The 52,992-nt window shown below is 63.5% G+C and carries 57 protein-coding genes and 3 pseudogenes (1 of these 60 only partly in view); 35 read left to right on the plus strand and 25 right to left on the minus strand.

Annotation, left to right across the window (positions count from 1 at the left end):
• Positions 1 to 569: the 3' portion of an anti-sigma factor gene (locus H040_RS22085; RefSeq protein WP_027919185.1), read on the plus strand. It extends 139 nt beyond the left edge of the window; only the last 569 of its 708 coding nucleotides appear in the window; the start codon falls outside the window, past its left edge; it ends in the stop codon at positions 567 to 569.
• Between the two features lie 94 nt (positions 570 to 663).
• On the plus strand, positions 664 to 1,119 hold the full coding sequence (locus tag H040_RS22090; RefSeq protein WP_027919186.1) for a methyltransferase family protein: 456 nt from the start codon (positions 664 to 666) through the stop codon (positions 1,117 to 1,119).
• 126 nt (positions 1,120 to 1,245) lie between these two features.
• Here the strand turns inward: H040_RS22090 and H040_RS22095 are convergent, their stop codons facing one another.
• Together H040_RS22095 and H040_RS27845 are read right to left on the minus strand one after the other, a co-directional pair.
• A complete protein-coding gene (locus H040_RS22095) occupies positions 1,246 to 2,070 on the minus strand; it encodes an amidohydrolase family protein (RefSeq protein ID WP_256208075.1) in 825 nt (274 codons plus the stop codon).
• Positions 2,071 to 2,109: 39 nt separating this feature from the next.
• Positions 2,110 to 2,325 (minus strand): hypothetical protein, encoded by a 216-nt coding sequence (locus H040_RS27845; protein ID WP_256208076.1) that lies wholly within the window; start codon positions 2,323 to 2,325, stop codon positions 2,110 to 2,112.
• Positions 2,326 to 2,363: 38 nt separating this feature from the next.
• On the opposite strand from H040_RS27845, the pseudogene H040_RS22100 reads away from it, so the two are divergent.
• The 3 genes and pseudogenes from H040_RS22100 to H040_RS22115 all read left to right on the plus strand — a co-directional run.
• Positions 2,364 to 2,525: pseudogene (locus H040_RS22100) on the plus strand (integrase); the annotation flags it as partial.
• Between the two features lie 361 nt (positions 2,526 to 2,886).
• Positions 2,887 to 3,171 carry a hypothetical protein gene (locus tag H040_RS27850; RefSeq protein WP_081784295.1) on the plus strand — a complete coding sequence of 95 codons (285 nt, stop codon included), beginning with the start codon at positions 2,887 to 2,889 and terminating at the stop codon, positions 3,169 to 3,171.
• Positions 3,172 to 3,713: 542 nt separating this feature from the next.
• The gene (locus tag H040_RS22115; RefSeq protein WP_027919188.1) at positions 3,714 to 4,001 is read left to right on the plus strand and encodes a hypothetical protein; all 288 of its coding nucleotides are present in this window, start codon (positions 3,714 to 3,716) and stop codon (positions 3,999 to 4,001) included.
• Positions 4,002 to 4,141: 140 nt separating this feature from the next.
• Here the strand turns inward: H040_RS22115 and H040_RS22120 are convergent, their stop codons facing one another.
• Positions 4,142 to 4,798 carry a Bax inhibitor-1 family protein gene (locus H040_RS22120; protein WP_027919189.1) on the minus strand — a complete coding sequence of 219 codons (657 nt, stop codon included), beginning with the start codon at positions 4,796 to 4,798 and terminating at the stop codon, positions 4,142 to 4,144.
• 396 nt (positions 4,799 to 5,194) lie between these two features.
• On the opposite strand from H040_RS22120, the gene H040_RS22125 reads away from it, so the two are divergent.
• The 4 genes from H040_RS22125 to H040_RS22135 all read left to right on the plus strand — a co-directional run bounded on the left by H040_RS22125 (position 5,195) and on the right by H040_RS22135 (position 7,053).
• Positions 5,195 to 5,461: a hypothetical protein gene (locus H040_RS22125; RefSeq protein WP_027919190.1), complete on the plus strand. Its 267-nt coding sequence runs from the start codon at positions 5,195 to 5,197 to the stop codon at positions 5,459 to 5,461.
• 208 nt (positions 5,462 to 5,669) lie between these two features.
• Positions 5,670 to 5,840 (plus strand): hypothetical protein, encoded by a 171-nt coding sequence (locus H040_RS27970; RefSeq protein WP_335740029.1) that lies wholly within the window; start codon positions 5,670 to 5,672, stop codon positions 5,838 to 5,840.
• A 95-nt stretch (positions 5,841 to 5,935) separates the two neighbouring features.
• Positions 5,936 to 6,133 carry a hypothetical protein gene (locus H040_RS22130; protein ID WP_033696247.1) on the plus strand — a complete coding sequence of 66 codons (198 nt, stop codon included), beginning with the start codon at positions 5,936 to 5,938 and terminating at the stop codon, positions 6,131 to 6,133.
• Positions 6,130 to 7,053: a hypothetical protein gene (locus H040_RS22135; RefSeq protein ID WP_027919191.1), complete on the plus strand. Its 924-nt coding sequence runs from the start codon at positions 6,130 to 6,132 to the stop codon at positions 7,051 to 7,053. Before H040_RS22130 ends, H040_RS22135 begins: the two co-directional genes overlap by 4 nt.
• Here H040_RS22135 and H040_RS27855 read toward each other — a convergent pair.
• Positions 6,978 to 7,214, minus strand: coding sequence for a hypothetical protein (locus tag H040_RS27855; RefSeq protein ID WP_079228286.1), 237 nt, complete (start codon positions 7,212 to 7,214; stop codon positions 6,978 to 6,980). The two genes, H040_RS22135 and H040_RS27855, sit on opposite strands and share 76 nt — an antisense overlap.
• 221 nt (positions 7,215 to 7,435) lie before the next feature.
• On the opposite strand from H040_RS27855, the gene H040_RS27525 reads away from it, so the two are divergent.
• On the plus strand, positions 7,436 to 7,582 hold the full coding sequence (locus H040_RS27525; RefSeq protein ID WP_177326702.1) for a hypothetical protein: 147 nt from the start codon (positions 7,436 to 7,438) through the stop codon (positions 7,580 to 7,582).
• 33 nt (positions 7,583 to 7,615) lie between these two features.
• Here the strand turns inward: H040_RS27525 and H040_RS22145 are convergent, their stop codons facing one another.
• Positions 7,616 to 7,930, minus strand: a complete 315-nt coding sequence (locus tag H040_RS22145) for a hypothetical protein (RefSeq protein WP_027919192.1) — start codon at positions 7,928 to 7,930, stop codon at positions 7,616 to 7,618.
• 248 nt (positions 7,931 to 8,178) lie between these two features.
• On the opposite strand from H040_RS22145, the gene H040_RS22150 reads away from it, so the two are divergent.
• Together H040_RS22150 and H040_RS22155 are read left to right on the plus strand one after the other, a co-directional pair.
• Complete coding sequence (locus H040_RS22150) at positions 8,179 to 8,547, plus strand: hypothetical protein (RefSeq protein ID WP_027919193.1); 369 nt, start codon at positions 8,179 to 8,181, stop codon at positions 8,545 to 8,547.
• Between the two features lie 217 nt (positions 8,548 to 8,764).
• Positions 8,765 to 9,094 (plus strand): hypothetical protein, encoded by a 330-nt coding sequence (locus tag H040_RS22155; RefSeq protein ID WP_027919194.1) that lies wholly within the window; start codon positions 8,765 to 8,767, stop codon positions 9,092 to 9,094.
• 16 nt (positions 9,095 to 9,110) lie between these two features.
• Here the strand turns inward: H040_RS22155 and osmE are convergent, their stop codons facing one another.
• From osmE to H040_RS22165, 3 genes and pseudogenes are all read right to left on the minus strand, one after another.
• Entirely contained in the window at positions 9,111 to 9,473 is a 363-nt protein-coding gene (gene osmE / locus H040_RS22160) for an osmotically-inducible lipoprotein OsmE (RefSeq protein WP_027919195.1), read from the minus strand.
• A 39-nt stretch (positions 9,474 to 9,512) separates the two neighbouring features.
• The gene (locus tag H040_RS28210) at positions 9,513 to 9,644 is read right to left on the minus strand and encodes a hypothetical protein (RefSeq protein ID WP_371260254.1); all 132 of its coding nucleotides are present in this window, start codon (positions 9,642 to 9,644) and stop codon (positions 9,513 to 9,515) included.
• Positions 9,645 to 9,664: 20 nt separating this feature from the next.
• Positions 9,665 to 10,261: pseudogene (locus tag H040_RS22165) on the minus strand (oxidoreductase); the annotation flags it as partial.
• A 216-nt stretch (positions 10,262 to 10,477) separates the two neighbouring features.
• Here H040_RS22165 and H040_RS22170 point away from each other — a divergent pair.
• The 7 genes from H040_RS22170 to H040_RS22200 all read left to right on the plus strand — a co-directional run bounded on the left by H040_RS22170 (position 10,478) and on the right by H040_RS22200 (position 16,933).
• Positions 10,478 to 11,458 carry a quinone oxidoreductase family protein gene (locus H040_RS22170; protein ID WP_027919196.1) on the plus strand — a complete coding sequence of 327 codons (981 nt, stop codon included), beginning with the start codon at positions 10,478 to 10,480 and terminating at the stop codon, positions 11,456 to 11,458.
• Between the two features lie 13 nt (positions 11,459 to 11,471).
• A complete protein-coding gene (locus H040_RS22175; protein ID WP_027919197.1) occupies positions 11,472 to 12,320 on the plus strand; it encodes a TauD/TfdA dioxygenase family protein in 849 nt (282 codons plus the stop codon).
• 68 nt (positions 12,321 to 12,388) lie between these two features.
• Positions 12,389 to 13,441, plus strand: coding sequence for a 3-keto-5-aminohexanoate cleavage protein (locus H040_RS22180; protein ID WP_027919198.1), 1,053 nt, complete (start codon positions 12,389 to 12,391; stop codon positions 13,439 to 13,441).
• Positions 13,442 to 13,648: 207 nt separating this feature from the next.
• Positions 13,649 to 14,953, plus strand: coding sequence for an MFS transporter (locus H040_RS22185; protein WP_027919199.1), 1,305 nt, complete (start codon positions 13,649 to 13,651; stop codon positions 14,951 to 14,953).
• Positions 14,950 to 15,603, plus strand: coding sequence for a DsbA family protein (locus H040_RS22190; RefSeq protein WP_027919200.1), 654 nt, complete (start codon positions 14,950 to 14,952; stop codon positions 15,601 to 15,603). The genes H040_RS22185 and H040_RS22190 overlap by 4 nt, the downstream gene beginning before the upstream one ends.
• Positions 15,600 to 15,926: a Rieske (2Fe-2S) protein gene (locus H040_RS22195; RefSeq protein WP_027919201.1), complete on the plus strand. Its 327-nt coding sequence runs from the start codon at positions 15,600 to 15,602 to the stop codon at positions 15,924 to 15,926. Before H040_RS22190 ends, H040_RS22195 begins: the two co-directional genes overlap by 4 nt.
• Complete coding sequence (locus H040_RS22200) at positions 15,923 to 16,933, plus strand: YeiH family protein (protein WP_027919202.1); 1,011 nt, start codon at positions 15,923 to 15,925, stop codon at positions 16,931 to 16,933. Before H040_RS22195 ends, H040_RS22200 begins: the two co-directional genes overlap by 4 nt.
• Here the strand turns inward: H040_RS22200 and H040_RS22205 are convergent.
• On the minus strand, positions 16,930 to 17,940 hold the full coding sequence (locus H040_RS22205) for an AraC family transcriptional regulator (protein WP_027919203.1): 1,011 nt from the start codon (positions 17,938 to 17,940) through the stop codon (positions 16,930 to 16,932). The genes H040_RS22200 and H040_RS22205 overlap by 4 nt on opposite strands.
• 178 nt (positions 17,941 to 18,118) lie before the next feature.
• Here H040_RS22205 and H040_RS22210 point away from each other — a divergent pair, with 178 nt between their 5' ends.
• From H040_RS22210 to H040_RS22245, 8 genes are all read left to right on the plus strand, one after another.
• Positions 18,119 to 18,685 (plus strand): RBBP9/YdeN family alpha/beta hydrolase, encoded by a 567-nt coding sequence (locus tag H040_RS22210; protein WP_027919204.1) that lies wholly within the window; start codon positions 18,119 to 18,121, stop codon positions 18,683 to 18,685.
• A gap of 87 nt (positions 18,686 to 18,772) precedes the next feature.
• Positions 18,773 to 20,728 carry a DUF1302 domain-containing protein gene (locus H040_RS22215; protein ID WP_033696251.1) on the plus strand — a complete coding sequence of 652 codons (1,956 nt, stop codon included), beginning with the start codon at positions 18,773 to 18,775 and terminating at the stop codon, positions 20,726 to 20,728.
• Between the two features lie 39 nt (positions 20,729 to 20,767).
• Positions 20,768 to 22,126 (plus strand): DUF1329 domain-containing protein, encoded by a 1,359-nt coding sequence (locus H040_RS22220; protein ID WP_027919206.1) that lies wholly within the window; start codon positions 20,768 to 20,770, stop codon positions 22,124 to 22,126.
• Between the two features lie 22 nt (positions 22,127 to 22,148).
• Positions 22,149 to 23,126: a WD40/YVTN/BNR-like repeat-containing protein gene (locus tag H040_RS22225; protein WP_027919207.1), complete on the plus strand. Its 978-nt coding sequence runs from the start codon at positions 22,149 to 22,151 to the stop codon at positions 23,124 to 23,126.
• Positions 23,126 to 25,591 (plus strand): efflux RND transporter permease subunit, encoded by a 2,466-nt coding sequence (locus H040_RS22230; RefSeq protein ID WP_027919208.1) that lies wholly within the window; start codon positions 23,126 to 23,128, stop codon positions 25,589 to 25,591. Before H040_RS22225 ends, H040_RS22230 begins: the two co-directional genes overlap by 1 nt.
• Positions 25,584 to 27,353: an acyl-CoA dehydrogenase C-terminal domain-containing protein gene (locus H040_RS22235; protein ID WP_027919209.1), complete on the plus strand. Its 1,770-nt coding sequence runs from the start codon at positions 25,584 to 25,586 to the stop codon at positions 27,351 to 27,353. The genes H040_RS22230 and H040_RS22235 overlap by 8 nt, the downstream gene beginning before the upstream one ends.
• A gap of 11 nt (positions 27,354 to 27,364) precedes the next feature.
• Positions 27,365 to 29,011: a fatty acid--CoA ligase gene (locus tag H040_RS22240; RefSeq protein ID WP_027919210.1), complete on the plus strand. Its 1,647-nt coding sequence runs from the start codon at positions 27,365 to 27,367 to the stop codon at positions 29,009 to 29,011.
• A gap of 78 nt (positions 29,012 to 29,089) precedes the next feature.
• Positions 29,090 to 29,590: a methylated-DNA--[protein]-cysteine S-methyltransferase gene (locus H040_RS22245; RefSeq protein ID WP_027919211.1), complete on the plus strand. Its 501-nt coding sequence runs from the start codon at positions 29,090 to 29,092 to the stop codon at positions 29,588 to 29,590.
• A 40-nt stretch (positions 29,591 to 29,630) separates the two neighbouring features.
• Here the strand turns inward: H040_RS22245 and H040_RS22250 are convergent, their stop codons facing one another.
• The 3 genes from H040_RS22250 to H040_RS22260 form a co-directional block, all read right to left on the minus strand.
• Entirely contained in the window at positions 29,631 to 29,873 is a 243-nt protein-coding gene (locus H040_RS22250) for a hypothetical protein (protein ID WP_033696254.1), read from the minus strand.
• Entirely contained in the window at positions 29,870 to 30,613 is a 744-nt protein-coding gene (locus H040_RS22255; RefSeq protein ID WP_027919212.1) for a carbon-nitrogen hydrolase family protein, read from the minus strand. The genes H040_RS22250 and H040_RS22255 overlap by 4 nt, the downstream gene beginning before the upstream one ends.
• 78 nt (positions 30,614 to 30,691) lie before the next feature.
• Positions 30,692 to 31,207, minus strand: a complete 516-nt coding sequence (locus H040_RS22260) for a DUF3016 domain-containing protein (RefSeq protein WP_027919213.1) — start codon at positions 31,205 to 31,207, stop codon at positions 30,692 to 30,694.
• A 74-nt stretch (positions 31,208 to 31,281) separates the two neighbouring features.
• On the opposite strand from H040_RS22260, the gene H040_RS22265 reads away from it, so the two are divergent.
• Positions 31,282 to 32,007, plus strand: coding sequence for a metallophosphoesterase (locus H040_RS22265; protein WP_027919214.1), 726 nt, complete (start codon positions 31,282 to 31,284; stop codon positions 32,005 to 32,007).
• Here H040_RS22265 and H040_RS22270 read toward each other — a convergent pair.
• Together H040_RS22270 and H040_RS22275 are read right to left on the minus strand one after the other, a co-directional pair.
• Complete coding sequence (locus H040_RS22270) at positions 31,955 to 32,569, minus strand: LysE family translocator (protein ID WP_027919215.1); 615 nt, start codon at positions 32,567 to 32,569, stop codon at positions 31,955 to 31,957. The genes H040_RS22265 and H040_RS22270 overlap by 53 nt on opposite strands.
• Before the next feature lie 62 nt (positions 32,570 to 32,631).
• Entirely contained in the window at positions 32,632 to 33,450 is an 819-nt protein-coding gene (locus H040_RS22275; protein WP_027919216.1) for a helix-turn-helix domain-containing protein, read from the minus strand.
• 131 nt (positions 33,451 to 33,581) lie between these two features.
• Between H040_RS22275 and H040_RS22280 the strand changes: the two genes are divergently transcribed.
• On the plus strand, positions 33,582 to 34,205 hold the full coding sequence (locus H040_RS22280) for a LysE family translocator (protein WP_027919217.1): 624 nt from the start codon (positions 33,582 to 33,584) through the stop codon (positions 34,203 to 34,205).
• A 113-nt stretch (positions 34,206 to 34,318) separates the two neighbouring features.
• Here H040_RS22280 and H040_RS22285 read toward each other — a convergent pair whose 3' ends face one another.
• The 11 genes from H040_RS22285 to H040_RS22335 all read right to left on the minus strand — a co-directional run bounded on the left by H040_RS22285 (position 34,319) and on the right by H040_RS22335 (position 46,553).
• A complete protein-coding gene (locus tag H040_RS22285) occupies positions 34,319 to 34,594 on the minus strand; it encodes a peptidylprolyl isomerase (protein ID WP_027919218.1) in 276 nt (91 codons plus the stop codon).
• A gap of 37 nt (positions 34,595 to 34,631) precedes the next feature.
• Positions 34,632 to 36,590, minus strand: a complete 1,959-nt coding sequence (locus tag H040_RS22290; RefSeq protein ID WP_027919219.1) for an acetoacetate--CoA ligase — start codon at positions 36,588 to 36,590, stop codon at positions 34,632 to 34,634.
• Positions 36,591 to 36,682: 92 nt separating this feature from the next.
• Positions 36,683 to 37,162 carry a serine protease inhibitor ecotin gene (eco, locus tag H040_RS22295; RefSeq protein WP_027919220.1) on the minus strand — a complete coding sequence of 160 codons (480 nt, stop codon included), beginning with the start codon at positions 37,160 to 37,162 and terminating at the stop codon, positions 36,683 to 36,685.
• A gap of 55 nt (positions 37,163 to 37,217) precedes the next feature.
• Positions 37,218 to 37,988: a 3-hydroxybutyrate dehydrogenase gene (hbdH, locus tag H040_RS22300; protein ID WP_027919221.1), complete on the minus strand. Its 771-nt coding sequence runs from the start codon at positions 37,986 to 37,988 to the stop codon at positions 37,218 to 37,220.
• An 11-nt stretch (positions 37,989 to 37,999) separates the two neighbouring features.
• Positions 38,000 to 39,391 (minus strand): GntP family permease, encoded by a 1,392-nt coding sequence (locus tag H040_RS22305; protein ID WP_027919222.1) that lies wholly within the window; start codon positions 39,389 to 39,391, stop codon positions 38,000 to 38,002.
• Between the two features lie 270 nt (positions 39,392 to 39,661).
• Positions 39,662 to 41,044, minus strand: coding sequence for a sigma-54 interaction domain-containing protein (locus H040_RS22310; RefSeq protein WP_027919223.1), 1,383 nt, complete (start codon positions 41,042 to 41,044; stop codon positions 39,662 to 39,664).
• Between the two features lie 77 nt (positions 41,045 to 41,121).
• Positions 41,122 to 42,138, minus strand: coding sequence for an ABC transporter permease (locus H040_RS22315; RefSeq protein ID WP_027919224.1), 1,017 nt, complete (start codon positions 42,136 to 42,138; stop codon positions 41,122 to 41,124).
• Positions 42,138 to 43,196, minus strand: coding sequence for a microcin C ABC transporter permease YejB (locus tag H040_RS22320; RefSeq protein ID WP_027919225.1), 1,059 nt, complete (start codon positions 43,194 to 43,196; stop codon positions 42,138 to 42,140). The genes H040_RS22315 and H040_RS22320 overlap by 1 nt, the downstream gene beginning before the upstream one ends.
• Positions 43,193 to 45,121: an extracellular solute-binding protein gene (locus H040_RS22325; RefSeq protein WP_081784296.1), complete on the minus strand. Its 1,929-nt coding sequence runs from the start codon at positions 45,119 to 45,121 to the stop codon at positions 43,193 to 43,195. The genes H040_RS22320 and H040_RS22325 overlap by 4 nt, the downstream gene beginning before the upstream one ends.
• Before the next feature lie 7 nt (positions 45,122 to 45,128).
• Positions 45,129 to 45,410, minus strand: coding sequence for a peptidylprolyl isomerase (locus tag H040_RS22330; protein WP_027919227.1), 282 nt, complete (start codon positions 45,408 to 45,410; stop codon positions 45,129 to 45,131).
• Between the two features lie 81 nt (positions 45,411 to 45,491).
• A complete protein-coding gene (locus H040_RS22335) occupies positions 45,492 to 46,553 on the minus strand; it encodes a 3-deoxy-7-phosphoheptulonate synthase (RefSeq protein WP_027919228.1) in 1,062 nt (353 codons plus the stop codon).
• 633 nt (positions 46,554 to 47,186) lie between these two features.
• Here H040_RS22335 and benA point away from each other — a divergent pair.
• The 6 genes and pseudogenes from benA to H040_RS22365 all read left to right on the plus strand — a co-directional run.
• Complete coding sequence (gene benA, locus H040_RS22340) at positions 47,187 to 48,545, plus strand: benzoate 1,2-dioxygenase large subunit (RefSeq protein ID WP_027919229.1); 1,359 nt, start codon at positions 47,187 to 47,189, stop codon at positions 48,543 to 48,545.
• Complete coding sequence (benB, locus tag H040_RS22345) at positions 48,542 to 49,027, plus strand: benzoate 1,2-dioxygenase small subunit (RefSeq protein WP_027919230.1); 486 nt, start codon at positions 48,542 to 48,544, stop codon at positions 49,025 to 49,027. Before benA ends, benB begins: the two co-directional genes overlap by 4 nt.
• Positions 49,028 to 49,097: 70 nt before the next feature.
• Positions 49,098 to 50,111, plus strand: coding sequence for a benzoate 1,2-dioxygenase electron transfer component BenC (gene benC / locus H040_RS22350; protein WP_027919231.1), 1,014 nt, complete (start codon positions 49,098 to 49,100; stop codon positions 50,109 to 50,111).
• 196 nt (positions 50,112 to 50,307) lie between these two features.
• Positions 50,308 to 51,069, plus strand: coding sequence for a 1,6-dihydroxycyclohexa-2,4-diene-1-carboxylate dehydrogenase (locus H040_RS22355; RefSeq protein WP_027919232.1), 762 nt, complete (start codon positions 50,308 to 50,310; stop codon positions 51,067 to 51,069).
• 52 nt (positions 51,070 to 51,121) lie between these two features.
• A complete protein-coding gene (locus tag H040_RS22360) occupies positions 51,122 to 52,444 on the plus strand; it encodes an MFS transporter (protein WP_027919233.1) in 1,323 nt (440 codons plus the stop codon).
• Positions 52,445 to 52,474: 30 nt separating this feature from the next.
• Positions 52,475 to 52,992 (plus strand): annotated as a pseudogene (locus H040_RS22365) (muconate cycloisomerase); the annotation flags it as partial.

Genomic DNA, 52,992 nt, shown 5'->3' on the forward strand with positions numbered 1-52,992 from the left:
TGGATGCCTGGGAGGCCCGCCTGCTCGAACTGACCACGCAGGCTGAACCCATCACGCCAAGCCACCGCTTGTGGGGCCGGATCGAGCGCAGCCTTGAAGAGGCTCAACCGTCCGGGCAACCACGCGCTGGCTGGTGGCAGCGGCTTGGACTCTGGCAGGGCTTGAGCGCTGCGGGGTTGGCCGCGAGCTTGCTTCTGGCCTTGGCGCTGTTGACCAAGGCTCCGCCTGTGACCACCTATATGGTGGTGCTGGTAGCGCCGTCGGGGCAGGCCCCGGGGTGGGTAGTGCAAGCCAACGATGCGAGCATGATCGAACTGATCCCGCTTGGCGTGGACGATGTGCCCGAAGGCATGACCTTGCAGTTCTGGACCAAGGGCGAGCAGTGGCGCGCACCTGTTTCGCTGGGGTTGGTCAAACCGGGCGAACAGTACCGCGTGCCGCTGAGGCGCTTGCCTGCGCTTGAGCCGAATCAGCTGTTCGAGCTGACCCTTGAGAAAGCGGGCGGCTCCCCGACCGGTGCGCCAACGGGCCCGGTGAAGTTCATTGGCCGCGCGGTGAAAGTCATATGAGCCCCTGCGGTCTCCATCGTGCACAAGCGGCTTGACCCTGAAGTGGCTACAACCCTCACGCTGGTAGCCAGTTTCTCTCTACCAGGCATTCATCATGGACAACCGTATTCCTCCGCCGCTGGTCGCTACCCTGTTCGGTCTGTTGGCGTGGTTCGCAGCTCGACACTTACCGGGAACACTGGAGCTGACTATCGAATGGCGCATTGGCCTGGCGCTGGTGGTATTGCTGGCAGGCGCAGCGGTTTGCCTTGCCGGCGTGCTTTCCTTCCGTCACGCACGTACCACGGTCAACCCGCTGAAGCCTGAAACAGCTTCGGCCCTGGTCCGTTCGGGCGTTTACAGGTACACACGCAACCCCATGTACTTAGGCTTCGCCACAGTGCTGATAGCCTGGTCGATCTTTCTCGCCTGGCCGCCAGCGCTGCTGGGCGTGCTGGGCTTTGTGATCTACATGAACCGCTTCCAGATCGGGCCGGAGGAGCGGGCCCTTGCCAGCCTTTTCGGGAGTGAGTTTGCGCAATACTGCAAACAGGTCAGGCGTTGGCTGTAGAAACGAAACGTCTACCATCTTGCCAGTGGCCGCTCTCGATCCAATGCCATCTTCCTGAGACGCAGCCAGTGATCTTCTCCACGGGGATAAATGAGCCCGCTTGATTACGAATTCTTCAAGATGGCCTCAAAATGCGACTGACCTACGATGCTCAGCCGTTGCAACCACCTTGCCGCGCTTGAGCACCATCAGCCGTGTCGGCAGGTCGAGAATGACATCGGCCACAGCCCGGCAATCGACCATCACCAGGTCGGCATCATTGCCCACCGCCAAACCGTGGCGTTTCAACCCCATGGCTTTGGCAGGGTTTGTCGTGAGCATCGACAACACGGTGGCCTGATCATCCGCGCCGCCCAAGTGGCAGGCGGGAATGGCCAGTTGCGCAATGTGTAACAGGTCGCCAGTGCCATACGGTGTGAATGCATTGCGGATGTTGTTGGTGGCCAGGCAAACCGTGACACCGCCGTCGCGCAGTGCACGCACCGGTGTCAAGGTGCGTCTGACATTGTGACTGTCACCCCGAGCCCCCAGGTGCAGGTCGGTGGCGGGCAGGCACATCACGCTGATGTCGGCCTCACGTAGCAACGCAATCACCTGTGCCCGTCGCGCTGGCGAGGCGGCGGCCAGGCTGGTCAGATGCCCAACGCAGACGCGCCCTTGGTAGCCTTCGGCAATGGTTCGACGTGCCACGTACTCGATGGTCATATGCTCGGCGTCATCGGCGAAGTCCTGGTGCAAGTCGATGTCTTTGCCGTAGCGCTTGGCCAAGTCAAAGACGAAATCTATGTGCTCCAGCGGCGACACGTCGTTGTAGGGAATGCCGCCCACCACATCGGCCCCCACCTCCATTGCCTGGGCCATCATGGCCTGCATGCCAGGCAGCGTGAGAATGCCTTCTTGCGGAAACGCCACGACCTGGATGTCGATCACCTCGCGGAATTGCTCGCGCAACTCCAGCACCACTTCGAGCCCGGTGAAGCCTTGGGCGGGTCAAACTCGGCATGGGCACGCACATGCGTGGTACCGGCACTGAACCAGTGCGCGCAGCACCTGGATCGAACGTTCGCGGATATCCTCACGGGTCAGTGTGGGCTTCAGTTCGGCGGTGACAGCGATCGCTTCCTTCAAGGTGCCGGAACGGTTGGCCTTGCGCTGCATCACGTTGGCTTTTTCCAGGTGCAGGTGGCCTTCGACAAACCCAGCCACAAGCACTTTGCCGTGCGGTGTGTGTCGACATGGTGCACGTCCTTAGCAGAGTGGTTCTGATGCAGCAGAAAACTCAGCGTCCCGTGCAGTTTGAGATTACAGAGCAAACTCGACTGGCCCTACAGGCCTGGATACATCAAGCCCATCTGTACAGCGAGGATTGTCTTTTCCCAAGCCGGCTACACGCTTCAGAGCACCTTGAATTGTCCCTGGTTTGGTAGACACCCCGAACGACTGCCCAGCCCACCTTTGCTCGGTTGGAACACAAAAGGGCGCTCCGGGTGTGCCGATTTGGAGGCCATGCGTCGAAGTGTCGCCATCCGCTGGGCCTGTCTCGGCTGTCCAGCCGCATCTGGGTGTAGGCACCTAGTCTGGGAATGGCGTCTGCAGCTAGCCACTTGGCCGCTATATCGCGGCAGTGAATAGAGGGGGAGAGGGGTTAAAAAAATGGAGCTTTTCTCCGTGAGCGGTGGTCAAGCTAGTTGGATAGGCCTAATTACAAATGAGTGGCCTGCCCGTCCTGGTTTCACCAACAAGCCACCGGCGGTGGAGGAGAGCACTATGCGCAGACGAGGCGGCGTTTACTGGGGTTGGTCAGACCCTACACTTCACCATCAATCCCACGAAGAAACGCTACACGACGGCACCCTCATCGATGTCCAGGTGAGACTTTCCCGCACCGGCGGCAGCCAACTTTTTCTAGGCGTCTACGCACACTCCGGCATGGCACTGCATGAAGAGGCTTACGATTCCAGGCCAGGCGAATCGATGTACCGGTCGTTGGCCTGGGGGATTGGTCGAGCGCGTCGAGTTGCTGATCAGTATGCCCCTACTGGAGAGGTGTAACAGCTGGCTGTAGTAAGGTTGTACTACTGTCAGGGTTCCCGTTTCAGTGCAACCTGCGACTGGAGAGCGAGGTCCTTCACAACCTCGCTGTAAATACACTTGATCGTGCCCCATGGGATCATGTGGCGCTGCGCGTAATCGCCCTCTCCATCATCGTTGATGGGGGAAGGCGCTGGCGGGCAACGCCGGAGGGGCAGGCCGCGCTTCTTGTCGGCGCGGCCCTGGGCTAGGGGGAGCCGAAGCGCTCTTAGTAGCTGGCCTTGGCCGCTTTCAGGGTGGACGCCCACTCTTCAGCAACGTCAAGCTCATGATAGGGCGACCAGTACGCGCATCCCATCGAAGGAAAGTTGTACTGGCAGTTCGGATGGAATATGAGCGGTCCAACTGATCTCAGCAAGACCAAGGGCTTCAAGCTTTGATACAGCTCTATGCCTAACGCCGCCGATATGGGCGGCGTTTTCGTTTGTGGGGGAGGGTGCTGGCGTGCAGCATCGACCTGAGCTATTGCTTCATCCTCGGTCAATCCACTCAAGGAACATGAGATGAAGCAATTACTGCTGATGGCTTTGCTGGCAGCGTCAGGCGCGGCTCAGGCTGAGATTCCCATGCTGAACGCAACATGCCCGGGGAAGATTGAAGTCCACGCGGACAAGGGCGGCCCGATCTACATCAATGGCAAAGAGGGCAAGCTGAAGAAGGTCAACGACAACTACTTCGAAGCCAAGGCCAGCGGAGTGACCATTTCGCTGTCGATCAACCCTGACGGCGCTCCGAGCGTTTCCTATACCGGAAGGAACCGGGCCAATGGCATTTGCCAGGTGAAAGCGTAGGGCCCGTAAGTCGCAGGTGGGCAGCATCGAAAAACCGCCGTCAGGCCCACATCCGGTACGCCCGGCACGTGTCAAGCCGCCCTCGATCGTCCCTGGCATCAGACCAGGGGCGTATCCTGCAGCCTGATGCTGGGCGTTCGTTACTTTTTGGACATGATCCGCAGAATGCGCAGGAACAGGTTAATGATGTCCAGGTACAGCGCAGCGGCACTGTCAATCGCGTTGTCGACGGTGCGCTCGATCTGGTTGGCACGCCCCCAATCTACGCCGATGTAGCCGCAGAAAATCGCGGCGACGATGTAGTCCATGGCCGCCAGGTGGGTGCCGAACAACAATGCCTGGCCCAGTTCCACGACGATCGACACCACCAGGGCGATGAACAGTGACGACTCGATCCGTTGGAAGAATGCCGGGAACACAGTCCCCAGTATCATCATCCCCGCGGTGAGCAGGATGGTCGTTTGCACCGCCTGGACAATGTGCTCGTGCGAGTATTCGGGCAGTACCACCACCAGCAGCAGTCCGATCGGCACCACGATCAGGTTGTAGCCCAGGAAGCTGTACATCGGCTCCTGCGAGCGGAAGATGATGGCGATGCCGGACATCGCCAGGACGAAGTAGCCAACAACGAACAGTATCAGGGGAATGGCCAGCATGACTTCGGCCGGTACCGTGGTGACCAAATACCAGTTCACCGCAAAACCCCACAGCAGCACAGCACCAAGTATGAGATTGTAAGTGTTGGCCGAGATCTGGTGGTTGGTGCCGACTCGGCTGAAGGTATCGTTTTCAAGCATGTATTGGGCTTTCCTTGGCTGAATGTCCATGCCACGACAGAGCCGATGGGCGTCGGGCACGTTATCGTTGTCGGTGGTCGACCATGATGGCACATTGCATCATCAGTATTGAAGCGACAGGATGATTACCGTAGGGCTATGGTCCGTCAGGGACGTGCAGCGTCCGGAGGCCCACAAGCAGCCGGGCACCCGGAGATTGTCCTCACCGGGCCGCAATCGCATGATCCTCACCTTTTGCTGGCTAACAGCCTTGCGGTTGAGGCAATGCGACCGTGGGCCTGCTCCGAGATAGGCTACACTCCAGGCCGAAGCTGGTTTTGAGCGAGCTTCTTCACGCTATCGTCGCTCTGGCGATCCACACCGACGGGCCCTGAAAGGCTCACAGAGGGTGCACCAATGGCGACTATCGACACTGACGTTTTCGCGCAAGGGCTGTTGCAGGTCGAGGCCTGTTGGCAGAGGTACATCTCGTCGCAGCGACTGGCCGAAGGACTGACGGGCCAGGCACTGAGTGGGGCCACTGAGATAGCTGACCAGAATTTCAGACATTTTCAGAACCAAAGCCAGCGATTCTATGCCGAGGTTCGCAAGCGAGTGGATGACGCTGAAAAGCTGGAGCGCGACATGGCGCTGTACCCTCATTATTACCTGCCAAAGGCTTGAGCGCGGCTGCTTGTCAGTTCAGGCGTTTGTTTGCCATGACAATCGGTTTCTGTGGGGCATGCCGTAGCAGTTCGCAATCATGCGCCCTGGCCCCCTTTGGTCGCTTACTACAGGGTTTCGGATTGCCACATCCCGAGAGGTCAAATACAGGGTGTATAGTGGCTTTTCGGGTGACTGTCTTTCAGTGGCTCATTGCCGAGACGCCAACATGTACCAGACGTATCCCAGCGCGGCCCACAAAGCCCACGAACGCCTCTGTGAGCAAATCGAAATCTTCCTTCAGCATGGCGGCCACATTCAGCAGGTTGCATCCGGCGTCACCGGTTCCCCTGAGGGTGTTTCCAAGGTTCAGTGGAAAAAGGAGCGAACCGCAAAGTGATGATGGAGGCTGCCGGCGCTTGAGGGCTGGAATGAGCAGTAACCTTGTCAGCGTGCTGATGTACAATTCAATCAACTCAATGGACACCAGCTGAAATGGATTTTTCTGAGTATTTTGCTTGCGCCGTGTTGAAGAAGTTCAACGACCAGTGTTTCGAGGACAAAGGCAGTGGGGTGACCGGCTCGCTTTCGATCAGCCCGGGTGGCCCGCCTGAGGTTTCTTGCACAGGAAAGAACAAGGCCAAAGGCGTAGGCCAGATCAAGAAATCTGCCACATCGGGTGGCAATGAATGAGCGACTCCAATCCGTTTCCCGCGTTGATCGAATATTACGCTGCCAAACGGGCCATGTTGCAGCAGGACCGGCACCGGCTGACCAGCATCGCCCTGGGTTCGTCGCATGGCGATTTTGCTTTCGACCCGACCTACTGCCCTGGGTCGTTCAACCTGTGCAGCCGGTCTCAGGATTTCCGCCATGCCCTCGCGCTTTATGAGCACGCGGTGAGCCAGGTCCCGAATCTCGATTCCGTGATTGTTTTTTACTCTCTGTTTTCACCGGGCAATCTGTTGGAGCAGTCGCCCAGTGAGAAGACCTTGGCACCGCTGATGAACGAGATCTTCCAGCTGGGGTTGAGCTACGAAGATCCTCAGCTGGCGCAGATCGCGGCGCAGTTGCAGGGGCGGCTGGCGTCCGTGGGCAGTACCCACTGCGGTGTGGCCGGTTTCCTGCCCGACCAGCAAAAAGCGTTCATGCCGGCGAGTCATGGCGCAGCACAGCGAGTCGCCGACCATATGCGCCTCAATGCCCGTGAAGACGGTAACCAGTACCTGGCAAAACTGTTGCTGTTGGCGGCTGAGCTGAAGCATCGGGTCATCGTGGTCATCCCGCCAATGCACATCGAATACCGCTTGCATGCTGGCGCTGACTCGACCTTTCTGTTCCGCGGAGTCTTCGAGCTTCAGCAGTTGATGGGGACCCTGTGCCCGGATTTCACCATGGACATTCTCGATCTCTACAGCGCAGCCGAATTTCTCCCTGGCCATTTTGGCGATTTCGATCACCTGATCCCGCAAGGCGAAGGGGCCATGCTGATATCACGCAGGATCGCTCAGGCGCTTGCAGCCAGGTCATCAACTTGTCAGCCTTCCGGCGGCTCTACCCCGCAGACAAACTCATCCGAGCCGAGCCGATGCGAGCCAAACTCCACGACGTAGCCGTTTCCGCGGCGCTGTGCCTCGGCCCTGGCGGTCTTCTGGTCTGCATAGACGTCGACAAAGTGCCAGGGATGCACGTCTCGCAGCACACCCCAGCCAAGTACCCAGCCCTCATTGTCAGGGTCTGCAGGAAGGTTTTTAGCCAGGCTGCGAATGCTCATTGATCTCTCCTTGGCACCGATGACCTGACGGTACTACCGCTGAAAGCGGTCTGTTATCTGGTTTTTCATCCACCCTGGTTGGGTGGACAGCCAAATGGCTCTTCCAAGCAGGCGGCTGTCTTCATGAAAAAAGATCAGCGGCTTGCCCCCACCCAGAACCTCCCATCTTTGCGCAGTCCAACGTATGCAATGTCCCGCTTCGCCTGGTCGGAGATATGTTCATGAAACGCAAGACTGCTTGGGTTGTCGTGTTGTCAGGGTTGTTGTTGCTCAGTGGCTGCTGGCCGTACTGGCACGATGGAGGCCATCATCATCGGCATTACTACGATGACGATCGTGGCGGGCACCAGGACTATCGTCGCTACTGAGGCAAGGCAGCACTGACTTCCCAGGCCTGGGCGTCATGCTTCATCGAGCATCCGCCCAGGGCTGAAGAAGAACGAAGCAATCAGCACGGCACTGATCACACCCAGCGCGTCCGCGACCAGCAACAGGAACTCGATGCCATCGCGCAGTTGCGCTTGTTGATTGACGGCAAAGCTCGCCCCATGCGGAAACGCGGCAATGCCCAGCAATACCACCGCCAGCGCTGCAGACAGCAACTTGATGTAGGCCCTGCTGAACGTCAATGTACAAGCCCAGAACACAAAGATGCTGAACACCGCCAAGCCGGTGGAAGTCACGAATTGGGCGAGTATTTCCAACCACCACACCATGGGTTTCTCCTGAAGGTTGCGCCGGGTGGATACGCATGAGAATTGTGGCAAGTTGAAAACGTTCCGCTCGGCTAAAGAAATAATGCGAAAGCGGAACCATGGCCGGTCACCGGCCATCACCCATATAGCAAAAAAGCCTATTGTGCTGCGCACGGTGCGCAGTACGATGGGCCGATGACAACTAAAAAGGGCGTGGTGTGCTGGCAACTCTTTCCTAAGTTCCCGATGGGGCAGCAGGAGCGTGTCGCGTGAAGAGCTCTAGAACGGTCACAGGCGCTGTACTGTTATCCACTTTCGCCGCGTTGTTCATGGCCGGGTGCGCGCAGAACCCGGATGTGCGCGCTGGCCACGACTATACCTCTGGCACCACCGAAAGAAGCGCGCCAGCCTATCTGGGTTGCGTGCAAGGCGAACTTCAAGGCAACGTGAAAACCTATGAAGTCGACGGCGATAACTCGGTCAAACTGTACGTGGAAAGTCCCGACCCCAATAAGGCCGATGGCCTGGTGGAACTGCGCGGCACTGGTACCCAGCGCCAGTTCATCGCCTACCAGCGCGACGCCTGGTACGACCATGGCAGGTTGCTCGATGCTGCGTTGATGTGCAAAAAGGCCTGATGCGTTGATCTGCAAGGGCAAAAAGCCCGCACATGAGAGCGGGCTTTTTGCGATGGGTGCTGATCCATCAGCGTTTTTCATTCTAAGGGAATGAACCGGTTTGCCCATTCGACAGAAGTCTCGCCATCACCGTCAGGCCTGGACACGACCTTGGTGGATTAGTCCTTTAGCCCGAACCCGGCTAGAATGGCGCACGTTCCAGTCTGGTTAATTGCAAATGCCAACCTTTCGCATCCTGTCCTGTTCAGCACTCATTCTTAGCCTTACTGCTTGCGCAAACCCAGGCAAGCCTACCGCCAGCAAGCTGACTGCCAAATCCCCGCAAGATTACGCCGCCTGCGTGCTGCCAAAGTGGCAGGCACTGGCCCCCCAGACCACGCAAAAGTCGATCAACCATGGTTATCGGTTGACCGCGCCGAGCGCCGTGACGTCAGACGAAGTGCTGGAAGTCGTTGATTATCACGATGGCAGCCGGGCAACTTTCTATAAAGGCAGTTTCCTGTCGAGTGACAAGTTGCGCCTGGCCGCCAGAGAGTGCCTGGAGTAGCGGGCTATCAGCGGCATCAATAGCCTGAACCACCCATGCCGCCCATGCTGGGCAACGCTTGCCGGGATTTGTGCTGTGCATTGCTCCACTCGGCGCAGGTCATGAAACTGGTCTTGTCGACCTTCCCGGCCTGATCGAAGCTGACCATGTAAGGCTGCTGCTTTTGCCCCGGCTGGGTAAGCATGTAATCGAAGCAAGTGCCTGCGACTACCGTGCGGTCGGACTCGGCGCCTGGTTTGCCACCTATCTGCAGTACGTGCTCTCTGCTCATGCCGTTAGTGACGTTGGCTACCAGCGGCTGGTCATGGTAGAGGGATGAGTTACTTGAACAGCCCGTGAACGCTGCCACTATCAGCAGCGCACAAGTTGATTTGTTCATGGCAGTGCTCCCGTCAGCGAACGCCGTTACGGAACAGCATCAATCCAGTCGGTTATTCATCATACGCCTGTATTGCTTCACCCGGCGTAGCGTGCGCCACTGCTCCAGCAGCAGGGCACGCAGGGGCGAGGCCTTGGCATTCGGTTTGCTGCCGGCGGCCAGCCGGCGCATCTGCAACTTCACCAGGGCCAGGTGCGGCCGTCCCGGGCATCACCTTGCATGGCCGGTGCTTCGTAGCTGCCGCCAGACAGCTCCACCAGGTCAACGGGTAGCTCGTTCAGCCACAACACGACCTGGTGTGCATCCGCAGGTTCGAAGCCGCCACGCTGGAAGTCGGCCGAGTTGAGCTTGACCGCCACGCTGAAGGCGGGCGACACCACCTCGCGCACGGCCTTGACCACTTCCAGCAACAGGCGCGCACGGTTTTCCAGGCTGCCGCCCCAACGGTCCTGGCGCTGGTTGGTCAACGGCGAGAGGAATTGGCTAAGCAGGTAGCCGTGCGCAGCGTGGACCTGCACGCCGCTGAAGCCGGCTTGTTCGGCCAGCGCCGCAGTACGGGCGAAGCGTTGGATCAGCGCGGCGATTTCGCGTTCGTCCAAGGCCTTGGGCTGCGGGAACAGCTTCGACAAACTGCCCATGTCCAGCACCACTGCCGAGGGTGCGACGGTTGTCTGGCCGAGGTTGGCCTGCATCTGCCGGCTCGGGTGGTTGATCTGCATCCAGAATTGCGCAGCCTTGGCGCGTCCGGCCTCTGTCCATTGGCGAAAGCGCTGCAATTGCTGGCTGTCAAATGCCCAGCGCCTGATTACCGAATGGCAGGAAGGCGAGACCGACAAGGCGCAGCGCTGATCACCATCAAGAAAATGCAGCCCCAGGCCCGGCGATCTGTCATCAAATGAAAACCCGCTGTCGCCCGATGCGAAGCACCCCGCCCCCCGAGCGCTTACATTCCAATTACCCAGAACTGACGCCCTGCGTCCAGATCGATGATTGGAGAGACAAGCATGTCCAAAGTCGTACGTTTCCATCAGACCGGTGGTCCCGAAGTGCTGCGCTACGAGGATGCCGAGGTCGGTGAGCCCGGCCCGGGGCAGGTGCGCCTGCGCCAGGTGGCGGTTGGCCTGAACTATGCCGACACCTACTTCCGCAATGGCACCTACCCGATCCCGCTGCCCAATGGCATTGGGGTGGAAGCGTCCGGTGTGGTGCAGGCGGTAGGCGAGGGCGTGACCCAGATAGCGGTGGGTGACCGGGTCACCTACACCGGCTTTCTCAATACCCTTGGTGCATATTGTACCGAGCGTCTGATCCCTGCAGCTGCGCTGATCAAACTGCCGGAGACCATCGCCTTCGAGACCGCCGCCGCCATGACCATGCGCGGCCTGACCGCGGCCTACCTGATGCGCCGGCTGTATGACTTCAAGCCCGGCGACACGGTGCTGCTGCATGCGGCGGCGGGGGGCGTTGGCCTGATCGTCGCGCAGTGGGCGCGGCTCCTGGGGCTGAACGTGATCGGCACGGTATCCACCGAGGCCAAGGCTGAGGTCGCCCGCGCCCACGGCTGCAATCAGATCATCAATTACAGCGTCGAGGACGTGGCCAGCCGGGTACGTGAGCTTACCGATGGCGTCGGCGTCAGCGTGGTATTCGACAGCGTTGGCAAGGACACCTTCATGGGCTCGCTCGATTCGCTCAAGCGCCGAGGCCTGATGGTGTGCGTGGGTACCGCCTCCGGCACCATCCCGCCGTTCGACCCACAGTTGCTGGCGATCAAGGGCTCGTTGCAGCTGACCCGCCCGGCGCTGGCCGACTTCATCGCCGACCCTGCGGAAAAGGCCGAGCTGGCGGGCGAGCTGTTCGACCATGTCAGCAGTGGCCGCATCCGCATCGAAATCAACCAGCACTATGCACTGCAGGACGCCGTCCAGGCCCATCGCGACCTGGAAGCACGCAGGACCACCGGCTCGTCGATCTTCGTCATCTGAAGAGGGCAACAGCATGCACATCGAACCACTGACCTGTGCGATCGGCGCCGAGATAAGCGGCGTCAACCTGGCTGACGCGATCCACGACGACGACCTGTTCGAGCAACTGCGCGCGCAGTTGCTCAGGCACCGTGTGCTGTTCCTGCGTGACCAGCACTTCAGCCGTGCCGAACACGTGGCGTTTGCCCGGCGCTTTGGCGAGCTGGAAGACCACCCGGTCGCCGGTAGCGACCCGGAGCACCCTGGCCTGGTGCAGATCTACAAGCGCCCCGACCAGCCCAACGACCGTTATGAAAACGCCTGGCACACCGACGCTACCTGGCGCGAAGCACCGCCCATGGGCTGCGTGCTGCGCTGCCTCGAGTGCCCGCCGGTGGGCGGCGACACGATGTGGGCGAACATGGTGCTGGCCTATGAAAACTTGCCAGGCGACGTGAAAGCCAAGATCGAAGGCCTGCGCGCACGCCACAGCATCGAAGCCAGCTTCGGCGCTGCCATGCCGATCGAAAAGCGCCTGGCGCTCAAGGCGCAGTTCCCCGATGCCGAACACCCGGTGGTGCGTACCCACCCGGAAACCGGCGAACAGGTGCTGTTTGTCAACGCCTTCACCACCCACTTCAGCAACTACCACACGCCCCAGCGCGTGCGCTTCGGCCAGGACGCAAACCCCGGCGCCGCCGACCTGCTGCGCTACCTGGTCAGCCAGGCCTACCTGCCCGAGTACCAGGTGCGCTGGCGCTGGAAGCCCAACAGCGTGGCCATCTGGGACAACCGCAGCACCCAGCATTATGCGGTCATGGACTACCCACCGTGCCACCGCAAGATGGAACGTGCCGGGATCAAGGGCAGCCGCACTTTCTGAGTCATCCGCCGCACACACACATTCACGCGCGCGGCGCACAGCACAATAACAATAGCGAGGACTACTGCATGCAATTCTTCGATGATTCGTTGCACCCGGAAAACATGGAAAAGGTGGTGATCACCGTCGCCCCGTATGGCCCGGAGTGGATGCCCGAGGACTTCCCCGAAGACATCCCGCTGACCATGGACGAGCAGGTACAGAAGGCCGTCGACTGCTATGAAGCCGGCGCCACCGTGCTGCACCTGCATGTGCGCGAACTGGACGGCAAGGGTTCCAAGCGCCTGTCCAAGTTCAACGAGCTGATCGCCGGTGTGCGTGAAGCGGTGCCGGACATGATCATCCAGGTGGGCGGTTCGATTTCCTTTGCGCCTGAGGGCGAAGGCGAGGCGGCCAAGTGGCTGTCCGACGACACCCGGCACATGCTCGCCGAGCTGACCCCACGCCCCGACCAGGTGACTGTGGCGATCAACACCACGCAGATGAACATCATGGAGCTGCTGTATCCGGAGTATCTGGAAGGCACCTCCCTGGCCCACCCGGCGATCCACGCCGCCTACAGCGAAATGACCGTGCCCGCCGGCCCAGCCTGGGTCCGCGAACACCTGCGCCGGTTGCAGTCCAGTGGCATCCAGCCGCACTTCCAGCTGACCGGCATGCATGCCCTGGAAACCCTCGAGCGCATCGTGCGCCGTGGCGACTACATGGGCCCGCTGAACCTGACCTGGATCGGCATCGGTGGCGGTTTCGACGGCCCCAACCCGTTCAACTTCTTCAATTTCATCCACCGCGCGCCAGATGGCTGCACGCTGACGGCCGAATCGCTGCTCAAGAACGTGCTGCCGTTCAACACCATGGCCTTGGCCATGGGCCTGCACCCACGCTGCGGCAACGAAGACACCATCATCGACCAGCACGGCAAGCGCTTCGGCTCGGTGCAGCAAATCCAGCAGACCGTGCGCGTGGCCCATGAGCTGGGCCGTGAAGTGGCCAACGGCAAAGAGGCCCGGGCGATTTACCGCATTGGCGAGCAGTACACCAGCATCGAGCAGACGCTCAAGGCCAACGGCATGGCGCCGAACCGCCAGCCGGGCCAGAAGGGCGTGCCGCAGCGGGCCTGATAGCAAGCCCCGGAGGCGATCTTTGTAGGAGCGGCCTTGTGTCACGAAAGGGCTGCGCAGCAGCCCCAACCATTCATCCACCAGCGCTGAATCATTGGGGCTGCTTTGCGGCCCTTTCGCGACACAAAGCTGCTCCTACAAAGGCAGTGCGTTTTTCGGTCAACATCCCATAAGAACAAAAACAATACAGAATCCCGAGGAGGCACCATGGCCACCTATCTCGCCAGTGCCGAAGCACCCGGCACCGACACTTCGAACAGCGTCCCCCGGCGCTATGCCTGGGTCGTCTTCGCCCTCACGTTCGGCCTGTTGATCTCCGACTACATGTCGCGCCAGGTGCTCAATGCCGTGTTCCCGCTGCTCAAGGGCGAGTGGGTCCTGAGCGACAGCCAGCTCGGCCTGCTCAGTGGCATCGTCGCACTCATGGTCGGGCTGCTGACTTTCCCGTTGTCCTTGCTGGCCGACCGCTTCGGCCGGGTCCGCAGCCTGGTGCTGATGGCTGTGCTGTGGAGCCTGGCGACCCTGGGCTGCGCCCTGGCGGAAAACTACCCGCAGATGTTCATTGCCCGCTTCCTCGTGGGTGTCGGCGAGGCCGCCTACGGCAGCGTCGGCATTGCCGTGGTGGTGGCGGTTTTCCCCCGCGACATGCGCTCGACCCTGGCCGGCGCCTTCATGGCCGGTGGCATGTTCGGTTCGGTGCTGGGCATGGCCCTGGGTGGCATCCTGGCCCAGCACCTGGGCTGGCGCTGGGCGTTCGCCGGCATGGCCCTGTTCGGCCTGGTGCTGGCGCTGCTATACCCCCTGATCGTCAAGGAAGCCCGCATCGCGCCCCAATGCGCCGGGCAGGGCCTGACCAAAGCCAGTCGCCCGCTGCGCACCCTGTATGGATCGCGCTCGGTGATTGCCGCGTACATCGGCAGTGGCCTGCAGCTGTTCGTCGGCGGCACGGTCATTGTCTGGATGCCCAGTTACCTGAACCGTTACTACGCCATGGGCACTGATCGCGCCGGTGCCATCGCCGCCGTGATCGTGCTGTTCAGCGGCATTGGCACGATCCTCTGCGCGATGCTCTGCGACCGCCTGGGCCGCCAGCGCCCGGACCGCAAGATCAGCCTGGCCATCGGCTATTGCCTGGGCAGCTGCCTGCTGCTGTCGGTGGCCTTTGCGCTGCCGGCGGGTACTGCGCAACTGGTGCTGATCTGCCTGGGCATGATGATCGCCGTCGGCACCAACGGCCCGTCCAGCGCCATGGTCGCCAACCTGACCCACGCCGCCGTGCACGGCACCGCCTTCGCCACCCTGACCCTGGCCAACAACCTGCTGGGCCTGGCCACTGGCCCGCTGATCACCGGGCGGGTGTCCGACCTGATCGGCTTGCACGCCGCGTTCCAGCTGGTACCGCTGGTGAGCATCGCTGCCGCCGCGGTGTTCTTCATCGCCAAACGCCATTACCACCGCGACATGGAGCGTCTGCAAGCATCGGTCAGCCATACCGAGGAGTTGAGTTCGTGAAACAGACGTTGTCCGTCGAAGTATTGTTCGATTTCATTTGCCCGTGGTGCCTGATCGGTCAGCGGCAGTTGCAAGCCGCGCTGTTGCTGCTGCAGCGCGAGCAGCCGCAAATACAGGTGGAGCTGCAGTGGCGCGGCGTGCAGCTGCTGCCTGGCCTGCCTGCCAATGGCCTGCCATTCCATGCGTTCTATGTGCAGCGGCTGGGCAGCGAGCAGGCCGTGCGCGAGCGCCAGGCGCAGGTGCGCGCAGCGGCGAGTGTGGTGGGTGAAGACATCGACTTCACGCGCATCCGCCGCATGCCCAATACCGCCAATGCCCACCGCCTGTTGCAACGGGCGTCCAGCCTGCTCGGCGCCGCGCAGCTCGAAGCCATGCTGGCGCAGATGTTCATTGCCTATTTCCATCAGGGCCGCGACCTGGGCGACAGCCGAGTGCTGCTTGCCATTGCCCAGTCCTGCGGGCTGGAGGCGGCGCAAGTGGCCGACTGCCTGCGTGACGATGGCAGCCCGTTCCTCGACGGTGCCGGGCGCGCGGGCAGCGCGGTGCCGCGTTTTCGCTTCAATGAGGGCCGCCTGATTGCCGGCGCGCAACCGGCCGAGGTGCTGTTGGCGGCAATGCTTGAAGCCTTGCACGTGCAGGTGCCGGCATGACCCGGCGTATCGCCCTGGCCGCAAGCCAGGTCCCCGAGCGCAACGCGCGTGTGCTGGTCGAGAGCCACGGCAAGAGCCTGGCCGTGTTCAATGTGGCCGATACCCTGTATGCGATCGACGACAGTTGCCCGCACCAAGGGGCCTCGCTGTGCGGCGGGCGCCTGGAGGGGCGGGTCATCCAGTGCTGCGCCCATGGCCTGCGCTTCGACCTGGCCAGCGGCTACCTGCTCAACTCAACGGCGCTGAAGGTCAATAGCTACCGGGTCGAATGCCAGGGCCAGCAGGTGTACATCGTGCTGGATGACGAGGAGGGCGGGCAATGAGCACGCTGGTAATGACGGCGGCACAGCAACGCATTCGCACCTTGGCCCCAGGCATTGCAGTCAGCCTGATCGTGGGTGCGGCGGCGAGTTTTCTCAGCGAGCACTATGCGGCCCCGGTCATGCTGTTTGCCTTGTTGCTGGGCATGGCACTGAACTTCCTCGCTGTCGACGGACCGTGCAAGGCCGGCATCGAGTTTACCGCACGCGGCGTGCTGCGCCTGGGCGTGGCGCTGCTGGGCATGCGCATTACCCTCGACCAGATCGCCAGCCTTGGCTGGAAACCGGTAGCGTTGGTGGTCATCCTGGTGCTGGTGACTATCGTGGTGTCGGTGATTGCAGCCAAGGCACTGGGCTTTTCCCGGTTGTTCGGCCTGCTGACCGGGGGGGCCACGGCCATCTGCGGCGCCTCGGCGGCGCTGGCACTGGCGGCGGCGCTACCCCAGCACCCGCGCAAGGAGCACGCCACGCTGTTTACGGTGATCGGCGTGTCGGCGTTGTCGACCCTGGCGATGATCCTTTACCCGATGATCGCCCAGTGGCTGCATTTGCCGCCGGGGCAGGCCGGGGTGTTCCTGGGGGCGACCATCCACGATGTGGCCCAGGTGGTCGGCGCCGGTTACAGCCTGTCCACCGAAACCGGCGACATCGCCACCGTGGTCAAGCTGATGCGTGTGGCCATGTTGCTGCCGGTAATTGTCTGCGCAGCGATGATCACTCGCCGCCAGGGCCTGGATGCCAGGGGCCAGCGCCCGCCGTTGCTGCCGTGGTTTGCCGTCGGTTTCGTGCTGCTGGCCTGCGTCAACAGTACCGGCTGGGTGTCATCGGCGGTACAGGGCGGCATCAATGACCTGTCGCGTGGCTGCCTGGTCGTGGCCATCAGCGCCCTGGGCATGAAGACCCAACTCAAGGCCCTGGCTTCGGTGGGGCTCAAGCCCATCGCGCTGATGGTGGGGGAAAGCGTGTTCCTCGTGTTGCTGGTGCTGGCCCTGATGCACTGGGGCCTTTAAGGCGCCTGTTCGGCGTGCTGAGCCCGCCAGCTGGCTGGCGGCATGCCGAACTGGGCGATGAACCAGCGGGTGAACGAACTGGGCATCGAGTAACCGAGCATGTCGGCGATGCGCCCCAGCGAATAGTTGGGGTTCTCCAGGTAACGCATCACCAGGTCGCGGCGCACGTTGTTGATCATGTCCTTGAACGTCAGCCCGTCTTCTTCCAGGCGCCGTTGCAGGGTGCGCACATTCATGCCCTGGGTTTGCGCTACCTGCTCGATGGTGGCGCGGCCCATGGGCAGCAGCAGGTAGATGGTCTTGCGCAGCTCCAGTTCCAGTGATGGCGTGCCGCCGGCCGGCAGCGTGTCCAGGTAGCGCCGTGCCAGACGCGCCATGGCTTCGTTGGCCAGCGGGCTGGCGCTGTCGAGGTCGGCGGCGGGGCAGACGATGCCATTGAACTCGCTGCCGAACACCAGCTTGCAGCCGAAGATCCGCCGGTGGATAGCCAGGTCGGCGGGTGCGGCATGGGTGAAGTTGGCGCTGATCGGGTGCCACTGGGCACCCAGCAGCGCCGCACACAGGCGCAGCATCACGCCGATGGCCAGCTCCGTGGCCTGGCGGCTGCACGGTGCCCGCTCATTGATCACTTCTTCGCGAATGATGACCGTCTTGCCAGCCTCTTCGACATGGATGGCCAGCGCATCGTTGAGCAGATGGCGGTACTGGACGATCACTTCCAGGGCATCGCGCAGGCTGCGCTGGTGGCTGAGCAGCAGGCTGATCTCGCCAAAGTCCGAGAGCTGGCGCGATTCGGCCATGCGCAGGCCGAAGGTTTCGCAACCGCTGGCGCGCGCCGACTCTTCCAGCAAGGTAATCACGTTAGCCGCCGGAATACGCCGGTTGGGGTCTTCGAGCAGTGCTGCGCTCAGGCCAACCTGGGCGAGCAAGGCGTTAGGGTTCAGGCCCACGTGGCGGGACACTTCGAGGTAATTGGTGAGGCTGGCAGCACGGACTAGGGCGGGCATTTTTATTGTTTTCCGTCAGGCGGTCTGTGAGTTATAGCGTGCGTGTCATCAATTGAGAAGCACAAGCTCGAACCTGGCCATGTCATCAAATGAAAAGCCACTGACGCGCAATGTGAAGCACCCGTCGAGGCCCCTGATTACTGTGAACCTCGTACCCGATCCAAGCCGAGGTCCCGACGTGGAAAAACTGCAAACCACTGCCACCGTGCTGATCATCCCTGGCTTGCGCGAGCACGTCAGCGAGCATTGGCAAACCCTGCTGGAAGCGCGCCTGGCCAAGGTTCGCAGCGTGCCACCGCTACAAGTCGACGGGCTCAGCTGCAGCGCGCGGGTGGAAGCCATCCAGCGCGAGCTGGAGCGGATAGAGGGTGAGGTGCTGCTGGTGGCGCATAGCGCTGGCGTGTTGATGGTGGCCCACTGGGCGGCCCGTTACCAACGGCCGATCAAAGGTGCATTGCTGGCAGCTCCGCCTGACTTGCACGCTCAGTGGCCTGCCCATTACCCCAGTCCGCAAAGCCTGGCCGAGCAGGGCTGGTCGCCCTTGCCGATGGCGTCGCTGCCGTTTCCCAGCATTGTCGCCGCCAGCAGCAACGACCACCTGGCCAGTTTCGACGCCGCAGGGGCCATGGCCCAGGCCTGGGGCAGCGAGCTGGTCGCCCTGGGCGCGGTCGGCCACCTCAACCCGGCCGCCGGTTTCGGCCCCTGGCCGCTCGCCGAAAACCTGATTCGCCGCCTGGACCACTGATCTGCCAACCGCGCACGGATGCCCAGGCCAAGCCCGCAGATGACGGGCAAGCCCAAAACAACAAAAACAATAAGTGGAGTCATCGTAATGCCTGAACACTGCATTCACCGTGCTGTGAAGCCACAGCGCTGCCTGCTCGCCTGCGCCATCAGCCTGCTCAGCCTGCCCGGCGCGCAAGCCTTCGAAGTCACTACCGGTAGCGAAGACTGGGCCGTGCGCTTCGACAACACGGTCAAGTACAACTATGGCGTGCGCACCGAAAGCGCCGACAAGCGCATGCTGGGCACGCCCAACAGCAACGACGGCGACTACAACTTCCGCAAGGCCGGCACCACGGTCACCAACCGGCTCGACCTGCTGACCGAGCTGGACGTGGTCTACCAGGGCAACACCGGCTTTCGTGTCAGCACCGCCAGCTGGTACGACAAGGCCTATGACAATACCGGCTCCAACAGCAACCCGTTCGTCAACGGCAACGGTGACCGGTCCGGCATCAACCCCAGCCTCAATGGCCTGCCGGGCACCGGCGTGCCGCTGGGCAGCCCGCACCTGAGCCACTATGCCCAGCGCTACTACAGCGGCCCGTCTGGCGAAGTACTGGATGCCTTCGTGTTCTTCAGCCGCGAGGTGGGCGAGGAGTCGCAAATCAGCGCCAAGGTCGGCCAGCACAACCTGTTCTGGGGTGAAACGCTGCTCAACCCGGTGCATTCGCTGAGCTACGGCCAGTCCGGGCTGGACCTGGCCAAGCTGGCGGCCTCGCCAGGTACCGAAGCCAAGGAGCTGTTCGTGCCGCGCAACCAGTTGTCCACTTCGTTCATGGTCAACCCCGAGCTGACCTTGGGCGCCCAGTACTTCTTCGACTGGGATGCCGCGCGCCTGCCGGAGGCCGGCACTTACTACGGCGGCTCCGACGTGGTGGGCGAGGGCGCCCAGAGCTTCCTGCTTGGCCACACCGGCACCCCGGGCTTGATCCCGGTGCGCGGCGCGCTGACCACCATCCGCCGTGGCGACGACCTGACCCCGCGCAACAGCGGCGACTGGGGCGTCATGGCCAAGTGGTCACCCGAGTGGCTTGGCGGCACGCTGGGCTTCTACTACCGCAAGACGTCCGAGATCCTGCCCCAGGCATGGCTCGACGCACGCGGCATGACGGTGGCCCGGGGGCCGTTCGGTACCCCGCCGGCCAGCCGCCAGGGCGCGATTGGCAACCTGTACAACTCGCTGCAGAGCACCACTTACCAGTTTGCCTACTCCGACGATATCGACATCTACGGCCTGAGCCTGTCCAAGGATATCGGCGGTGTCAGCGTCGGCAGCGACCTCAACATCCGCCAGCACATGCCCCTGGCGAGCATCCCGGCCATCGTCAGTGCCCCCGGCACCGCCGGCCTGGGCGGCGGCTTTGGCCTGTTGCCGCCACGCCTGGCGAGCAGCGGGGTGATCTACGACGTGCCCAAGGACGGCGATAGCCTGAGCGCTACCGGCGAGACCCTGCACTGGACCCTCAACGGCCTGATGACCATCGGCAACACGCCGCTGTTCGACTCGGCGACCCTGCTGGGCGAGCTGTTCTACAGCAACCTGCTCAAGCTCGATGGCCACAACGAGGCGCTGTACAAGGGCAAGAGCAGCTACCGCGGCATCGACCAGCCGACCCGCGACAACTGGGGCATCGCCGTCAACTTCACCCCCACCTGGTACCAGGTGTTGCCAGGCATGGACCTGAGCATGCCGCTGTCGGTCAACGTCGGCCTCGACGGCGTCTCGCCGGTGCAGGGCGGTGGTGCCAAGGACACCGGCAACTATGCGGTCGGCGTTAGCGCCGCTATCTACAACCAGTACTTCGTCGACCTCAAGTACGTCGACAGCTTCGGCAAGACCCAGTCCTGCAAGGATGGCCAGACCGACGGCAGCACGCCGAACGCCCTCGATGGCGAACAGGACTACACCTGCTACGGCGGCGGCTATGCCTCCTTCTCCGGCGGTGGTGCCACCACCGAAGACCGTGGCGCCCTGTACCTGACCCTCAAGACCACGTTCTGAGACCTGTACCCCCACAGACTCCACAGGAAAACAACAATCATGAAATACGTGAACACCCTGTTGGCCACGTGCCTGTCGCTGGCTGCCCTCAACGCGGCCCACGCCGCAGTATCCCCTGACCAGGCCGCCAAACTGGGCAAGAGCCTGACCACCCTGGGCGCGGAGCAGGCCGCCAATGCCGATGGCTCGATCCCCGCCTACCAGGGCGGCCTGCTGACGCCGCCGGCCAACTACCAGAGCGGCGCCAGCATGCGCCCCGACCCCTTTGCCAACGAAAAGCCGCTGCTGGTCATCGATGGCAAGAACGCCGATCAGTACAAAGGCCAGCTGACGGCAACCACCCTTGAGTTGCTCAAGCGCTTCCCGAGCATGCGGGTCGATGTCTACCCGACCCACCGCAGCGTGGCGCTGCCCCAGGCGGTGTTGGCCAACACCTTGAAGAACGCCACCGGTGCCAAGAGCCAGGAGGGCGGCACTGCAGTGGACAACGTGCTGCCGGGCATCCCGTTCCCGATCCCGCAAAACGGCGCGGAGGCGATGTGGAACTTTCTGCTGCGCTACCAGGGCGTGAGCATGACCGCCAAGTACGACTCGTGGAACGTCGATGCGGCCGGCAAGCCTTCGCTGTCGACCACCGGCCAGGCCAACATCAGCTACCCGATCTACGAAGACATGAACAAGCCGATCGGCGCCAAGGACACCTATTACCAGATGAAACTGGTGTACACCGGCCCCGCCCGCCGCGCCGGCGAAGCGATGATGCTGCGTGATGCCGCCAACCCGCTGGTGCAGCCACGCAGCGCCTGGCAGTACCTGCCTGGGCAGCGCCGGGTCAAGCTGGCACCGAACCTGGCCTACGACACGCCCAACCCAGGCACCTCGGGCTCCGGCACCTACGATGACGTGTTCGTCTTCAACGGCGCCCTGGACCGCTACGACTGGACCCTGGTCGGCAAGCAGGAAATGTACGTGCCATACAACACCTACCAGCTCACCTACAACACCGACGTCAAACAGCTGATCACCCCCAACCACCTCGCCCCGCAGTTCGTGCGCTGGGAGAAACACCGCGTGTGGGTGGTGGAAGGCAAGCTCAAGGACGGTGCGCGGCACATCTACCACAAGCGCCGCTTCTACCTCGACGAGGACAGCTGGGTCGCCCTGGCCTCCGACCAGTATGACGCCCGCGGTCAGCTGTACCGTGGCTCGTTCGCCTTCCTGACCCAGAGCTACGACAAGCAGACCCCGGATGCCACGCCGTTCATGATCTACGACCTGGTCGGCGGCACCTACAACCTCAACGGCGTGGTCGGTGCCTATGGCGGTATCCGCTACATCGACCCGCTGTCCAAGGCCCAATGGTCGCCTGAATCGCTGGCCGGCAACGGCATCCGCTGAGCGCATGGCGCAGAGGTCCGCAATGTCTGTCTTCAAACGATGCAGCGTGGCGATGCTGTTCTGGGCTGCGCTGCAAGGCGCCGCCCAAGCGGCGCCCTTCACCGATGTGCTGGACCTGCCGGCCATGCCCAGTGCACTGGCCACAACCAGTGCGCTGCGTGATGTAACCCGCGCCGGTGAGCGCCTGGTGGCGGTGGGCCCGCGTGGCCACATCCTGTACTCCGACGACCAAGGTGCGCACTGGCAGCAGGCCCATGTGCCGGTCAGCGCCGACCTCAATGCCGTCAGCTTCGCCACCGCAGAGCATGGCTGGGCGGTCGGCAACGACGGTGTGGTGCTGCACAGCCGCGACGGCGGCCAGCACTGGGAAAAGCAGCTCGATGGCCGGGCACTGGCCGACGGCACCGACAGCACCTTGCTCGATGTGTGGTTCAGCGATGACCAGCATGGCTATGCCGTGGGCCTGTTCAACCTGTTGCTGCGCACCGAGGACGGTGGCCAGCACTGGTTGCCGTGGCAGGGCCACAGCGACAACCCCCAAGGCTTGCACCTGACCAGCCTGGCGCCCGTGGGTGACGCGTTGTACATCACCGGCGAGCAGGGCCTGTTGCTCAAGCTGGATGCCGCTGGCCAGCGTTTCATCCAGGTGCCGACGCCCTATGCCGGTACCTTGTTCGGTGCCGTGGGCAAACCCGGGCTGCTGGTGATCTACGGCTTGCGTGGCAATGCCTACCGCAGCACGGACGGCGGCCAGCAATGGCAGCCGGTCAGCAGTGGCGTGAAGACCAGCCTGACGGCAGCCAGCCTGTCCGCCGACGGCAATGTGTGGCTGGCCAGCCAGGCCGGCGACCTGCTGCTCAGCCGCGACGGCGGCGCCAGCTTCAACCCGCAGCCACAAGCCATACGCGGCCCGGTGACCGCGCTTGCCGACGACGCCGCTACCGGTCTGGTACTGGTGGGCGAGCGGGGCGTGCGCACCTTCGACGAGAGAAGACCCTGATGGCCGATATTCGCCAAGATCCACTGCCGGTGATCCACAAGCTCGCCGACTTCGACCCCCGGTCGGGCAATCGCCTCGAACGCCTGGTGTTCAACCACCGCCTGGCCTTCGTGCTGTGCATGCTGCTGACCACCCTGGTGCTGGGCTACATGGCACTGACCCGCCTGGAACTGCGCCCCAGCTTCGAGAAGATGCTGCCGCAGAGCCACCCCTACATCCAGAACTACCTGGAGAACCGCCCATCGTTGCGCGGCCTGGGCAACGCGGTGCGGGTGGTGGTGGAAAACACCCACGGCGATATCTTCGACCCCGACTACCTGCAGACCTTGCGCCAGATCAACGACGAGTTGTTCCTCAGTGACGGTGTCGACCGTGCCTGGATGAAATCGCTGTGGAGCCCGGCGGTGCGCTGGACCGAAGTCACCGAAGAAGGCTTCCAGGGCGGCCCGGTGATGCCTGATGGCTACCAGGGGGCGGCCGCCGACATCGAACAGCTGCGGCAGAACATCGAGCGGGCAAATATTGTCGGCAGCCTGGTGGCCCGCGATTTCAAGTCGAGCATGCTGATCGTGCCGCTGCTGGACCAGGATTCGGCCACCGGCAAAGGCATTGACTACCACGCCTTCTCGCAAAAGCTGGAACACCTGCGTAGCCAGTATCAGGCCAGCGGCCAGTACCGGATCCACGTGATCGGCTTCGCCAAGCTGATGGGCGACCTGATCGACGGGCTGATCCAGGTGATGGCGTTCTTCGCCCTGGCCGTGGTCACCAGCTTGGTGATCATCTACCTGTACACCCGCTGCGTGCGCAGCACCTTGCTGGTAGTGCTGTGTTCGTTGACGGCGGTGGTTTGGCAGCTGGGTATCGTCGCTTGGCTGGGCTATGCCATCGACCCATACTCGATCCTGGTGCCGTTCCTGATTTTCGCCATCGGCGTGTCCCACGCCGCGCAGAAGATGAACGGCATCCTCCAGGACATCGGCCGCGGCACCCACCGGCAGATTGCCGCGCGCTACACCTTCCGCCGCCTGTTCGTGGCCGGGGTCACCGCGCTGCTGGCGGACGCGGTGGGCTTTGCCGTGCTGATGCTGATCGACATCCCGGTGATCCAGGACCTGGCCATCACCGCCAGCATTGGCGTGGCGGTCCTGATCTTCACCTCGCTGTTGCTGATGCCGGTGGCGCTGTCGTATGTGGGCGTGGGCCGCAAGGCCGCCGAGCGCGCGCTGTACATCGATGCCCGCGCAGCGCAGCACCGTGGCTTTGGCCGGCTGTGGGACCTGCTCGACCGCTTCACCGAACGCAAGTGGGCCACGGGCGCCTTGCTGGTGGCCGCGGTGCTTGCGGGCATCGGTGTATGGGGCAGCCTGCAGCTGAAGATCGGTGACCTCGACAGCGGTGCCCCGGAGCTGCGCGCCGACTCGCGCTACAACCGCGACAACGCCTTCATCACCAGCCACTACGCGCTCAGCAGCGACACCTTCGCGGTGATGGTCAAGACGCCGCCGGAAGGCTGCCTGCGTTACCAGACGCTGGTGCTGGCCGACCGCCTGGCCTGGGAGCTGCAGCAGTTGCCTGGGGTACAGACCACGCTGTCGCTGGCCAATGCGGTGCGCCAGATCACCGCCGGCACCTACGAGGGCAACCCGCGCCTGAACAGCCTGCAGCGCAACCAGGACGTGCTCAACTACGCAGCCCAGCAGGCCTCGGTCAACACCCCGGAGCTGTTCAACAACGACTGCTCGCTGATGCCGGTGATCGCCTACCTCAAGGACCACCGCGCCGACACCCTGGCACAAGTCGCCGCCACCGCCGAGCGTTTCGCCCAGGCCAACAGCGGCGAGGACCGCCAGTTCCTGCTGGCAGCCGGTAGCGCCGGGATCGAGGCCGCCACCAACATCGTCGTGCGCGAGGCCAACCACCGCATGCTGTTGCTGGTGTACCTGGCCGTCACCGTGTTCTGCCTGTTCACCTTCCGCAGCTGGCGCGCCACCCTGGTGGCGATCCTGCCGCTGATGCTCACCTCGCTGCTGTGCGAAGCGCTGATGGTGGCCCTGGGCATCGGCGTCAAGGTCGCTACCTTGCCGGTGATCGCCTTGGGCGTGGGCATTGGCGTCGACTACGCGTTGTACCTGCTCAGTGTGCAACTGCACCACCAGCGGGCCGGCCTGCCGCTGGCGCTGGCTTATCAGAAGGCCGTGGCCTTTACCGGGCGGGTCGTTGGCCTGGTGGGCATCACCCTTGCGGCCGGCGTGGTCGGTTGGGCCTGGTCGCCGATCAAGTTCCAGGCCGACATGGGCCTGCTGCTGACCTTCATGTTCCTCTGGAACATGCTCGGCGCGCTGGTGCTGATCCCGGCGCTGTCGCACTTCCTCTTGCGTGGCCATGGCGCCCCGGCGGCCAGCCGGGCGCCTGCCGCATCACGTTCGTCAACCCAAGCAACCGAGTGTTCGCCTCATGTCTGATTACCTTCCGCCACTGCGCGACATGGATTTCCTGTTCAACGAAGTGTTCGATATCCCGGCTTGGTGGGCGCAGACCCCGGCGCTGGTTGAGCAAGTCGACGCCGACACCGCCCGGGCTGTGCTCGAGCAGGCCGGCAAGCTGATTGCCGACGTGGTGGCGCCGCTCAACCGCAGTGGCGACGAACAGGGTTGCCGCTGGGAAAACGGCCGCGTGATCACTCCTGACGGTTTTGCCAGCGCCTATCGGGCCTTCGCCGAAGATGGCTGGGTGGGTGTCGCGGGCGCACCGGAATACGGCGGCATGGGCATGCCGAAAGTCATCGGCGCCCAGCTCGAAGAAATGCTCAATGCCGCCAACCTGTCGTTCGGCCTGTACCCGATGCTCACCGCAGGCGCCTGCCTGTCGCTGCTCAACCATGCCAGCGAACCGCTCAAGGCCCGTTACCTGCCGCCAATGTATGAGGGACGCTGGACCGGCTCGATGTGCCTGACCGAGCCACACTGCGGTACCGACCTCGGCCTGCTGCGCACCCGCGCGGAACCAGCGGCCGATGGCCGCTACCGGGTCAGCGGCACGAAGATCTTCATTACCGGTGGTGAACAGGACCTGAGCGAGAACATCATCCACCTGGTGCTGGCGCGCTTGCCCGACGCACCTGCAGGGGCCAAAGGCATTTCGTTGTTCCTGGTGCCGAAGGTGCTGGTCGACGACGAGGGTATGCTGGGCGAGACCAATGCCGTCAGCTGTGGCTCCATCGAGCACAAGATGGGCATCAAGGCCTCGGCCACCTGCGTGATGAACTTCGACGGCGCCATCGGCTACCTGGTCGGCGAGCCGAACAAGGGCCTCAACGCCATGTTCACCATGATGAACTACGAGCGCCTGGGCGTCGGTATCCAGGGCCTGGCCCTGGGCGAGCGCTCCTACCAGAACGCCATCGCCTATGCCCGTGACCGCCAACAGGGGCGCGCCCCGACCGGTGCCCAGGCACCCAGGCAGGCAGCCGACCCGATCGTCGTTCACCCGGATGTGCGGCGCATGCTGCTGACCATGAAAGCGCTGAACGAAGGCGGGCGGGCATTCTCCACCTATGTGGCGCTGCAACTGGACCTGGCCAAGTACAGCGAAGACGCCGGCGCCCGTCGCCAGGCCGAGGCCAAGGTAGCCTTGCTGACGCCAGTGGCCAAGGCCTTCCTCACCGACATGGGCCTGGAAACCACCGTGCATGGCCAGCAGGTGTTCGGGGGCCATGGCTATATCCGCGAGTGGGGCCAGGAACAGCTGATTCGCGACTGCCGCATCACCCAGATCTACGAAGGTGCCAACGGCATCCAGGCCCTTGACCTGGTGGGGCGCAAGCTGCTGGGCGATGGCGGCCAGGCGTACCGTACGCTGTCGGCCGAGATCTGCGCGTATGCCGAGACCTTGCCGAGCGAATTCGGCACGCCGCTGCTGGCGGCCATGCACAACCTGGACGAGCTCACTGCCTGGGTCCTCGACCGTGGCCAGGGCGACCCGCGGGAGATAGGTGCCGCTTCGGTGGAATACCTGCTGGTGTTTGGATACACGCTGTATGCCTACCTGTGGGCACGCATGGCCGAAGCCGCCATGAACACGGAGCAGCCTGAGCCGTTCCACCAGAGCAAGCTGGGCACCGCGCGGTTCTACTTCGCGCGCCTGCTACCGCGCATCCACTCGCTGAGTGCCTCCGTCAAGGCGGGTAGCCACAGCCTGTACCTGCTTGATGCCGACCTGCTGTGAAGGATGCCACGATGACCACCACCCGTATCATGCCGGCCGCCGAGCAGGCCTATGGCTACCCACTGCTGATCAAGCGCCTGCTGCTGTCTGGCGTGCGCTACCGGCCGAACCAGGAAATCGTCTACGCCGACAAGCTGCGCTACAGCTACACGACGCTGATCGAGCGCATCCAGCGCCTGGCCAATGTGCTCACCGAGGCTGGGGTCAAGCCAGGCGATACCGTCGCCTTGCTCGACTGGGACAGCCATCGCGCCCTGGAGTGCTTCTTTGCCGTACCGATGCTCGGGGCGGTGTTGCACACGGTGAACGTGCGGCTGTCCGCCGAGCAGGTCCGCTACACCATGAACCATGCCGAAGACCGCCTGGTACTGGTGCATGACGATTTCCTGCCGCTGATGGCGCAACTGCGCGATGAACTGCCAACGGTGCAAGGTTTCATCCGCCTCAGCGATGGTGCCTGTGATCAGCCGACACTGCCCACGCTGGGCGAGTATGAGGCGCTGCTGGGCGCAGCTGGCGCCAGCTTCGACTTCCCTGATTTCGACGAGCATTCCCTGGCGACACTGTTCTACACCACCGGTACCACCGGCCACCCGAAGGGCGTGTACTTCAGCCACCGCCAGCTGGTGCTGCACACCCTGGCCGAGCAGGCAACCCTGGCTGCCTGCGGTGCCGAGCCACTGTTGCGTGAAGGCGATGTGTACATGCCGATCACGCCGATGTTCCATGTGCATGCCTGGGGTGTGCCCTATGTGGCCACGGCGCTGGGCATCAAGCAGGTCTACCCGGGGCGCTACGAGCCCAATCGCCTGGTGCGGCTGTATCGGGAAGAGGGCGTTACCTTCTCGCATTGCGTGCCGACCGTGCTGCAGATGATGCTCGACAGCGACGAGGGCCGGCGTACCGACCTGGTCGGCTGGAAGATGCTGCTTGGCGGCAGCGCGCTGACCGTAGGGCTGGCACAACGGGCCAGCCACCGCGGCATTCGAGTGCACTGTGGCTATGGCATGTCGGAGAGCTGCCCACTGCTCAGCGTCACCCGCCTGGGCGCGCAGGACCTGGCATTGCCCGTGACCGAGCAGGTGCCGCTGCGCATCAACGCCGGGGTGCCGATCGTGCTGGTTGACCTACGTATTGTCGATGACGCAGGCCTGGACGTGCCTCACGATGGCGAACGTCTGGGTGAAGTGGTGGTGCGTGCGCCCTGGTTGACCCAGGGCTACCTCAACGAGCCAGAGCAAGGCGCTGCGCTATGGCGTGACGGCTGGCTGCACACCGGCGACCTGGCTTGCATCGACGCGGGCGGCGTGGTGCGCATCCGCGACCGGATCAAGGATGTGATCAAGACCGGTGGCGAGTGGATCAGCTCGGTCGAACTGGAAAGCCTGATCAGCCAGCACCCGGCCGTCGAGGCGGTGGCCGTGATCGGCGTGCCTGACCCGCAGTGGGGCGAGCAACCGCTGGCATTGCTGGTGTGCAGCGACGGCCGGCAATTGGACGCGGCGGCACTGGCTGCGCACCTGCAGCCCTTCGTCAACAGTGGCCAGCTGAACAAGTGGGCGATTCCACGGCAGATACGCTGTGTTGAGCAAATCCCGAAAACCAGCGTGGGCAAGGTCGACAAGAAGCTGATCCGGCAGGCTTTGCTTACCGAATAACCTGCGCAAGAAAGCGGGTGCAGCGGGGGGCGGGCAACGTTAAAGTGCGCTGAAACGGGTTTGCCGTAGGGAACTCAGATGTCCAGCGCCTTTACTTTCATGTCGTCTCCGGTCGGCACCCTGACCCTGGTGGCACGCGGCGAGCGCCTCGCCGCCGTGCTGTGGGAGGAGGAACGCGAGAACCGCGTGCGGCTTGGCGAACTGCACCGCGATGACCGCCACCCGATGTTGTGCGAAACGGCCCGCCAGTTGGGTGAGTACTTCGCCGGCACGCGCCAGCGCTTCGAGCTGGCGCTGGACTTCGCCGGTACCGAGTTCCAGCGCCAGGTGTGGGCGGCCTTGCTGACCATTCCCTTTGGCCAGACCCGCAGCTACAGCGACATCGCCCGGCAGATCGGCAACCCCAGTGCCGTGCGCGCGGTGGGCGCGGCCAACGGGCGCAACCCGATCTCGATCATTGCCCCGTGTCACCGGGTGATCGGTGCATCCGGGCGCCTGACCGGGTTTGCGGGTGGCTTGCCGGCCAAGCAGTATCTGCTTGCGCTGGAAGGACGGCAGAGCTTGGCCCTGGACCTGTAAGTTTCAGGCCGCTCCTACAAAGACCGTGCCTGCTTCAGGGTCAGCTGAACCCGCTCACCAGCAGGCAAACAAGCAGCGCCATCACCGACCCCGCCAGCAGTGTGTACTGGCGACGCGCACGGCGGGCATGTGGCCGCACTTCACGCAGGTATTCCCCTGGCGTTGGTGCATCAGGCCGGTGCCGCAACCCCTCGGCAACCTCCGCCAGCTGGCTCCTGATCAACAGGCCGGTGATGTAGTAGGTCAGGGAAAAACTGGCCAGCACTGAAAGCACGTACTTCATACCGCACAATCCTCCAGCGGCACCCCAAGCGCGAGGTTACTGGCGGTGTCCAGCAGGATGAGGCCTTCAGCCTTGTCATCCAGCGCCGCCAGCAGATTGCCCTGGCTGTCCCAGGCCGCAGAGCCGCCAGCACCGATGAAGTTGTCGGCCGGCCCGACGCAGTTGGCCAGCAACACCGGAATACCCAAGGTGCGTGCCACCTCCGGGTAGTGTTCGTTGCCTTCGCGCATGCCTTTGGCGGTCTTGGCCACGCTGACCAGATACAGTTCGGCACCCAGGGCATGGGCCTGCGCGGCATGTTCGATAAACATCGACTCATAGCAGATGGCCGGGGCGACCTGCAGCGGCCCGGCTTCGAACACCAGGGCTTGATCACCCGGGGTGAAGAACGGCCGCTCGTCATCGTGCAGGCGCTGCTTGGCATACGCCAGGGGGGGGAGGCCCGGGCGCAGGATTGGCATGCCGATGCGAATACCCTCGGCGGTTGGCAGTGGCAGCCCCACGGCCACGCTGACCCCGAGCTGGTCACAAAGCGCCTGCAACGGCTGCAGCCGGGCAGCGCTCAGCGGCAGCGCCACCTGCCGCGCCAGGGTCGGTTCGTAGCCGGTCAACGACAGTTCCGGAAACACCACAAGCTCGGCGCCCAGTGCCGCGGCGTGTTCAATGCAGCGCAGATGGCGGGCCAGGTTGCACGCCAGGTCGCCTTTACGCGACGCCAGTTGTACGGCACAGAGTTTCATGGTGCGTTCCTTCCCTGGTACAGGTCCAAGGGCCGAGCATACCCCCGGCACACTCACCTGTACCAGCCGGGTGGCACTTCAGGACGTGGAGTGCGGGCCGAAACGTTGGCGGAACCAGTCGTCGAGCATGGCCTTTTCCGCATACAGGCGGTCGCTGCTGTGGGAGGCCCGGCCTGGGCGGCTCAGGTACATCTTGTCACTGACCCGCTCCTGGGTTTGTTGGTCGGGCTTGCCGGGCTGGCTCAGGGTGTAGCTCAGGTCGATGGTCGGCCAGGTGATGTCCCGCATATAGCGCACATCGTAGGCCTGGCTGTGCCAGGGCTCGTAACGGCCGGCCAGGTCGATGTCGCGGATGTCGATGACCAGCTGCTGGCCGGGCTGCAGGTAACGCTGGCCGAGTTTCTGCAAGTACTCGGTCAGGGTTTTCATCACGTAAGGGTCGGCGCCGCGCTCATAGCCTGGGCCATCGAGGCTGGCGTCGCGGAATTTTTCCGGGTGGTCGAAACGCACCTCGACCTGCGCAGGCGGGGTGCCATGTGCCATGCTGTTGAATGACAGCGCCACGAGCACGGCACACACAAGAGCGTTATGCATGATGCACCTGCGGGGTGAGCTGTGTGTCGCTTCATTATACGCCTGCCAAGGCGCGGCAGCAGAGGAACAACGTAATGAGCCGGTTTCGGCGGGTAGCCGCCAACAGCAAGGGACGTGACCTGGCCGTGGGCGATATTCACGGGCATTTCCGGCGGTTGCAGCAGTGCCTGGATGCGGTGGGCTTCGACCCGGCGGTAGACCGGCTGTTCAGCGTCGGTGACCTGGTCGACCGCGGGCCGCACAGTGAAGAATGCCTGTGGTGGCTGGCTCAGCCCTGGTTCCATGCAGTGCAGGGTAACCATGAGTCGCTGGCGATCACGTGCCTGTATGGCGGGCGCCTGGATCTGGATATGTACCGTGCAGCGGGTGGTGGCTGGTTCATCGATATGCCCAAGGAGCAGCAGGCAGTGTTTGTCGAACAGTTCCTGCAATTGCCGATTGCCCTGGAGGTGCAGACAGAAGCCGGCCTGATTGGCCTGCTGCATGCCGATAGCCCGTTCACCGACTGGCATGCATTGCGCGATAGCCTGCTGTTTGAAGACGACGCTGGCGTTCGCGAGGTTTGCCAATGGTCGCGTCAGCGCCTGAAAGAGGGCAACGCCGAGGCCGTGGCAGGTCTGCGTGCCTTGCTGGTGGGCCATACGCCGGTGATGCATGCCAAGCAGCTGGGCAATGTCTGGCACCTTGACACCGGCGGCTGGGCCAGCGGCCATTTCAGCCTGATGGACCTGGCCAGGCTGCGCCTGGTCAGCCCGGCAAAAGATGAATCAACAGCGCCCCGGCCAGCACCATCAGCATGATCCCGGACGCCCGTTCCAGCCAGGGCAGGGCACGCGCGAAGCGCCGTAGCAGTCGCGGGTTGCCAATGGCTGCGGCCACCAGCAGGTCCCACAGCAGCACGACGCTGAACATCCAGGTGCTGTAGAGCCATTTCCAGCTTGCGCTGGCGCTGGCCACCATGCCGGCAAGGCTGGCGTAGAACAGCGCGTTCTTCGGGTTGAGTACGCCGGATACAAAGCCCATGCCCATGCTACCCCACCAACCTTTGATTGCGCCCTGCGCAGCAACGGCTGTCAGCTCGCCAGTACCCGCATGGCGCAGGAACAGCAGGCCGATGTAAAGCAGGTAGCCGGCACCGGCCAGTTGCAGGGTGATGAACAGCATGCTGCCTTCGCGCAGGATTGCCAGGCCGGCGAAGGCCATGGCAATGAACAGGCCATTGGCCAAGGCGATGCCCAGGCAGGCGCCACTGGCCACACGCCAACCTGCCGCTACCGATGTGCGGGCAACCAGGAAGAAGTCTGGCCCCGGTGAAAGCAGGGCGAGGAAGTGGGCGAGGGCGACGATCAGGAACTGCTCCATGGTGGGCTTTCTCGGGTAGAAAGCCGCAGTCTGGGATGTTGCCCAAGCGCCGGTATTGAAGATTATTGCGCTTGCCGGTAATGCCCCGGCGTCACCCCTACATGGGCTTTGAACACCCGCTGGAAATGGCTCTGGTCGGCAAACCCCAGCTGGTAGGCAACCTCGGCCAATGCCAGCCCGTCACGCAGCAGTAGCCGGCCTCGGTTGACCCGCGCATTGAGCAGATAGGCATGGGGTGTAAGGCCGGTAGCGGCGCGAAACGCGCGGATCAGCTGATAGCGGCCAAGGCCCGCTTGCCCGGCCAGGCGCTCAAGGCTCAGTTGCGCCAGGTCGTGCGCCTCGATGTATTCGATCAGCCTGCGCAAGGTCGGCCCCGCCAGCGCAGGTGCGGGCGCCGCACGTGATGCCGGTTGAGCAGAAAAGTCGTGATCGCCCAGGAACGCCACCAGCGCCGCTTCTTTCTCGCCAGTGCTGGCTGCAGAGAACAACAGGTCGTTCAGCTCACAGAATTCACGGTACAGCCCCGGTTCCTGGCTGATGCGCGCAGGGGCTCCGGGCCTGGCCGCTTCGAGCCCGGACTCCAGGCGCAACTGCGCCAGCCAGCCGGCTTGCACATGCAGCATCTGGTAGCTCCAGGCTTGGCCGGGCTCGGGGTTGCAGGCATGCACCCGTTGCGCCGGCACCAGCACCAGGGTGCCCGGCGTGAGGCGCTCGCGCCCCTCGCCAGCGCCTGTGAAGCAGCTGCTGCCGGCATCTACTGCGCCGATGGAGAAGGTCGGGTGACTGTGCGCCTTGTAGCAGGCGCGGCTATGGCAGGCACGGCGGCTTTCCACCCAGGGCAGTGCCGAGTCGTGCCAAAGCAGGGAACGGGCAGTGGGCATGACGGTGTCCTCGATCAGCAGCGCAGCTTAGCAGCGCCGGGCGCGAGACCGTACAGTTTTTGCCGTTGGCTGTACCTTGACCGGGCACCCGCCCGGCATCGAGAGTAGGGGCAGATTGCCTGGAGAACAAAATGGACCTGTCGAGCCTGTTGCTATTCATCCCTGCCTGCTTTGCCCTGAACATGGCGCCGGGGCCGAACAACCTGTTGTCGTTGCACAATGCCAGCCGCTACGGGCTGCGTACCGCTTGTGTGGCTGGCGGCGGGAGGATTCTTGCCTTCAGCGGCATGATCGCTTTGGCTGCCATGGGCCTGGCGGTGGTGCTGCACACCAGCGAATACCTCTTTCTGGCGATCAAGGTGGTGGGCGCGGCGTATCTGTTCTACATCGCCTGGCAGCTGTGGCGCGCCCCGGTTGGCGAGGCTGTGGTAGCCAGCGATCACCCGCGTGGCACCTGGCGTCTGGCGCGCCAGGAATTCTGGGTGGCGGCGGGCAACCCGAAAGCCATCCTGATCTTTACTGCCTTCCTGCCGCAGTTTGTCACGGTCGGCAGCGCTACACCGGTCAGCGAGCAGTTCCTCTGGCTGGGTGTGCTGTTCCTGCTGCTGGAGTGGGCGGCGATTGCCATCTACTCGGGCCTGGGCGCCTACATGCAACGCTGGTTCAGCCAGCCCGGCCCGCGCCGGCTGTTCAACCGGGTCAGCGCCTCGCTGCTCGGTTGCGCCGGCCTAGGCTTGCTGGCGGCGCGCCGCTAGACCTCGCCTCGCTCACTGTAACGGCATTTCATATGCCGTTACGGCCCTGCCTGAGTTGTATGTAAGGCGCAAACACGGGGCAACTGGCAAAAATGCCAGGAGGCCCGTGGCTATCAATCGCGGTAGAAGGTCTGCACCAGGTGGTAGCCGAACTTACTCTTGATCGGCCCGTGGACCACGCGCAGGGCTTTCTTGAAGATTACCTGGTCGATCGAGCCCACCAGCTGGCCCGGGCGCACTTCGCCCAGGTCACCGCCGCGCTTGCCTGATGGGCAGGTGGAGAACTTCTTCGCCAGCACGTCGAAGGCCTCGCCATTGGCGATGCGCTGCTTGAGCTTTTCGGCTTCGTCAGCGGTCTTGACCAGGATGTGGCGGGCTTGAGCTTTCATGGGACACCTGTGCTTCGGGGGCAAAAAAAAGGGCGCATTATGCCTGATCGCGCAGCTCTGTGCGGTCACGAAACTGTTCCAGCGCCTGCGGATTGGCCAGGGCATCGGTATTCTTCACCGCCAGCCCGTGCACGACGTTGCGGATGGCCAGCTCCACCAGCTTGCCACTGATGGTGCGCGGGATGTCGGTGACCTGGGCGATCACCGCCGGCACGTGGCGCGGCGTGGTGTACTGGCGGATCACCTGGCGAATACGCTGGCGCAGGGCATCGTCCAGTTGCAGGTCACCGCGCAGGCGCACGAACAGCACTACGCGCACATCGCCTTGCCACTCCTGGCCGATGGCCACGCTTTCCAGTACTTCTTCGACCTTGTCCACCTGGCGGTAGATCTCTGCCGTGCCTATTCGCACGCCACCCGGATTGAGCACTGCGTCAGAGCGGCCGTGGATCAGCAGGCCGCCGCTGCTGAGCTGTTCGGCGTAGTCGCCCTGCGCCCAGACCCCGGGGAACTGGCTGAAATAGGCATCATGGTAGCGGCTACCGTCGCTGTCGTTCCAGAAGCCCAGGGGCATCGACGGGAAGTTGCGGATACAGACCAGCTCGCCTTTTTCATCGAGCACCGGCTGGCCGTGATCGTTCCACACTTCCACGGCCATGCCCAGGCCCTTGCAGGCCATTTCGCCCCGGCGCACCGGCAGGGTGGGGTTGCCGAGCACAAAGCACGAGACGATGTCGGTGCCGCCGGACATCGAGGCCAGGCACAGGTCAGCCTTGATCTTGCCGTATACATAGTCGTAGCTGTGCGGCGACAAGGGTGAGCCGGTGGAAAGGATCAGGCGCAGGCTGTCCAGCCGGTGGCTAGTGGCCGGCTCCAGGCCTTCCTGCTCCAGCGCGGCCAGGTATTTGGCACTGGTGCCGAAGGCCTGGATGCGTTCGGCGTCGATCAGGTCGAGCAGGCGCTCGGGGCCAGGGTGGAACGGTGAGCCATCGTACAGCACCAGGGTGGCGCCGACGGCCAGGCCACTGGCCAGCCAGTTCCACATCATCCAGCCACAGGTGGTGTAGTAGAACAACACGTCATCGGCCTTCAGGTCGTTGTGCAGGCCGTGTTCCTTGAGGTGTTGCAGCAGCAGGCCGCCAGCGCGGTGGACGATGCACTTGGGCACACCCGTGGTGCCGCTGGAATAGAGGATGTACAACGGGTGGTCGAACGGCAGCGAGGTAAACACAGGCTCACCACCGGCCTGATAGAAGTTGTCCCACAGGCTGACCTTGGCAGCGGTGAATTCGCAAGCGTGTGTGTGGGGGCGGGTATAGGGCACCACAATCAACTGCTGCAGCCCCGGCAGCTGGGCGCAGACCTGGTTGATCTTGTCGACCTGGTCGAACGACTTGCCGGCGTACTGGTAACCGGCGCAGACCAGCAGCAGTTTCGGTTCGATCTGGCCAAACCGGTCAATGATGCCGTGCAGGCCGAATTCCGGTGAAGAGCTCGACCAGACCGCACCCAGGCTGGTGCAGGCAAGCATTGCCACCAGGGTTTGCCAGGTGTTGGGCATGACGGCTGCAATGCGGTCACCGGGCTCGATGCCCGCGGCCTTGAAGGCTTTCTGCAGGCCTGCGACCTCGGCGGCCAGTTGGGAATGGGTAAAGACCATTCGCTGGCCATCTTCACGCACGGAAACCACGGCAAGCCGATCGTCACGTCGACGCAGCAGGTGTTCGGCGAAATTCAGCGTGGCCCCACTGAACCAGCGGGCGTCGGGCATGTGCGCACCTTCGCTGAGCACCTGACTGGGCGGGCTATGCCAGGCTACCTGGAAATAGTCGGCAAGGGTTTGCCAGAAAGCAGGGCGCTGCTCGATGCTCCACCGGTGCAGGGCCGCGTAATCATTGAGCTGCAGGTTGTAGCGCAGGTTGACCCGGCGGCGGAAGGCATCCATCCGGCTGGCCTCGATCTGCGCCGTGGAGGGGCGCCAGAGCACATCGTTCATGCCGAACCTCCCGATGACTGCATTGGCCTTCACGGCCTCTTCGCGGGGCAAGCCCGCGAAGAGGCCTGACACAAACCTCAAAGGTTGCCGCGTTACTCCACTTTAGCCGTTTGCACGTCTGCCGATGCCGACCATACGCGATAGCGTACTTCGACACCCTTGGGCACATAGACCACCACCGGCAGCTTGCTGTTGTAGCGGAGCATGAAGCCTTCGCCGACCACCGGCACGAAGGCCTGGGTCTTCTTGCCGTCCGGGCAGGCCATCAGGGTGCTGGCCGGGCCGCCGACCTTGTCCAGGCGGTAGTAGCTGTAGCCCCAGCCTTCGAGGGTGTGCTCTTGCAGGCTGCCGGCCAGGCGCTGGCGGTTGCAGTCCACCTGCAGCGTCTTGCCGGCCAGGATTTCCAGCTTGTGGGCCGATTCATCGGTTTGCGCCGGCAGGTGAATGACCTGCCGGGTAAAGCCTTTTTCCGCCTCGGGATAGGGCGCTACGTCCTTGAGGCTGGCCGCCATCGCCGGGGCGGCGGCAGCCAGGGTCAGGGCAAAGATCGCAGTCATTGGGGTTGGGCGCATAGGGCCTCCTTGCTGATGAACGAGTGCAAGACGGTTGCCAGGCCCAGGCCGCCCGTCACTGGGCCAACCAGCCACCATCGACGTTCCAGGCGGCGCCGCGAACCTGGCTACCGGCCTCGCTGCACAGGAATAGTACCAGCTCGCCCAGATGCTCGGGGGTGACGAAGGCCAATGAAGGCTGCTTCTCGGCCAGCAGATCGTGCTGCGCTTGCTGCGGATCGACGCCGCTGGCGGCACGATCGTCGATCTGCTTCTGCACCAGCGGGGTCAGCACCCAGCCTGGGCAAATGGCGTTGCACGTGACGTTGCTGGTGGCGGTTTCCAGCCCCACCACCTTGGTCAGGCCGACCACACCATGCTTGGCCGCTACATAGGCCGCCTTGCCGGTGGAGCCCACCAGCCCATGCACTGAAGCAATGTTGATGATCCGCCCCCAGCTGCGCGCGCGCATGCCGGGCAGGGCCAGGCGGGTGCCATGGAACACGGCTGACAGGTTGAGGGCGATGATCTTGTCCCAGCTTTCTACCGGGAACTGCTCTACCGGCGCCACGTGCTGGATGCCGGCGTTGTTGACCAAAATGTCGACGCCGCCGAACTCGCGTTCGGCCAGGGCGAACAGCGCCTCGATCTGCGCCACATCGGACAGGTCCGCCGGGTGGTGGGCAACCTTGACGCCATGGCTGGCGATGTGTGCCAGGGCCGCTGCCGGGTCGCCGAAGCCATTGAGCAGGATGTTGGCGCCAGCGCGGGCCAGCACCTGGGCGATACCCAGGCCGATGCCGCTGGTGGAGCCGGTGACGAGTGCAGTCTTGCCTTTCAAAGTCATGCAGAAACTCCTTAGACGATGCCGGTGGCGTAGAACGTGGCGATGACCACGAAAACCGCCAGGGTCTTGATCAGGGTAATACCGAAAATGTCTTTGTAGGCTTCGCGGTGGGTCAGCCCGGTTACCGCCAACAGGGTGATCACCGCGCCATTGTGCGGCAGGGTGTCCATGCCGCCGCTGGCCATCGCGGCCACCCGGTGCAGCACTTCAAGGGGAATGTTGGCGGCGTTGGCCGCGGCGATGAAGCTGTCGCTCATGGCCGCCAGGGCGATGCTCATGCCACCCGAGGCGGAGCCGGTGATGCCGGCCAGCAGGGTCACGGTGATCGCTTCGTTGACCAACGGGTTGGGAATGCCTCGCAACGCATCGGCGAGCACCAGAAAGCCCGGCAGCGAGGCGATCACGGCGCCAAAACCATACTCGGATGCAGTGTTCATGGCTGCCAGCAGCGCGCCGCCGACCGCGCTTTTGGTGCCTTCGGCAAGGCGTTCGCGGATCACCCCGAAGGCGCACACCAGCACCATCAGAATGCCCACCAGCAGTGCTGCCTGCACCGCCCAGATCGCCGTGAGCTTGGCTACGTCACTGTTGACCGGTGCGCTCATGCCGGGCAGTTGCAGGGTATGGCTGGGGCCGTACCACTGCGGGATCCAGTGGGTGAACAGCAGGTTCATCACGCCCACCAGTACCAGTGGCGAGAGTGCCAGCCAGGGGTTGGGCAGGGCCAGGTCGGCAGCTGTCTCAGGCTCGTTGCGCAGGTTGCTGCCGTAGCCTTCGCCAGCGCGCTGGGCCTTGTTGCGCTGGCGCTGCAGGTACAGCATGCCGCTGCAGAACACGAACAGCGTGCCGATGAGCCCCAGCCAGGGCGCGGCCCAGGCGGTGGTGTTGAAGAAGGTGCTGGGGATGATGTTCTGGATCTGTGGGGTGCCGGGCAGCGCGTCCATGGTGAACGAGAATGCGCCCAGGGCGATGGTTGCCGGGATCAGGCGCTTGGGGATGTCGCTCTGGCGGAACATCTCGGCGGCGAACGGGTACACCGCGAACACCACCACGAACAGGGACACGCCGCCGTAGGTGAGCAGGGCGCAGACCAGCACGATCACCAGCATCGCCTGGCGGGTACCGAGCAGGCGGATGGCGGCGGCGACGATCGAGCGCGAAAAGCCGGACAGCTCGATGAGCTTGCCGAATACCGCGCCAAGCAGGAACACGGGGAAGTACAGTTTGATGAAGCCGACCATTTTCTCCATGAACACCCCGGTGAACGCGGGAGCCACGGCGGCCGGGTCGGTGAGCAGGACGGCGCCGAGGGCGGCGATGGGGGCGAAAAGGATCACGCTGTAACCGCGGTAGGCGGCCAGCATCAGCAGTGCCAAGGCGGCGAGGGCGATGAGCACGGTCATCGGGATGGGTCTCCTGGGTGAGTCTTGTTGTTATGGGTGACCGGGAGATAGCGGGAATCGTGCCAAATCTGTAACTAATTGATTTATAAGGTTTATTGGGTTTTTATTGTTCGCGATGTCTACATTTTGAGACTGTGGGGGGCTGCTTCGCAGCCCATCGCGGCTAAAGCCGCTCCTACAAGGGGACGCGATCCTTGGCAGGAGCGGCTTTAGCCGCGATCGAGGGCGAAGCCCTCGCAGTAATCTCAAAACAGAAACAAAAATCTCCAATCAGAGACCAAAGGCCACCATTTTCTTGTACAAGGTCGAGCGCCCCAGCCCCAGTGCCTTGGCCGCCTCGGGCACATTCCCCGCATGTTCGGCCAAAACCCCGGCAATCAGACCACGTTCGAACTGTTCACACGCCTCACGATAGCTCATGCGATTAGCCTGGCCTGCGATCGGGCTCAGCGGCCCCAGCGCCGCAGCCAGGTCGGCTACACCGAGGCGCGGTTGGTCAGCCAGCAACGTCGCCCGCTCCAGCACGTTGCGCAACTCGCGAATATTCCCGGGCCACGCGTGCCGTGCCAGCAGTGCCTGGGCTTCCAGCTCCAGCTCGTACTGGCTGCCCAGTTCGGCAAGGATCGCTTCGCACAGCGCCGGTAAGTCTTCCAAGCGCTCCCGAAGCGGCGGTACCTCGATCGGCAGCACATTCAGCCGGTAATACAGGTCGGCGCGAAACGCCCCGCGGGCCATGGCTGCCTGCAAATCGATGGAGGTGGCGGCAACGATGCGCACATCGCTGCGCAGCATCTGGTTCGAGCCGACCGGTTCGTACTCCTTTTCCTGCAGCACACGCAGCAGCTTGCTCTGCAGCGCCAGGGGCATGTCACCGATCTCGTCGAGGAATAACGTACCGCCTTCGGCCAGTTGCAGCTTGCCGCTGCGGCCCTTGCGATCGGCGCCGGTAAAGGCGCCAGGTGCGGTGCCAAAGAACTCGGCTTCCAGCAAGGTTTCGGGGATCGCCGCGCTGTTGATGCTGACGAAGGCCTTGTGTGCCCGCGCGGACGCTGCGTGGATGGCATGGGCCAGCAACTCTTTGCCGGTGCCGGTCTCGCCCAGCAGCAGCACCGGCGAGTCGCTGCCCGCACCCCGCCGTGCGCGGCGCTTGGCTTCGAGGCTGGCCGGGCTGCTGCCGACGAACTGGGCGAAGCTGTATTTGGCCTGGCGTGCACGCAATTGCGAGCGGGTGCTGGCCAGCTCCTGCTGCATGCTCGAATAGCGCTTGAGCAAGGGCGACAGGCTGCGCAGCTCTTCGAACAGGGCAAAGCCGATGGCGCCGATCAGTACGCCCTGGGCATCATGGATTGGCAGGCGCATCACTACCAGCGGCTCGTTGGGGGTGTCGAGCATGTCCAGCAGGATTGGCCGGCCATTGCTCACCACCTGGCGCATCAGGCTGCCGGGGATCACCGCCTCGCAGGGCTGGCCGATCGCGCTGCTGGCATCGTCCAGGCCAAAACGCCGGGCGTAGCGCTCGTTCATCCAGACGATGCGTGCTTCACGGTCGACGATCACCGTGCCCTCGCTGGACTGCTCGATGATCTCGAACAGCGAGCGGATCGCCAGTTGCCGTACCTGGGGGTAGTCCTTGAGGCTGTCGCGCTCGTGCATCTTCTTCTACCTGAACCTTGTGAGTGCAGTCCCGGCCTTTTCGCGGGCTTGCCCGCGAAAAGGCCGGGACTGAAAACCTATCCTCTGGGGTCGAACGCTTCGCGCAGGGCATCCCCGATAAATACCAGCAGCGAAAGAATCACCGCCAGCGCAAAGAACGCGGCAAAGCCCAGCCACGGTGCCTCAAGGTGCTGCTTGCCCTGGGTTACCAGTTCGCCCAGCGAGGCACTGCCGGCGGGCATGCCGAAGCCGAGGAAATCCAGCGCTGTCAGCGTGGTGATGGCGCCGGTGAGCATGAACGGCACATAGGTCAGCGTCGCATTCATCGCGTTGGGCAGCACATGGCGCAGCATCACCTGTGTATCCGGCAGCCCCAGCGCGCGTGCCGCCTTCACGTATTCGAGGTTGCGCCCACGCAGAAACTCGGCGCGCACCACATCGACCAGGGTCAACCACGAGAACAGCGCCATGATCCCCAGCAACCACCAGAAGTCCGGCTCGACGAAGCCACTGAGGATGATCAGCAGGTACAGCACCGGCAGCCCCGACCACACTTCAAGCAAGCGCTGCCCGAACAGGTCGACCCAGCCGCCGTAATAACCCTGCAACGCGCCGGCGCCGACACCGATCACCACGCTGATCACAGTCAGGGCAAAGGAGAACAGCAGCGAGGTGCGGGTGCCATACAGCACCCGTGCCAGCACGTCCCGGCCCTGGTCGTCGGTGCCAAGCCAGTTGCTCGCGCTGGGCGGGCTGGGCGTGGGTACCAGCAGGTCATAGTTGGGCGTGTCGGCGCTGAACGGGATGGGCGCGAACAGCATCCAGCCGCCTTGGCCCTCGATCAGCTGGCGCACATAGGTGCTGCGGTAGTCCGGCTGGAACGGCAGCTGGCCGCCGAATTGCTGCTCGCTGTAGCGCTTGAGCGCTGGCACGTACAGCTCACCCTGGTAGCTCAGCAGCAGGGGTTTGTCGTTGGCCACCAGTTCGGCGCACAGGCTCAGCAGCAGCAGGCCGGCAAACAGCCACAGCGACACCCAGCCCAGGCGGTTGCGGCGAAAGCGCTGCAGGCGACGACGCGAGACCGGCGACAGCATCAGTGCGCCCTCGAGTCGAAGTCGATGCGCGGATCGAGCACGGTGAAGGCCAGGTCGCCGATCAGACGGAACAGCAGGCCGGCCAGGGTGAAGATGAACAGCGTGCCGAACACCACCGGGTAGTCGCGTGACACCGCCGCTTCGTAGCTCATGCGGCCGAGGCCATCGAGGGAAAAGATCACCTCGATCAGCAAGGAACCTGCAAAGAACACCGTGATCAGCGCCTGCGGCAGCCCAGCCAGCACCAGCAGCATGGCGTTACGCAGCACATGCCCATAAAGCACGCGCCGTTCGCTCAGGCCCTTGGCACGGGCGGTGACCACGTACTGGCGGGAGATTTCATCGAGAAAGGCGTTCTTGGTCAACAGGGTGAGGGTGGCAAAGCCGCCTATCACCAAGGCGCCGACTGGCAGCACCAGGTGCCAGAAGTAGTCGGCAACCTTGCCCATCAGGCTGAGCTGGTCGAAGTCGTCCGAGACCAGGCCACGTACCGGGAACCAGTTCAGCGAGGTGCCGCCAGCGAACAGCACGATCAGCAGCAAGGCGAACAGGAACGAGGGCAGGGCATAGCCGACCACGATCAGCGCACTGCTCCAGGCATCGAAGCGGCTGCCATGGCGTACCGCCTTGCGGATGCCCAGCGGGATGGACACCAGGTAGGTGATCAGCGTGGCCCACAAGCCCAGCGAAAGGGTTACCGGCAGCTTGTCGAGGATCAGGTCGGTGACCTTGGCGCCGCGAAAGAAGCTTTGGCCGAAGTCCAGCCGGGCGTACTGGCCGAGCATCAGCCACAGGCGTTCCGGTGCGCTCTTGTCGAAGCCGTACTGGCGCTTGATCTCCTCGATCAGCTTCGGGTCCAGGCCACGGGTAGCGCGGGATTCGCCGTGTACCACCTCTACCCGCGAGCCGGGCGCGCCGCCGCCCAGGCCCTGCAGGCGCGCCACCGCCTGCTCGACCGGGCCACCGGGCGCGGCCTGGACGATGGCGAAGTTGACCAGCAGGATTGCCAGCAAGGTGGGGATGATCAGCAGCAGGCGCCGCAGGATGTAGCTGGTCATGGCTGGGCCTTTTGCCGTTCGGCCATCTGCGCGTTGCTCAGCGCCGTCGGGCTGACTTCCCACCAACTGTCCAGGCCTTCGTCATAGGCGGGCTGGTTTTTTGGCAGGCCAAAGCGGTTCCACCACACCGTCGAGCTGCCCGGTGGGTAATAGTTGGGGATCCAGTAGTAGTTCCATTGCAACACCCGATCCAGGGCATGGGCGTGGTGCAGCATGTCGGCCTGGGTGTCGGCGCGCACCAGGCCGTCGATCAGCTGGTCCACCGCCGGGTCCTTGAGCACCATCAGGTTGTTCGAGCCGGGGTCGTTGGCAGCGGCAGAACCGAAGTAGTTGTACAGCTCGGCGCCCGGCGACAGGGTGACCGAATAGCCGGTGACGATCATGTCGTAGTCACGGGCCATCAGCCGGTTCACATACTGCGCCGAATCGACGTTGCGGATGTTCAGGCTGATGCCGATCTGTGCCAGGTTGCGCTTCCACGGCAGCAGCAGACGCTCCATGCCGGACTGGCCGTTGAGGAAGGTGAACGCCAACGGCTCGCCCTGGGCGTTGACCAGGCGATCGCCCTCGGGGTGCCAGCCGGCCTGTTGCAACAAGGCCAGCGCCTGCAGCTGTTGTGGCCGAATGATTCCCGAACCATCGGTAACCGGCGCCGTGAACACCTGGGTGAAGACTTCGTCCGGCACCCGGCCACGCAGCGGTTCGAGCAGCTTGAGCTCGCCCGCATCCGGCAGTGCGCGGGCAGCCAGCGGGGTATTGGAGAACACGCTCTGCTGGCGGATGTACAGGTTGCGCATCATTTGCCGGTTGCTCCATTCGAAGTCCCAGAGCATGGCCAGCGCCTGGCGTACCCGGCGGTCCTTGAATTGTGGCTTGTCCAGGTTGAACACGAAGCCTTGGGCCGCCTGCGGCTTGGCCGGGCCCAGGTGAGCGCGTTGCAGGCGACCATCGTCCAGCTGCGCGCCGTTGTAGCCCAGGGTGTAGGCCGTGGCGGAAAATTCGCGGTTGTAGTCGTAGCCGCCGCCCTTGAGTACCTGGCGCGCCACTTCGGTGTCGCCGAAATACTCGATGCGGATGTGTTCGAAGTTGTAGCGCCCACGGTTGACGGGCAGGTCTTTGGCCCACCAGTTCGGGTCGCGTTCGAAGGTGATGCTGCGGCCGTTGTCGATACGCCCGATGCGGTACGGGCCGCTGCCGACCGGCTTGTCGAAGCCGGCGCCGTTGGCGAAGTCGCGGTTGGCCCAGTCGTGCTCGGGCAGGACCGGCAAGCTGGCCACGTCCAGGGCCAGGGTACGGCCGTGGGGTTGCTTGAAGTCGAAGCGGACCCGCTGCGGGCCTTCGACCGTGACCCCGGCGACATCGGCGAACTGGGTGCGGTACTTGAGGCTGCCTTCGGCCATGAGCGTGTCGAAGCTGAAGCGCACGTCTTCGGCGCGCACCGGCTTGCCATCGGCGAAGGTCGCCTTGGGGTCGATCTCGAAGCGTAGCCAGGCGTCATCCGGGCCACGTTCCATGCGCCGGGCAATCAGGCCGTAGACGGTATATGGCTCGTCGAACGAGCGTTGCGCCAGGGGCGCATACAGCCAGCCATCGACCTCGCTGACGCCGATGCCTTTGTCGATGTAGGGCAGGATATGGTCGAACTGGCCGATCTCGATGGCCGAGCGGCGCATCAGGCCACCCTTGGGGGCGTCGGCGTTGACGTAGTCGAAATGGCGGAAGCCTTCGACATAGCGGGGCGCCTCACCGTACACAGTCAAAGCGTGAGTGGGGGCGGCTTGGGCCATCCAGCCCATGCACAGCATCCAGACCCCAATAAGGACCTGTGGGAGCGGGTTTACCCGCGAAGAGTCCCGAGCAGGCAAAGGCAATACCTGGTCTGGCCTCTTCGCGGGTAAACCCGCTCCCAGAGGGGACACGATGATCAGCAGATCAGTCCTGGCGGCTGGTCACTTCCAGCAGGTGGTAGCCGAACTGGGTCTTCACTGGGCCCTGTACGGTGTTGACCGGGGCGCTGAATACCACGGTGTCGAATTCCTTGACCATCTGGCCTGGGCCGAACGAGCCCAGGTCACCGCCCTGGCGGCTGGACGGGCAGGTAGAGTTGGCCTTGGCGATTTCAGCGAAGTCGGCACCGGCTTCGATCTGGGCTTTCAGTTCGTTGCACTTTTCTTCGGTGCTGACGAGGATGTGACGGGCGGTGGCGCGTGCCATGGGTACTGCTCCTTGGAGGGTAAAAACAGCAAGCCTAGCGCACTTGATCGGGTCATGTCTCGCCGGGCTTGCAGCAGTCTGTCACATACGGGCTGCAGCCTCGCGCAGCAGGGTTTCGGTCGCGCTCCAACCCAGGCAGCCATCGGTGATCGACACGCCGTATTTCAGCGCGCCCTTGCCCAGGGCCTGGCAACCGTCGAACAGGTGGCCTTCGAGCATGACCCCGACAATCGAGCGGTCACCGGCCAGGCGCTGGGCCAGTACATCCTCGAACACCGCTGGCTGGCGGGCAGGGTCCTTGCCGCTATTGGCATGGCTGCAGTCGACCACGATGCGTGCCTGCAAGCCGGCCTTGGCCAAGCCCTGGCGGGCCTGGGCGATGCTGCTGGCATCGTAGTTCGGGCCTTTGTGGCCGCCGCGCAGCACCAGGTGAGTGTCCGGGTTGCCCAGGGTTTCGATGATCGCCGGGTAGCCCTGCGCGTCCATGCCAAAGTGGCGGTGCGGGGCCGCGGCGCTGCGCATGGCGTCACAGGCAATGCCGACGCCGCCGTCGGTGCCATTCTTGAAGCCCACCGGCAGCTCCAGGCCGCTGACCATTTCCCGGTGAATCTGCGATTCGGTGGTGCGTGCGCCAATCGCCGCCCAGCCCAGCAGGTCGTCGAAGTAACCGGCGGCCATTGGTTGCAGCAACTCGGTGGCGATCGGCAAGCCACGTTCGATCATGCTCAGCATCAAGCCACGGGACAGGGCGATGCCGGCATGCATGTCGTCGCTGCCGTCCAGGTGCGGGTCGTAGGCCAGGCCTTTCCAGCCCACCGTGGTGCGGGGTTTTTCCACGTAGGCGCGCATCACCAGCAGCAGCTTGTCATCGACTTCGCGGCTGAGGGCGGCCAGGCGGTCGGCGTATTCCAGGGCCGAGCGGGGGTCGTGGATCGAGCATGGGCCGACGATTACCAGCAGGCGCTCATCGCGGCCTTCGAGGATGGCGCGGATGGCCTGGCGGTGGCTGTGGACTTGCTGGGCGAGTTCGCTGGACAGCGGCATCTGCTGCTTGAGCAGGTGCGGGCTGGGCAGGCGCTGGCTGACGGTGGTGTTGGCAGCTTGCGGTTGGGTCAGGGGCAGAGCGAGGTTCGAGGCTTGCATGGCGTATGTTCCCTGGGCGGACGGCGGGTTCTGGCCCGCGCGGTCGGCCCTATCGAGGTGTTCGACTATTCGTTGATTGATTGTTTGCAGCATTGCCACCTGAGCGGGACCGATCGGAGGCGGCAGGCTGGCCCGAACGGGATTGGCTAAATCGCCAGGCATAGGTGCTTGCGTAGTAATAAGTGGCGTAGTTCATGAATCTGTCCTCAGTTCGAATCGGTAAAAGTGCAGGGGCCTGAAAAGCAAAACCCCCGGTCGGGGGAGCCGACCGGGGGTTTGAGTATTCTCATGTTCGGCGGCCCCTCGAAGGTGGGCGCCGTTTGGGTATCGGCGCCTAGTGGCTAAACCAATACCCAAAATAAAAGCTGGCAGCAGCCTGGCAGCCGGCAACGGCCAGCACAGGGCGCAGGCTGCGACCGGTGTGGTTGGCGTGGTTGCGGGTGTGTTTCGGCATGTTGCTCTCCAGTGAATGAGCCCGAGCTTACTTCAGGCGATGCGCACTGTTCAATGGATAAATGCTATCGGGTCGATATTTGCACAAAACGGATAGCACTCTGCAGGCGATGGATATTGCCACCCCAGGGCAAACCCTAACCTGACCCGGTCTGAACAATAACAATGGAGACCCTGGCCATGTCCCTGGGATTCGACTACCTCAATGCCATGCTTGAGGACGACCGTGAAACGGGCGTCTATCGCTGCAAACGCGAGATGTTCACCGACCCGCGCCTGTTTGACCTGGAGATGAAGCACATCTTCGAGGGCAACTGGATCTACCTGGCCCATGAAAGCCAGATCCCCGAAAAGAACGACTTCCTCACCCTGACCATGGGGCGCCAGCCGATCTTCATCGCGCGCAACAAGGACGGGGAGCTCAATGCCTTCCTCAATGCCTGCAGCCACCGCGGCGCCATGCTGTGCCGCCACAAGCGCGGCAACCGCGCAAGCTATACGTGCCCGTTCCATGGCTGGACCTTCAACAACAGCGGCAAGCTGCTCAAGGTCAAAGACCCGAGCAATGCCGGCTACCCCGACAGTTTCAACTGCGACGGCTCCCACGACCTGACCAAGGTTGCCCGCTTCGAGTCGTACCGTGGCTTCCTGTTCGGCAGCCTGAATGCCGAGGTCAAGCCACTGGTCGAGCACCTGGGCGAGTCGGCGAAGATCATCGACATGATCGTCGACCAGTCCCCTGAAGGCCTTGAAGTGCTGCGCGGTGCCAGCTCGTACATCTACGAGGGCAACTGGAAGCTCACCGCCGAAAACGGCGCCGACGGCTACCACGTCAGCTCCGTGCACTGGAACTACGCCGCCACCCAGAACCAGCGCAAGCAGCGCGAGGCGGGCGACGAGATCAAGACCATGAGCGCCGGCGCCTGGGCCAAGCAGGGCGGTGGCTTCTATTCCTTCGACCACGGCCACCTGTTGCTGTGGACCCGTTGGGCCAACCCCGAAGACCGCCCGGCCTTCGAGCGCCGTGACCAGCTGGCCGCCGACTTCGGCCAAGCCCGTGCCGACTGGATGATCGAGAACTCGCGCAACCTGTGCCTGTACCCCAACGTGTACTTGATGGACCAGTTCAGCTCACAGATCCGTATCGCCCGGCCGATTTCGGTGAACAAGACCGAAATCACCATCTACTGCATCGCACCGAAGGGCGAGAGCGCCGATGCCCGCGCCAAGCGCATCCGCCAGTATGAAGACTTCTTCAATGTCAGTGGCATGGCCACCCCGGACGACCTGGAAGAGTTCCGCTCATGCCAGACCGGCTACGGCGGCGGCACCGGCTGGAATGACATGTCCCGTGGCGCGCAGCATTGGGTCGAAGGCGCCGACGAGGCGGCAAAGGAAATCGAACTCAAACCGCTGCTGTCGGGCGTGCGCACCGAGGACGAAGGCCTGTTCGTGCTGCAGCACAAGTACTGGCAGGAAACCATGATCAAAGCCCTCGAACAGGGCCAGCAGCTGATCCCCGTGGAGGCCGTGCAATGAGCCTGCATGACACCGTGCGCGACTTCCTCTACCGCGAAGCCCGCTACCTGGACGACGCCCAGTGGGACCAGTGGCTGGAGCTGTACGCCAGCGACGCGACCTTCTGGATGCCATCCTGGGACGATGACGACACCCTGACCGAAGACCCGCAAAGCGAAATTTCGCTGATCTGGTACGGCAACCGTGGCGGCCTTGAGGACCGCGTGTTCCGGATCAAGACCGAGCGCTCCAGTGCGACCGTGCCGGACACCCGCACCTCGCACAACATCAGCAACATCGAGATCGTCTCGCAGTGCGAGGGCAGCTGCCAGGTGCGCTTCAACTGGCACACCCTGAGCTTCCGCTACAAGACCACTGACAGCTACTTCGGCAGCAGCTTCTACACCCTCGACCTGCGCGGCGAACAGCCGCTGATCAAGGCCAAGAAGGTGGTGCTGAAGAACGACTACGTGCGTCAGGTCATCGACATCTACCACATCTGATCCGAGGTAACGCGAGCCGCTCGGTGTGCCCACTGACACGCCGCGGCCAGGCTCGCCCGCGAGGTGCAACATGAGCTTCCAGATCGCACTTAATTTCGAAGACGGGGTTACCCGCTTCATCGAGGCCAGCGGCCATGAAACCGTGGCCGACGCCGCCTACCGCCAGGGCATCAACATCCCGCTGGACTGCCGCGACGGCGCCTGCGGTACCTGCAAGTGCAAGGCCGAGTCCGGGCGTTACGACCTGGGTGACAACTTCATCGAAGACGCCCTGAGTGAAGACGAGATCGCCGAAGGCTACGTGCTGACTTGCCAGATGCGCGCCGAAAGCGATTGCGTGGTGCGCATCCCGGCGTCGTCGCAACTATGCAAGACCGAGCAGGCCAGTTTCGAAGCAGCCATCAGTGATGTGCGCCAGCTGTCGGCCAGCACCATCGCCTTGTCGATCAAGGGTGAGGCACTGAGCCACCTGGCGTTCCTGCCGGGGCAGTACGTCAACCTCAAGGTGCCGGGCAGCGACCAGAGCCGCGCCTATTCCTTCAGCTCGCTGCAGAAGGACGGCGAGGTCAGCTTCCTGATCCGCAATGTGCCGGGCGGGCTGATGAGCAGCTTCCTCACCAGCCTGGCCAAGGCCGGCGACAACATGAGCCTGGCGGGCCCGTTGGGCAGCTTCTACCTGCGGCCGATCCAGCGCCCGCTGTTGCTGCTGGCCGGTGGTACGGGCCTGGCGCCGTTCACGGCGATGCTGGAGAAGATTGCCGAGCAGGGCAGCGAGCACCCGCTGCACCTGATCTACGGGGTAACCAACGATTTCGACCTGGTCGAGCTGGACCGCTTGCAGGCGCTGGCCGCGAACATCCCTAACTTCACTTTCAGCGCCTGCGTCGCCAACCCAGACAGCCAGTACCCACAGAAGGGGTACGTGACCCAGCACATCGCGCCGCAGCACCTCAATGACGGTGACGTCGATGTGTACCTGTGTGGGCCACCACCGATGGTCGAGGCCGTGAGCCAGTACTTGCGCGAACAGGACATCAACCCGGCGAACTTCTACTACGAGAAGTTCGCGGCGGCTGCGGCCTGAGTTTTCCTGGGGCTGCCGGCATCGTGCGGGTGAAGGTGGCCTCCTTTTATTGACTGCGGGATTGCCGGGGCCGCGTTGCGGCCCTTTCGCGACACAAGGCCGCTCCTACAAGGGACCGCGGTGTTTGTAGGCGCAGCCTTGCGTCGCGATGGAGGGCGCAGCCCTCCCGGCAATTCCGGACTGAAAGGAGTTCGAGATGAATAACCGATTCCACAACAAAGTCGCCTTGGTCACCGGCGCCGCCCAGGGCATAGGCCGTGGCGTGTGCTGGCGGCTCAAGGCCGAAGGCGCGCAGGTGGTGGCGGTGGACCGTTCCGAGCTGGTCCACGAACTGGCCGGGGAGGGCATGCTGACGCTCATTGCCGACCTCGAACAACACACCGACTGCGACCGGGTCATGGCCACGGCGGTAGAAACCTTCGGCCGCCTCGACATCCTGGTCAACAACGTCGGCGGCACCATCTGGGCCAAACCTTTCGAGCACTACCAGGTCGAGCAGATCGAGGCCGAAGTGCGGCGATCGCTGTTCCCGACCCTGTGGTGCTGCCATGCGGCGCTGCCGTACATGCTTGAACGCGGCAGCGGCGCCATCGTCAACGTCTCGTCGATCGCCACCCGTGGGGTCAACCGCGTGCCTTATGGCGCGGCCAAGGGCGGCGTCAACGCACTCACTGCATGCCTGGCCTTCGAAACTGCTGGCCGCGGTATCCGCGTCAACGCCACCGCCCCCGGCGGCACCGAGGCGCCACCGCGCCGGGTGCCCCGCAACAACGCCGAGCAGAGCGAGCAGGACAAGGCCTGGTACCAGCAGATCGTCGACCAGACCCTCGACAGCAGCCTGATGCACCGCTACGGCAGCATCGACGAGCAGGTCGGCGCAATCCTTTTTCTGGCCTCCGACGAGGCCTCCTACATCACCGGCGTGACCCTGCCGGTAGGGGGCGGTGACCTCGGCTGATCCCCTCCATGCAAAGCGTTCCTCCAAAACAACAACAACAGAGACAGATGCCATGCGAACCCTTGACGTACACCCGATCATCGACAATGCCCGCTTCACGCCCTTCCACTGGGGAGTCATGGCCCTGTGCGGCCTGCTGCTGATCTTCGACGGCTATGACCTGTTCATCTACGGCGTGGTGCTGCCGGTGATCATGAAAGAGTGGGGCTTGACCCCGTTGCAGGCCGGTGCGCTGGGCAGCTACGCGCTGTTCGGCATGATGTTCGGCGCCCTGGCGTTCGGCAGCCTGGCCGACCGCATCGGGCGCAAGAAAGGGATCGCCATCTGTTTCGCCTTGTTCTCCGGGGCGACCATCCTCAATGGCTTTGCCAGCAGCCCCAGCGAGTTTGGCATCTACCGCTTCATCGCCGGCCTCGGCTGCGGCGGCCTGATGCCCAATGCCGTGGCGCTGATGAACGAATACGCGCCCAAACGCCTGCGCAGCACGCTGGTGGCGATCATGTTCAGCGGCTATTCGCTGGGCGGCATGCTCTCGGCGGGTGTCGGCATCTTCATGCTGCCGCGTTTTGGCTGGGAATCGATGTTCTTTGCCGCTGCAGTGCCGCTGCTGCTGTTGCCGGCAATCCTCTATTACCTGCCCGAGTCCATCGGATTCCTGGTGCGCCAAGGTCGCACCGATGACGCCCGCAAGTTGCTCAAGCGCCTGGACCCGGGCTGCGATGTGCAGGCGGACGACGTGCTGCAGGCAACCGACCGCAAAGGTGGCGGCACCTCGGTGCTGGACTTGTTCCGCAATGGCTTGGCCATCCGTACCCTGGCCCTGTGGCTGGCGTTTTTCTGCTGCCTGCTGATGGTCTACGCACTGAGCTCGTGGCTGCCGAAACTGATGGCCAACGCCGGCTACAGCCTGGGCTCGAGCCTGTCGTTCCTGCTGGCCTTGAACTTTGGCGGCATGGCCGGGGCGATTCTCGGTGGCTGGCTGGGCGACCGCTACAACCTGGTCAAGGTCAAGGTGGCCTTCTTCATCGCGGCGGCGCTGTCGATCAGCCTGCTTGGCGTCAACAGCCCGATGCCGGTTCTCTACGTGCTGATCTTCATCGCCGGCGCCACCACCATCGGCACACAGATCCTGCTCTATGCCGGTGCCGCCCAACTCTATGGCCTGTCGGTGCGTTCTACCGGCCTTGGCTGGGCGTCGGGCATCGGCCGCAATGGCGCCATCGTCGGCCCGCTGCTCGGCGGTGCGCTGATGGGCATCAACCTGCCGCTGCAACTTAATTTCATCGCCTTCGCCATCCCCGGTGCGATTGCCGCGCTGGCCATGGCCGTGCACCTGGCCAGTGGCCGCCGCCAGGCGCAGATGGCAACGGCCTGACTCTTCTACTGACTGAACTGGAGCTTTTGCATGACAAGCCCGACCATCGAACGGCTGGACGCGATCATCGTCGACCTGCCAACCATCCGCCCGCACAAGCTGGCCATGCACACCATGCAGCAGCAGACCCTGGTGGTGCTGCGCCTGCGCTGCAGCGACGGCGTGGAAGGCATCGGCGAGGCCACCACCATCGGCGGCCTGGCCTACGGCTACGAAAGCCCCGAGGGCATCAAGGCCAACATCGACGCGCACCTGGCGCCGGCGCTGATCGGCCTGCCAGCGGACAACATCAATGCCGCCATGCTCAAGCTCGACAAGCTGGCCAAGGGCAATACCTTCGCCAAGTCCGGCATCGAAAGCGCCTTGCTCGACGCCCAAGGCAAGCGCCTCGGCCTGCCGGTCAGCGAGCTGCTCGGCGGGCGGGTGCGTGACAGCCTGGAAGTGGCCTGGACCCTGGCCAGCGGCGACACCGCCCGCGACATCGCCGAGGCCGAGCACATGCTGGAGGTGCGTCGCCACCGGGTGTTCAAGCTCAAGATCGGCGCCAA

It is taken from the genome of Pseudomonas sp. URMO17WK12:I7, from assembly GCF_003269045.1.
Taxonomy (GTDB): Bacteria; Pseudomonadota; Gammaproteobacteria; order Pseudomonadales; family Pseudomonadaceae; genus Aquipseudomonas; species Aquipseudomonas putida_J.

What these genes read in the sequence shown, in the direction of transcription:
- H040_RS22090 (WP_027919186.1), top strand. Translation starts at nt 664, where the DNA reads ATGGACAACCGTATTCCTCCGCCGCTGGTCGCTACCCTGTTCGGTCTG.
- H040_RS27850 (WP_081784295.1), top strand. Translation starts at nt 2,887, where the DNA reads ATGCGCAGACGAGGCGGCGTTTACTGGGGTTGGTCAGACCCTACACTT.
- H040_RS22115 (WP_027919188.1), top strand. Translation starts at nt 3,714, where the DNA reads ATGAAGCAATTACTGCTGATGGCTTTGCTGGCAGCGTCAGGCGCGGCT.
- H040_RS22120 (WP_027919189.1), bottom strand. Translation starts at nt 4,798, where the DNA reads ATGCTTGAAAACGATACCTTCAGCCGAGTCGGCACCAACCACCAGATC.
- H040_RS22125 (WP_027919190.1), top strand. Translation starts at nt 5,195, where the DNA reads ATGGCGACTATCGACACTGACGTTTTCGCGCAAGGGCTGTTGCAGGTC.
- H040_RS27970 (WP_335740029.1), top strand. Translation starts at nt 5,670, where the DNA reads ATGTACCAGACGTATCCCAGCGCGGCCCACAAAGCCCACGAACGCCTC.
- H040_RS22130 (WP_033696247.1), top strand. Translation starts at nt 5,936, where the DNA reads ATGGATTTTTCTGAGTATTTTGCTTGCGCCGTGTTGAAGAAGTTCAAC.
- H040_RS22135 (WP_027919191.1), top strand. Translation starts at nt 6,130, where the DNA reads ATGAGCGACTCCAATCCGTTTCCCGCGTTGATCGAATATTACGCTGCC.
- H040_RS27855 (WP_079228286.1), bottom strand. Translation starts at nt 7,214, where the DNA reads ATGAGCATTCGCAGCCTGGCTAAAAACCTTCCTGCAGACCCTGACAAT.
- H040_RS27525 (WP_177326702.1), top strand. Translation starts at nt 7,436, where the DNA reads ATGAAACGCAAGACTGCTTGGGTTGTCGTGTTGTCAGGGTTGTTGTTG.
- H040_RS22145 (WP_027919192.1), bottom strand. Translation starts at nt 7,930, where the DNA reads ATGGTGTGGTGGTTGGAAATACTCGCCCAATTCGTGACTTCCACCGGC.
- H040_RS22155 (WP_027919194.1), top strand. Translation starts at nt 8,765, where the DNA reads ATGCCAACCTTTCGCATCCTGTCCTGTTCAGCACTCATTCTTAGCCTT.
- osmE (WP_027919195.1), bottom strand. Translation starts at nt 9,473, where the DNA reads ATGAACAAATCAACTTGTGCGCTGCTGATAGTGGCAGCGTTCACGGGC.
- H040_RS28210 (WP_371260254.1), bottom strand. Translation starts at nt 9,644, where the DNA reads ATGCGCCGGCTGGCCGCCGGCAGCAAACCGAATGCCAAGGCCTCGCCC.
- H040_RS22170 (WP_027919196.1), top strand. Translation starts at nt 10,478, where the DNA reads ATGTCCAAAGTCGTACGTTTCCATCAGACCGGTGGTCCCGAAGTGCTG.
- H040_RS22175 (WP_027919197.1), top strand. Translation starts at nt 11,472, where the DNA reads ATGCACATCGAACCACTGACCTGTGCGATCGGCGCCGAGATAAGCGGC.
- H040_RS22180 (WP_027919198.1), top strand. Translation starts at nt 12,389, where the DNA reads ATGCAATTCTTCGATGATTCGTTGCACCCGGAAAACATGGAAAAGGTG.
- H040_RS22185 (WP_027919199.1), top strand. Translation starts at nt 13,649, where the DNA reads ATGGCCACCTATCTCGCCAGTGCCGAAGCACCCGGCACCGACACTTCG.
- H040_RS22195 (WP_027919201.1), top strand. Translation starts at nt 15,600, where the DNA reads ATGACCCGGCGTATCGCCCTGGCCGCAAGCCAGGTCCCCGAGCGCAAC.
- H040_RS22200 (WP_027919202.1), top strand. Translation starts at nt 15,923, where the DNA reads ATGAGCACGCTGGTAATGACGGCGGCACAGCAACGCATTCGCACCTTG.
- H040_RS22205 (WP_027919203.1), bottom strand. Translation starts at nt 17,940, where the DNA reads ATGCCCGCCCTAGTCCGTGCTGCCAGCCTCACCAATTACCTCGAAGTG.
- H040_RS22215 (WP_033696251.1), top strand. Translation starts at nt 18,773, where the DNA reads ATGCCTGAACACTGCATTCACCGTGCTGTGAAGCCACAGCGCTGCCTG.
- H040_RS22220 (WP_027919206.1), top strand. Translation starts at nt 20,768, where the DNA reads ATGAAATACGTGAACACCCTGTTGGCCACGTGCCTGTCGCTGGCTGCC.
- H040_RS22225 (WP_027919207.1), top strand. Translation starts at nt 22,149, where the DNA reads ATGTCTGTCTTCAAACGATGCAGCGTGGCGATGCTGTTCTGGGCTGCG.
- H040_RS22230 (WP_027919208.1), top strand. Translation starts at nt 23,126, where the DNA reads ATGGCCGATATTCGCCAAGATCCACTGCCGGTGATCCACAAGCTCGCC.
- H040_RS22235 (WP_027919209.1), top strand. Translation starts at nt 25,584, where the DNA reads ATGTCTGATTACCTTCCGCCACTGCGCGACATGGATTTCCTGTTCAAC.
- H040_RS22240 (WP_027919210.1), top strand. Translation starts at nt 27,365, where the DNA reads ATGACCACCACCCGTATCATGCCGGCCGCCGAGCAGGCCTATGGCTAC.
- H040_RS22245 (WP_027919211.1), top strand. Translation starts at nt 29,090, where the DNA reads ATGTCCAGCGCCTTTACTTTCATGTCGTCTCCGGTCGGCACCCTGACC.
- H040_RS22250 (WP_033696254.1), bottom strand. Translation starts at nt 29,873, where the DNA reads ATGAAGTACGTGCTTTCAGTGCTGGCCAGTTTTTCCCTGACCTACTAC.
- H040_RS22255 (WP_027919212.1), bottom strand. Translation starts at nt 30,613, where the DNA reads ATGAAACTCTGTGCCGTACAACTGGCGTCGCGTAAAGGCGACCTGGCG.
- H040_RS22260 (WP_027919213.1), bottom strand. Translation starts at nt 31,207, where the DNA reads ATGCATAACGCTCTTGTGTGTGCCGTGCTCGTGGCGCTGTCATTCAAC.
- H040_RS22265 (WP_027919214.1), top strand. Translation starts at nt 31,282, where the DNA reads ATGAGCCGGTTTCGGCGGGTAGCCGCCAACAGCAAGGGACGTGACCTG.
- H040_RS22270 (WP_027919215.1), bottom strand. Translation starts at nt 32,569, where the DNA reads ATGGAGCAGTTCCTGATCGTCGCCCTCGCCCACTTCCTCGCCCTGCTT.
- H040_RS22275 (WP_027919216.1), bottom strand. Translation starts at nt 33,450, where the DNA reads ATGCCCACTGCCCGTTCCCTGCTTTGGCACGACTCGGCACTGCCCTGG.
- H040_RS22280 (WP_027919217.1), top strand. Translation starts at nt 33,582, where the DNA reads ATGGACCTGTCGAGCCTGTTGCTATTCATCCCTGCCTGCTTTGCCCTG.
- H040_RS22285 (WP_027919218.1), bottom strand. Translation starts at nt 34,594, where the DNA reads ATGAAAGCTCAAGCCCGCCACATCCTGGTCAAGACCGCTGACGAAGCC.
- H040_RS22290 (WP_027919219.1), bottom strand. Translation starts at nt 36,590, where the DNA reads ATGAACGATGTGCTCTGGCGCCCCTCCACGGCGCAGATCGAGGCCAGC.
- eco (WP_027919220.1), bottom strand. Translation starts at nt 37,162, where the DNA reads ATGCGCCCAACCCCAATGACTGCGATCTTTGCCCTGACCCTGGCTGCC.
- hbdH (WP_027919221.1), bottom strand. Translation starts at nt 37,988, where the DNA reads ATGACTTTGAAAGGCAAGACTGCACTCGTCACCGGCTCCACCAGCGGC.
- H040_RS22305 (WP_027919222.1), bottom strand. Translation starts at nt 39,391, where the DNA reads ATGACCGTGCTCATCGCCCTCGCCGCCTTGGCACTGCTGATGCTGGCC.
- H040_RS22310 (WP_027919223.1), bottom strand. Translation starts at nt 41,044, where the DNA reads ATGCACGAGCGCGACAGCCTCAAGGACTACCCCCAGGTACGGCAACTG.
- H040_RS22315 (WP_027919224.1), bottom strand. Translation starts at nt 42,138, where the DNA reads ATGCTGTCGCCGGTCTCGCGTCGTCGCCTGCAGCGCTTTCGCCGCAAC.
- H040_RS22320 (WP_027919225.1), bottom strand. Translation starts at nt 43,196, where the DNA reads ATGACCAGCTACATCCTGCGGCGCCTGCTGCTGATCATCCCCACCTTG.
- H040_RS22330 (WP_027919227.1), bottom strand. Translation starts at nt 45,410, where the DNA reads ATGGCACGCGCCACCGCCCGTCACATCCTCGTCAGCACCGAAGAAAAG.
- H040_RS22335 (WP_027919228.1), bottom strand. Translation starts at nt 46,553, where the DNA reads ATGCAAGCCTCGAACCTCGCTCTGCCCCTGACCCAACCGCAAGCTGCC.
- benA (WP_027919229.1), top strand. Translation starts at nt 47,187, where the DNA reads ATGTCCCTGGGATTCGACTACCTCAATGCCATGCTTGAGGACGACCGT.
- benB (WP_027919230.1), top strand. Translation starts at nt 48,542, where the DNA reads ATGAGCCTGCATGACACCGTGCGCGACTTCCTCTACCGCGAAGCCCGC.
- benC (WP_027919231.1), top strand. Translation starts at nt 49,098, where the DNA reads ATGAGCTTCCAGATCGCACTTAATTTCGAAGACGGGGTTACCCGCTTC.
- H040_RS22355 (WP_027919232.1), top strand. Translation starts at nt 50,308, where the DNA reads ATGAATAACCGATTCCACAACAAAGTCGCCTTGGTCACCGGCGCCGCC.
- H040_RS22360 (WP_027919233.1), top strand. Translation starts at nt 51,122, where the DNA reads ATGCGAACCCTTGACGTACACCCGATCATCGACAATGCCCGCTTCACG.